At 73.3% G+C, this 57,671-nt stretch carries 34 protein-coding genes, 1 pseudogene and 1 riboswitch; of the genes and pseudogenes, 26 read left to right on the forward strand and 9 right to left on the reverse strand.

Annotated features, from left to right (window positions below; genetic code table 11):
- Positions 1 to 101: 101 nt before the first annotated feature.
- From ACFP1K_RS27520 to ACFP1K_RS27610, 19 genes are all read left to right on the forward strand, one after another.
- A complete protein-coding gene (locus ACFP1K_RS27520) occupies positions 102 to 1,697 on the forward strand; it encodes a hypothetical protein (RefSeq protein ID WP_380758613.1) in 1,596 nt (531 codons plus the stop codon).
- Between the two features lie 50 nt (positions 1,698 to 1,747).
- Positions 1,748 to 3,667 (forward strand): hypothetical protein, encoded by a 1,920-nt coding sequence (locus ACFP1K_RS27525; protein ID WP_380758538.1) that lies wholly within the window; start codon positions 1,748 to 1,750, stop codon positions 3,665 to 3,667.
- A gap of 95 nt (positions 3,668 to 3,762) precedes the next feature.
- On the forward strand, positions 3,763 to 5,133 hold the full coding sequence (locus ACFP1K_RS27530; protein WP_380758540.1) for a hypothetical protein: 1,371 nt from the start codon (positions 3,763 to 3,765) through the stop codon (positions 5,131 to 5,133).
- Positions 5,134 to 5,243: 110 nt separating this feature from the next.
- Complete coding sequence (gene def / locus ACFP1K_RS27535) at positions 5,244 to 5,792, forward strand: peptide deformylase (RefSeq protein WP_380758542.1); 549 nt, start codon at positions 5,244 to 5,246, stop codon at positions 5,790 to 5,792.
- 4 nt (positions 5,793 to 5,796) lie between these two features.
- Complete coding sequence (gene fmt, locus ACFP1K_RS27540) at positions 5,797 to 6,732, forward strand: methionyl-tRNA formyltransferase (protein WP_380758544.1); 936 nt, start codon at positions 5,797 to 5,799, stop codon at positions 6,730 to 6,732.
- 320 nt (positions 6,733 to 7,052) lie between these two features.
- On the forward strand, positions 7,053 to 8,489 hold the full coding sequence (locus ACFP1K_RS27545; RefSeq protein WP_380758546.1) for an RsmB/NOP family class I SAM-dependent RNA methyltransferase: 1,437 nt from the start codon (positions 7,053 to 7,055) through the stop codon (positions 8,487 to 8,489).
- Positions 8,490 to 8,577: 88 nt separating this feature from the next.
- On the forward strand, positions 8,578 to 9,072 hold the full coding sequence (locus ACFP1K_RS27550; protein ID WP_380758548.1) for a cupin domain-containing protein: 495 nt from the start codon (positions 8,578 to 8,580) through the stop codon (positions 9,070 to 9,072).
- Positions 9,073 to 10,212: 1,140 nt separating this feature from the next.
- On the forward strand, positions 10,213 to 11,013 hold the full coding sequence (locus tag ACFP1K_RS27555; RefSeq protein ID WP_380758550.1) for an AfsR/SARP family transcriptional regulator: 801 nt from the start codon (positions 10,213 to 10,215) through the stop codon (positions 11,011 to 11,013).
- Between the two features lie 738 nt (positions 11,014 to 11,751).
- A complete protein-coding gene (locus ACFP1K_RS27560) occupies positions 11,752 to 16,794 on the forward strand; it encodes an SDR family NAD(P)-dependent oxidoreductase (RefSeq protein ID WP_380758552.1) in 5,043 nt (1,680 codons plus the stop codon).
- Positions 16,791 to 25,841 carry a type I polyketide synthase gene (locus ACFP1K_RS27565; RefSeq protein WP_380758554.1) on the forward strand — a complete coding sequence of 3,017 codons (9,051 nt, stop codon included), beginning with the start codon at positions 16,791 to 16,793 and terminating at the stop codon, positions 25,839 to 25,841. The genes ACFP1K_RS27560 and ACFP1K_RS27565 overlap by 4 nt, the downstream gene beginning before the upstream one ends.
- Complete coding sequence (locus tag ACFP1K_RS27570) at positions 25,838 to 29,743, forward strand: SDR family oxidoreductase (RefSeq protein WP_380758556.1); 3,906 nt, start codon at positions 25,838 to 25,840, stop codon at positions 29,741 to 29,743. The genes ACFP1K_RS27565 and ACFP1K_RS27570 overlap by 4 nt, the downstream gene beginning before the upstream one ends.
- A gap of 16 nt (positions 29,744 to 29,759) precedes the next feature.
- Positions 29,760 to 30,611: a 3-hydroxyacyl-CoA dehydrogenase family protein gene (locus ACFP1K_RS27575; RefSeq protein ID WP_380758558.1), complete on the forward strand. Its 852-nt coding sequence runs from the start codon at positions 29,760 to 29,762 to the stop codon at positions 30,609 to 30,611.
- Positions 30,612 to 30,659: 48 nt separating this feature from the next.
- Positions 30,660 to 30,905: an acyl carrier protein gene (locus ACFP1K_RS27580; protein WP_380758560.1), complete on the forward strand. Its 246-nt coding sequence runs from the start codon at positions 30,660 to 30,662 to the stop codon at positions 30,903 to 30,905.
- A gap of 14 nt (positions 30,906 to 30,919) precedes the next feature.
- Entirely contained in the window at positions 30,920 to 32,080 is a 1,161-nt protein-coding gene (locus tag ACFP1K_RS27585) for an acyl-CoA dehydrogenase family protein (RefSeq protein WP_380758562.1), read from the forward strand.
- Positions 32,073 to 33,125 carry an HAD-IIIC family phosphatase gene (locus ACFP1K_RS27590; RefSeq protein ID WP_380758564.1) on the forward strand — a complete coding sequence of 351 codons (1,053 nt, stop codon included), beginning with the start codon at positions 32,073 to 32,075 and terminating at the stop codon, positions 33,123 to 33,125. Before ACFP1K_RS27585 ends, ACFP1K_RS27590 begins: the two co-directional genes overlap by 8 nt.
- A 19-nt stretch (positions 33,126 to 33,144) precedes the next feature.
- On the forward strand, positions 33,145 to 33,900 hold the full coding sequence (locus ACFP1K_RS27595) for a thioesterase II family protein (RefSeq protein ID WP_380758566.1): 756 nt from the start codon (positions 33,145 to 33,147) through the stop codon (positions 33,898 to 33,900).
- Entirely contained in the window at positions 33,891 to 34,658 is a 768-nt protein-coding gene (locus ACFP1K_RS27600) for a 4'-phosphopantetheinyl transferase family protein (protein WP_380758568.1), read from the forward strand. The genes ACFP1K_RS27595 and ACFP1K_RS27600 overlap by 10 nt, the downstream gene beginning before the upstream one ends.
- 74 nt (positions 34,659 to 34,732) lie before the next feature.
- Entirely contained in the window at positions 34,733 to 36,487 is a 1,755-nt protein-coding gene (locus ACFP1K_RS27605; RefSeq protein WP_380758570.1) for a fatty acyl-AMP ligase, read from the forward strand.
- A 60-nt stretch (positions 36,488 to 36,547) separates the two neighbouring features.
- Positions 36,548 to 41,128 carry a type I polyketide synthase gene (locus ACFP1K_RS27610; RefSeq protein ID WP_380758572.1) on the forward strand — a complete coding sequence of 1,527 codons (4,581 nt, stop codon included), beginning with the start codon at positions 36,548 to 36,550 and terminating at the stop codon, positions 41,126 to 41,128.
- A 60-nt stretch (positions 41,129 to 41,188) separates the two neighbouring features.
- On the opposite strand, the gene ACFP1K_RS27615 is transcribed toward ACFP1K_RS27610, so the two are convergent.
- A complete protein-coding gene (locus ACFP1K_RS27615; protein WP_380758574.1) occupies positions 41,189 to 41,944 on the reverse strand; it encodes an ABC transporter permease in 756 nt (251 codons plus the stop codon).
- Between the two features lie 3 nt (positions 41,945 to 41,947).
- Entirely contained in the window at positions 41,948 to 42,766 is an 819-nt protein-coding gene (locus ACFP1K_RS27620; protein WP_380758577.1) for an ATP-binding cassette domain-containing protein, read from the reverse strand.
- Between the two features lie 52 nt (positions 42,767 to 42,818).
- Here ACFP1K_RS27620 and ACFP1K_RS27625 point away from each other — a divergent pair, with 52 nt between their 5' ends.
- Positions 42,819 to 43,484: a TetR/AcrR family transcriptional regulator gene (locus ACFP1K_RS27625; protein ID WP_380758579.1), complete on the forward strand. Its 666-nt coding sequence runs from the start codon at positions 42,819 to 42,821 to the stop codon at positions 43,482 to 43,484.
- A gap of 92 nt (positions 43,485 to 43,576) precedes the next feature.
- Positions 43,577 to 44,239 (forward strand): ribulose-phosphate 3-epimerase, encoded by a 663-nt coding sequence (rpe, locus tag ACFP1K_RS27630; RefSeq protein WP_380758581.1) that lies wholly within the window; start codon positions 43,577 to 43,579, stop codon positions 44,237 to 44,239.
- Positions 44,240 to 44,246: 7 nt separating this feature from the next.
- Here the strand turns inward: rpe and ACFP1K_RS27635 are convergent, their stop codons facing one another.
- From ACFP1K_RS27635 to ACFP1K_RS27660, 6 genes are all read right to left on the reverse strand, one after another.
- The gene (locus tag ACFP1K_RS27635) at positions 44,247 to 45,032 is read right to left on the reverse strand and encodes an SDR family oxidoreductase (RefSeq protein ID WP_380758583.1); all 786 of its coding nucleotides are present in this window, start codon (positions 45,030 to 45,032) and stop codon (positions 44,247 to 44,249) included.
- A 43-nt stretch (positions 45,033 to 45,075) separates the two neighbouring features.
- Complete coding sequence (locus ACFP1K_RS27640) at positions 45,076 to 46,110, reverse strand: ABC transporter ATP-binding protein (RefSeq protein ID WP_380758585.1); 1,035 nt, start codon at positions 46,108 to 46,110, stop codon at positions 45,076 to 45,078.
- On the reverse strand, positions 46,107 to 47,171 hold the full coding sequence (locus ACFP1K_RS27645) for an ABC transporter ATP-binding protein (protein ID WP_380758587.1): 1,065 nt from the start codon (positions 47,169 to 47,171) through the stop codon (positions 46,107 to 46,109). Before ACFP1K_RS27645 ends, ACFP1K_RS27640 begins: the two co-directional genes overlap by 4 nt.
- 33 nt (positions 47,172 to 47,204) lie before the next feature.
- Positions 47,205 to 48,185: an ABC transporter permease gene (locus tag ACFP1K_RS27650; RefSeq protein ID WP_380758589.1), complete on the reverse strand. Its 981-nt coding sequence runs from the start codon at positions 48,183 to 48,185 to the stop codon at positions 47,205 to 47,207.
- A 110-nt stretch (positions 48,186 to 48,295) separates the two neighbouring features.
- The gene (locus ACFP1K_RS27655; protein WP_380758591.1) at positions 48,296 to 50,074 is read right to left on the reverse strand and encodes an ABC transporter substrate-binding protein; all 1,779 of its coding nucleotides are present in this window, start codon (positions 50,072 to 50,074) and stop codon (positions 48,296 to 48,298) included.
- A 64-nt stretch (positions 50,075 to 50,138) separates the two neighbouring features.
- Positions 50,139 to 51,167 (reverse strand): ABC transporter permease, encoded by a 1,029-nt coding sequence (locus tag ACFP1K_RS27660; protein ID WP_380758593.1) that lies wholly within the window; start codon positions 51,165 to 51,167, stop codon positions 50,139 to 50,141.
- Positions 51,168 to 51,583: 416 nt separating this feature from the next.
- Positions 51,584 to 51,714: riboswitch (FMN riboswitch) on the forward strand.
- Between the two features lie 111 nt (positions 51,715 to 51,825).
- On the opposite strand from ACFP1K_RS27660, the gene ACFP1K_RS27665 reads away from it, so the two are divergent.
- The 5 genes and pseudogenes from ACFP1K_RS27665 to ACFP1K_RS27685 all read left to right on the forward strand — a co-directional run bounded on the left by ACFP1K_RS27665 (position 51,826) and on the right by ACFP1K_RS27685 (position 55,615).
- Positions 51,826 to 52,434, forward strand: coding sequence for a riboflavin synthase (locus tag ACFP1K_RS27665; protein ID WP_380758595.1), 609 nt, complete (start codon positions 51,826 to 51,828; stop codon positions 52,432 to 52,434).
- On the forward strand, positions 52,431 to 53,051 hold the full coding sequence (gene pnuC / locus ACFP1K_RS27670) for a nicotinamide riboside transporter PnuC (protein ID WP_380758597.1): 621 nt from the start codon (positions 52,431 to 52,433) through the stop codon (positions 53,049 to 53,051). The genes ACFP1K_RS27665 and pnuC overlap by 4 nt, the downstream gene beginning before the upstream one ends.
- Positions 53,048 to 54,253 (forward strand): annotated as a pseudogene (locus tag ACFP1K_RS27675) (bifunctional 3,4-dihydroxy-2-butanone-4-phosphate synthase/GTP cyclohydrolase II); the annotation flags it as partial. The gene pnuC and the pseudogene ACFP1K_RS27675, both read left to right, overlap by 4 nt.
- A 296-nt stretch (positions 54,254 to 54,549) precedes the next feature.
- On the forward strand, positions 54,550 to 55,041 hold the full coding sequence (ribH, locus tag ACFP1K_RS27680) for a 6,7-dimethyl-8-ribityllumazine synthase (RefSeq protein ID WP_380758599.1): 492 nt from the start codon (positions 54,550 to 54,552) through the stop codon (positions 55,039 to 55,041).
- A gap of 115 nt (positions 55,042 to 55,156) precedes the next feature.
- Positions 55,157 to 55,615 carry a PH domain-containing protein gene (locus tag ACFP1K_RS27685; RefSeq protein ID WP_380758601.1) on the forward strand — a complete coding sequence of 153 codons (459 nt, stop codon included), beginning with the start codon at positions 55,157 to 55,159 and terminating at the stop codon, positions 55,613 to 55,615.
- 1,333 nt (positions 55,616 to 56,948) lie between these two features.
- Here ACFP1K_RS27685 and ACFP1K_RS27690 read toward each other — a convergent pair.
- A complete protein-coding gene (locus ACFP1K_RS27690) occupies positions 56,949 to 57,194 on the reverse strand; it encodes a hypothetical protein (RefSeq protein WP_380758603.1) in 246 nt (81 codons plus the stop codon).
- Positions 57,195 to 57,671 lie beyond the last annotated feature (477 nt).

The following is a 57,671-nucleotide window of genomic DNA, read 5'->3' on the forward strand; positions in this document are numbered from 1 at the left end:
CGGCGGCGCTGCGAGGGGGGCGGGGGGCGCTGGTCGTGGTGCCGGACGGGAAGGATGTGGCACTGGTCGACACGGCGTTGCGGCGGCTGGTGGGGGAGGGAATGTACGTCACGATCACGGCGGACCTGGGGCCCGCCGAGCGGTATCGGCGGTGGTTGCGGGTCCTGCGGGGGGAGGTGCGGGCGGTGGTGGGGACACGGGGGGCGGCGTTCGCGCCGGTGCGTGACCTCGGGCTGGTGGTGGTGTGGGACGACGGGGACGATCTGCACGCCGAGCGGCTGGCGCCGTACCCGCACACGCGGGAGATCCTGGGGCTGCGGGCCCACCAGACCGGCGCGGCCATGCTCATCGCGGGCCACGCGCGCACGGCCGAGGCGGCGCGGCTGGTCGCCTCGGGCTGGGCGCGGCAGATCAACCCCTCCAGGGAGGCCCTCCGGCGGTACGCCCCGAGGGTGCGGCCCGCGGGGGAGGACGCCGACCTGGCCAGGGACGCGGCGGCCCGCGCGGCACGCCTGCCCACCGTGGCCTGGACGGCGCTCAAGCACGGCCTCACCACGGGCCCGGTCCTCATCCAGGTCCCCCGCCGCGGCTACCTCCCCGCCCTGGCGTGCCTCCACTGCCGCACCCCGTCCCGCTGCACCCAGCCCTCTCTCCCCGTGCCGGAACCCCACGACCTCCCCGGCACCCCGCCCGTCCCCCGGCGCCACCGCCCCCGCGAGAGCACGCTGAGCGGCCTGGTCCTGGACACCCACCCGGCCGAGAGCGACGCGCCCCGGCTGGGTGACGCTTCTCGGCGGGGTGACGCTTCTCGGCTGGGTGATGCCCGGCTGGGTGACGTTCGGCTGGGTGATGCCCGGCCGGGGGACGCTCGGCCGGGTGACGCCTCCCGGCCGGGGGAGGCGGTGCAGCCCGCCCTGTGCGGGGGGCCGCTGGCGCTGCGTGGCGGGCACGCCGCGCCGTACTGCCGGTGGTGCGGGCGGATCGCCGGAGGCTGGCGCTGCCGGATCTGCGGCGGCGACCGCTTCCGCGCCCTCGTGGTGGGCGCGCGGCGCACCGCCGAAGAGCTCGGCCGGGCGTTTCCAGCCGTGCCGGTGAAGACCTCGGGACGGGACGCGGTGCTCGCCACCGTCGAGGCGACCCCCGCCCTGGTGGTCGCCACCCCCGGGGCGGAGCCGGTCGCCGAGGGCGGGTACGCCGCCGCGGTGCTGCTGGACGGCTGGGCCCTGCTCGGCCGTCCCGACCTGCGCGCCACCGAGGAGACCCTGCGTCGCTGGATGAACGCGGCGGCCCTGCTGCGCCCGTCCGCCGAGCTGGTGGTGCTGGCCGACTCGTCGCTTCCGCCCGTGCAGGCCCTGATCCGCTGGGACCCCGTCACCCACGCCGAGCGCGAGCTCACCGACCGCACGGTCCTCGGCTTCCCCCCGGCCGTGCGGATGGCCACCCTCACCGGCCCCCCGGCCGCCGTGCGCGAGATGATCGTCTCGCTGCGGCTGCCCCGCGAGACCCAGATGCTCGGCCCGGTGCCGGTCGAGACCCCCGGCCGCCCGGCCGTCGAGGAGGAGCGCGCGATGCTCCGGGTGCCCTGGAGCATCGGCGGCGCGCTCGCCAGAGAGCTGAAGGCGGCGGCGGGCGTGCGGTCCGCTCGCAAGGCTCCCGACCTGGTCCGGGTGTGTATGGATCCCATGGATCTGATCTGACCGGCGGTCGCCGATTCGCGGTGCTGTTAGTAAGCCGTTAGTTTCTCCCTGTGTCGATCGAATGGGTGAACGGGGCCATCGAGGAGATCCGGGCGTGGGGGCGCTCGAAGGACATCGAGGTGGATGTCGAGGAGATCCGGCTCCTGTGCGACTACGCCAGCGACTATCTCAACGTCGGCGAGCTCGCCGACATCACGCCCGCGACGTTCGAGCAGCTGCTCCTGGACATCTATCCCCGCAAGGTCATCGCGCCGCCGGAGAGCGCGGAGGAGACCGTCGCGGCGTCACTCACACTGGTCGACTTCCTGCTGGACAGCGGGGAGATCGGCACCAAGATGGCCGCCCGCATGCGCGACCGCATCACCGAGATCGCGCCCGAGATGCCGGCCGCGCTGGCCGACACCACCAAGTTCGGCATGGCCAAGAGCCTGTTCGCCGCGATGGGTGCCGACGACGAGGCCCTGGACGGCCCGCCCCAGCCGTTCCCGAGCGGTTTCCCCGCGGTGCCGCGCCCGGTGCGCCAGGCGGCGGAGTCCGAGGCGTGCGACTGCTGGGAGTGCTCCCCGCTGCCCGCCGTGCGGCTCCCCGCGCCGGAGGAGGTGGCCGAGGCCGTCCGCGCGGACGGCCTGCTGCGGCACGCCCACCAGGTGGTGGTCTGGATGCGGGACGGCGGCCATACCCCGACCGCCCGGGGCGCGCTGCGGGTGCGCGACGCCCGGCGCATCACCGCCGACCTCGGCGTCCCGGCCCCCGCCCTCGCCTGGGAGCTCGCCCTCTCCGTCGGCCTGGCCGAGGTGTACAAGGACGACAACGGAGACAAGGCGACCAAGGGAGACAAGGCGGCCAAGGGACCCAAGGGCGCCGTCGCGGTGCCCGAAGGCTTCCGCCCGCTGGCGGCCAGGGACGACGAGGAGGTGCTCGACCTGTGGGCGGGCACCGTCGCCTTCCTCACCGGCGGCCCGCTCGCCCAGGTCACCGGCTCCCCCCAGGTCGACGCCGAGCTGCTCGTCCTGCACGACCTGCTCTACCGCTCCCCGGAGCCCTTGCCTCTCGAGACCTTCGGCGACCACCTGTCCGGCGTCTGGGGCACCGACGAGCGCGACCCGCCGGCCGCGCACGGCGGGCCCTCCGGGACGTCCCACGACACGACCGGCCCGCGGGCCGCCGCACCGCGCGTGCCGGCCCACCCGGCGAGCGGGCCCGGCGAGCCGCCGAGCGCCCCGGCCCACTCATCGGACGACCCGCTGGACGGGCCGGACGAGCCGTTGGACGCGCTGGCCGTGGCGATGGACGAGCTGGCCCGGTTCGGCACCGTCGAGCGGGCCGAGGAGGCGGTGCGGCTGACGCCGCACGGGCTGTGGGGGCTGCGGGAGGTGTACTCCCGGATGGGGATGACCGCTCCGGTCGCGCCGGACCCCGCCGGAGGGGACGCCGAGGGTCTGGTCGCCGCGCTGCTCGGCGGTGTGACGCCCGCACAGGCCGAGCTGGACATCGCCCGGTGGCTGGAGCGCCGTACCCCCGCCGAGGCGGCCCACGACCTCCTGGAGGCCGTCCGGGGGGCCGAGGCGCCGCGCCGTGGCGTCGCCGCCGGCGTCGTCGACCGGCTCGGGCCGGAGGCGGCCCCGTCGGTGCGCGCCTTCCTGGACGACCCGGAGCTGCGCCCGCACGCCGTCCGCTGGCTGGACCGCCACGGGCTGGACGCCCCGGAGCTCACGCCGGAGGAGATCCTCTGGATGAACGTCGACACGCTGGCCGTGGCCGTGCCCACCGCGGACGACGACTCGGCCGGGTTCGCCCGCGCCCTGGCGGCGGCCCGCCCGTCCACGCAGGTCATCGAGGAGATGTGGCGGGTCGACCACCCCGACGTCGCCGAGGTCCTGGACCTCCTCGGCCGCCATCTGCCCGACAAGGACGTCGCCAAGGCGGCCCGCAAGGCCGCGTTCAAGGCCCGGTCCCGCGGCATTCACTGACCGGCCGGCGGTTCTTCCCGCGCCCTGCCGGAACGGTCTTGGTCAACGTCGGGCATGGGTCTTCGCGTGTGGCTGGTGTGGAGTAAGTTGCCTGAATGGCGAACACCGGGGACGGCGGGATCTTTGATCTTGGCGAGCTGCGCAATCTCATCGACGAGCTGGGGAACGTCCCCAGCGAGGAGCGTGAGTCGATGCTCGCCGAGCTGGCGGGTGGCGACGATGGCGACGACCGTTCCGACCGCGCCGTCCCCGCGGCCGACGTCCTCAGCTTCCCCCCGGTCGAGCTCGCCGACCCCGAAGAACTCGCCGCCTCGGTGCTGGAGGTCCCGCTCGTCCGCGACGCCGTCCGGCTGGCCGGCTGGACCGGCAGCCGCGAGGTGACCCCCGAGGGCATGCCTCTGCCCGAGGACGCCGACCTGGCCGTGGCCGATCTCGGCCTGGACCTCGCGCGGCTGCGCCTGGTCTGGATCGTCGCGGTCAACACCGGCCTGCTGCGGATCAGCCGGGCGAGCGCGTCCCCCGGCCCCGGCCTGCCGCCCGGCCTGCTGGAGTTCTGGGACGGCGTGGTGATGGACGTGCTCGACCGCACCGACGAGGGCCTGACCGGCTCCGCCGTGGTCGACGAGCACCTGACCGAGATGCTCGCCACCATCTACGCCACCACCGACGGCATCACCTACGGCGCCCTGGTCGAGGGCATGCTCCAGGCGCACGAGATCGCCTGCCAGGCCCGGCCGGGGGAGATGCGGCGGCTGCGCGAGATCCTGCCCGCCGAGCTGGACGGCGCCCTCGACCTGCTGCGGTACTGCGGCCTGTTCCGGCAGGACGGCGACGCGGTGCGCCTGTCGCCGCTCGGGGTGTGGGCGGTCCGGCAGGACCTCCTGCGCGAGGGGCACGACGCGCCGCTGCTGTCGGAGGTCGAGGAGTTCGCCGAGCTCAGCGCGGTCGAGCTGGTGGAGGCCATGCTGTCGGGCCAGGCCCCGTCCAGCGCCCCCACGCTGTGGGTGGAGCGGCGGGCCGCCGAGGACGCCGCCCGTGAGCTGATCAAGGTGGCGGCGTCCGGCACGGCCGGGCAGCGCGGGGTGATCGGCACCGTGCTGGAGGAGATGGGCCCCGAGGCCGAGCCCGCCATGCGGGAGGCCCTCGCCGAGCCCGCGATGTGGCGGCACGCCGCCGTGTGGCTCGGCGTGCGCGACCTGGACGCCCCCGCGCTGAGCGAGGAGGACGGCACCTGGCTCGCGGTCGACACGCTTGCCACGCTGCTGTACATCCCGGACGTGCAGGAGGCGATGGGCGAGTTCGAGGCGCTGGAGCCGGGCGACGAGCTGCTGCGCCTCATCGAGGACATCAGCCGCAGCCCCCACCCCGACGCCCTCGCCGTGCTGGACCTCCTCGCCACCCGCCACCCCGACACCGTCACCGCCAAGGCCGCCCGCAAGGCCGCCATGAAGTCCCGCTCCCGCTGACCCCCCACCGTGCCACCCGTGCGGGCCTCGTCCACAGGGCCGACCGGGGTGGCGGTGATGAGCCATAAACTGGTGGGGCCCCTCACGTCCTGATCTGAACGGAGTCGTCCGTGCCCATTCAGTCGATCCGCCTGTTCGGCGATCCGGTGCTGCGCACCCCCGCGGAGCCGGTCACGGACTTCGACAAGGAGCTGCGCAAGCTCGTCAAGGACCTCACCGACACCATGATGGACGCGCCGGGGGCCGGCCTCGCCGCGCCCCAGATCGGCGTCGGGCTGCGTGTGTTCACCTACTACGTGGACGAGACGCTCGGTCACCTGATCAACCCCACCCTCGACCTCGGCGACGAGCTGGACGAGGAGGGCGAGGAGGGCTGCCTGTCGTTCCCCGGGCTCGCCTTCCCGACGCCGCGGGCCATCCGCGCCGTCGCCAAGGGCTTCGACATGCACGGCGAGCCGATCACCGTCGAGGGCACCGACCTGCTGGCCCGGTGCGTGCAGCACGAGACCGACCACCTCGACGGCGTGCTGTTCATCGACCGCCTGGACGCCAAGCAGCGCAAGCTGGCGATGAAGGCGATCCGCGAGGCCGAGTGGAGCGGCCTGTCCGCCCCCGTGGTGAAGGTCTCCCCGCACGTCACTCAAGGCAAGGCCCTGTAGCCCCGTGCGCCTCGTCTTCGCCGGAACCCCGGACACCGCCCTGCCGCCCCTGCGCGCGCTGCTCGACTCGCCCCGCCACGAGGTGGTGGCCGTGGTGACCCGCCCGGACGCCCAGTCCGGCCGGGGGCGCAAGGTCCACTCCAGCCCGGTCGCCGAGCTGGCCGAGTCCGCCGGCATCGAGGTGCTGAAGCCCGCCAAGGCGGGCGACCCCGAGTTCCTGGCCCGGCTGGCGGCCATCGGGCCCGACTGCTGCCCGGTGGTGGCGTACGGCGCCCTGCTGCCGCAGCGGGCGCTGGACATCCCCAAGTTCGGGTGGATCAACCTCCACTTCTCGCTGCTGCCCGCCTGGCGCGGCGCCGCCCCCGTGCAGCACGCCGTGCTGCACGGTGACGCGATCACCGGGGCGGCGACGTTCCAGATCGTCAAGGAGCTCGACGCCGGGCCGGTGTACGGCGTGGTGACCGAGGAGATCCGGCCGTCCGACACCAGCGGCGAGCTGCTCGGCCGTCTCGCCGAGTCGGGCGCGGGCCTGCTGGTCGCCACGCTGGACGGCGTCGAGGACGGCACGCTGCACGCCCGTCCCCAGCCCGCCGACGGCGTCACCTACGCCTCCAAGCTCGAGGCGCCCGACGCACGGGTCGACTGGTCGGCGCCCGCCATGCGCGTCGACCGGCTGATCCGCGCCTGCACGCCGGCGCCCGGCGCCTGGACCGAGTTCCGCGACACGCGCCTCAAGCTCGGCCCCGTCCGTCCCGCTCCCGACGCCGGGCGCCTCGCCCCCGGCGAGATCGCCGCAGGCAAGGACACGGTGCTGGTGGGCACCGCGACCCACCCGGTCCTGCTCGGCGACGTCCAGTCCCAGGGCAAGCGCCAGATGACCGCGGGCGAGTGGGCCCGCGGCGTACGCCCGTCCCCGGACGACCGCCTCGGCCGACCCTGAAAGACGATCATGACTTTGGGAGCACCGTGACCCAGGCCGCCGGCCGCCCCGGCCGCGACACCGGCGACCCGTCCAACCGGCGGGCCCGCCCCTCCACCCCGCCCGAGGACCGCTCACCCGGCTCCTCCGGCCGCCAGGGCCGTTCCGCCGGTTCGGGTGGTTCGTCCGGCGGTGAGGGGCGTTCGTCGGGCTCCTCCGGGCGTCAGGGCCGTTCTGCCGGTTCGGGTGGTTCGTCTGGTGGTGAGGGGCGTTCGTCGGGGTCCTCTGGGCGTCAGAGCCGTTCGTCCGGGGCGGGTGGGGCGTCCGCCGGCCAGGGGCGCGTGTCCGGGGCGGGTGGGGGGTCCGGTGGGCAGGGGCGTTCTTCCGGGGGCTCCGGGGGGCAGGGGCGGGCTCGGGCAGGGGGGAAGGGGAGGCGGCGGCCGGAGCGGGACGAGGCGCGGAATGTCGCTTACGACCTGTTGCGGGCCGTCGACGAGCGGGACGCGTACGCCAATCTGATGTTGCCGTCGTTGTTGCGGGATCGGGGACTGGCGGGACGCGACGCGGCGCTGGCCACCGAGCTGGCCTATGGGACGCTGCGCGGGCTCGGCACGTATGACGCGATCATCGCGATGTGCAGCGACCGGCCGCCGGAGGAGATCGACCCGCCGCTGCTGGACGCGATCCGCCTCGGCGCGCACCAGCTGCTCAAGACGCGCGTCCCCCCGCACGCGGCGGTCAGCGCCACCGTCGACCTGGTGCGGCTGCGCGTCGGGGCCGGCGCGTCGCGGTTCGCCAACGCCGTGCTGCGCAAGATCGCGAGCCGGGACCTCGAGCAGTGGCTGCCCATCGTGGCCCCCGACCAGGAGCAGGACCCCCTAGGCCACCTCGCCGTCGCGCACAGCCACCCCCGGTGGATCGTCTCGGCTTTCCGCGACGCCCTCGGCGGCGACCTGCGCGAGACGGCCGAGCTGCTCGCCGCCGACAACGAGCGGCCCGGGGTGACCCTGGTCGCCTGGCCGGGGCGCAGCTCGGTGGGCGAGCTGGTGGACGCGGGGGCCATCGCCTCCCGCTTCTCGCCGTACGCGGCCTACCTCCCCGAGGGCGACCCGGGGGCCGTCCAGGCGGTCGCCGACGGGCGAGCCGCCGTCCAGGACGAGGCCAGCCAGCTGGTCGCCCTGGCGCTGACCCGCGTGCCGGTCGAGGGGCCGGACCGCACCTGGCTGGACATGTGCGCGGGCCCCGGCGGCAAGGCGGGCCTGCTGGACGCGCTCGCCGTGCAGGAGGGCCGCAACCTGCTGGCCGCCGACCTGCGCTTCCACCGGTCCCGCCTGGTCTGGCGGGCGACCCGCCGGGCCGGGGTGATCACCGCGGACGGCGCAGAGCCCGCCTGGCGGTCGGGGGTGTTCGACCGGGTCCTGGTGGACGCGCCCTGCACCGGCCTCGGCGCGCTGCGCCGCCGCCCCGAGGCCCGCTGGCGGCGTGTCCCCGAGAGCGTCCCCGACTTCACCGCCCTGCAACGCCGCCTGCTCACCTCCGCCCTCGACTCGGCCCGCCCCGGCGGCGTGGTGGCGTACGTGACGTGCTCCCCCCACCTGGCCGAGACCGCGGTCGTGGTCGACGACGTGGTGAAGCGCGCGGGCGGCGTGGAGGTCCTGCCCGCCCGCCGCTACCTGGACGAGATCGGCGGCCTCGGCGACGGCCCGCACGCCCAGTTCTGGCCGCACCGCCACGGCACCGACGCGATGTTCCTCGCCCTCCTGCGCAAGGTGTCCTGAGCGACGCCCGCGGACGGCCGCGTGGGATGATCGGTGACGGCGGCGCCACGGGGAACGCGGGGGCCGCCGGGGAGCGGGAGGGGACGTCATGTCGTATCCAGCGGCGCTGTACTTCGGGGAGCGGGGGCTGCCGACGGCCGCGTACCGGCCTGCCGGGCAGGAGCCCGATCTGACCATCGGCGCGGGCGGCACCGAGGTGAGCTATCTCGCCACCGGGGCCACCACGGCCGGGCTGTTCGGGCTGTACCGGTGGGACATGGGGCCACGACCGAGCGGCCCGTCGGCGCACTACCACCGCACCATGGCCGAGTCGTTCTACGTGCTGTCGGGGACCGTGCGGCTGTTCGACGGCGGCTCCTGGATCGAGGCCAGGCCGGGGGACTTCCTGCATGTGCCCCCCGGGGGCGTGCACGCGTTCCGCAACGAGTCGGGTGAGCCCGCCTCGATGCTGCTGCACTTCGCGCCGGGCGCGCCTAGGGAGGCGTACTTCGAGGAGCTGGCCGAGATCGCCGTGTCCGGTCGCACCCTCACCGCCGAGGAGTGGACGGAGCTGTACCGGCGCCACGACCAGTACATGGTCTGACGCGGCGCCGCCGGTGGGGACGGGCAGGGCCGTCCGCGCCGCCGGCGGGCGCCGAGGTGCCCGGCAAACCGGATCAAGCCCGGTCGCGGTCAGGACGTGACTGGGGGAGTCATGCCCGTGTCATAGGGTCGGAATATCGGGATGACATGATGATGAGCCTTGCTAATTTTTCGCTGGAGCTGTTAGCGATATCCCACATTTAGGCAGGCAAGGCTGCGGGATATGATCAAGATTTTCGTACGCGGTAACCCACTGGCATGCGAGTGCCGGAGGTGGCGCGGATGCCGCGGGAGCGGGAGCAGGCGCGGAAAAGCTTGACGATTCAATTGCCGCTGAGCTCGCCGGGGACGCGTCGGCTCATGAGGCATCTCTCCTTCCGGCTGGTCCCGGTGTGGTGGGTGGATCCCGGCGAAACAAAAATTTATCTTGACGTTGCCGGGGTGGGGTGGGAATATCACGAGTGGTCGATGTTAGCACAAACGTGACATGGGCTGACTCCTGAATGTCATGTGACTGACTCCTGGATGTCATGAAACATCGGCATACTCGGATGTGACTCCAATTCATCGCATCAGCTGGCGGACCGGTGTGGCTGTACTCGGAACACAACGCGCTTCTGAAACGGCGGCCCTCTGACCGACCTGAATGTGCTCGTCCCAAGTAAATGGATGTGCCTTCCAAGCCTTTCGCGACGCTGAGATGTTCCTATGTGCGATGTTCGGTGCCGGGTTTCCGATCTGCTGGACAGCGCGCTCATCACGGTGCCGCTATCGACTCCGCGATTATCCCGGCCGACCTTGGGCGTGGCCGCGGGGCTCGTCCCGTCATATCGCGACGGGGGTGCGATGGTCGATCTCGGTGACCTCTGGGCGGAGCCGGTGATGGCCTCGCGACTCCGATACCGCTGCACACCCACGCTGATGTCCGAGCTGATCGGCACCACCCTCGCCGACGCGCACGAGACTTACCGGTACCGGCTTGCACTTGTGAGCCGCTTGATCTTAACCATGAGATCGACCCGCTGCTCGAAGGCGAAGGAGCACAGGTGAACACCCTCATCACGGGCTCGGCCACCCAGCCGCTGTGGCGCCGCAAGCAATCCTTGCTGGACAACGGCGGGCCATGCGAGGCTCCGCGCCAATGAAGATCTCACTGCTTGGCCCACTGGAGGTATTGGACGCCGCCGGCAGCAGGATCACGCCGGGTTCCTTACGGCAACGGATGCTGCTCGCTCACCTGTGTGTCGATGCGGGGCGCGTCGTCTCGGCTGATCAACTTCTGAGTGCCCTGTGGCCCAGTGAGCGGCCTCGCACGTCGTTCACGGCACTTCAAGTGAACGTCTCCAGGTTACGGAAGTACCTGGCGAACGCCGGAGTCGATCCCGGCACCGTGGTCACGGCGCCGGACGGGTACGCGATAGATCTGGAATGCCATCAGCTGGATGTCCACGACTTCCGCGATCTGGTCGTCGAGGCGAGGCAGAGCGTCCGGGAACGTCGTCTGGAGTCCGCGACCAGGCAGCTCAGGCAAGCGCTGTCGCTGTGGCGAGGCGACCCCTTTCGCGATCTGCGAGACTCGGTGGTCCTCGCATGCGCGGCGCGGGCGTTCGAGGAGGAGCGGAACGCCGCCTACGAGATGCTGATCCAACTCGAACTGAACCTCGGGCGCCACAAGCACATTATCGGCGAGCTTTATGAACTGACCTCGAGGTTTCCCACCTGGGAGACGGTGCACGCACAGCTGATGATCGCGCTCTATCGAGCTGGCAGGACCGCCGAGTCTCTCACCGTCTACGAGGCGATTCGCCGGCGCCTGGTGGCGGAGCTCGGCATCGAGCCGTCGGGTTCCCTCAAGAGGATCCAGCTCGCCGTTCTGCGTCAGGACGACCAGCTCGAATACCCTCGGGTCGCGACGATGGTGGTAGGCGGCGGAGCCGGTTGACCACGTACGTGACGCGGTAGATCCGCCGGGGCGCGCCGGGCACCACCGGCGACCAGAGGTGCGGGAAGTACGGCTGCTGTCTTGCCTCACCTGCGGGACCCATGTGATGCGGCGTGCGTTTCCGGTAAAAGTGACATAGCCCGGCATACGGCCGGTAGCACGTGTTCTCGGGTGCCTGATGCGGCCGCGACGCTCCACGTTCACCGGCGCGTCATCGCATGGCCGCCAAGAAAGGCGCGAACCAGCGATCTCCGAGTTCCTGGAGATCTTCCATGACCGGCGACCACGCCACAGCGCCATGGTGATGCGCACCCCGATCGAATACGAGATTCGTCACTCGAACACCCGACTGGCAGGACGGCCGGCCAAGGCGGCTGCACCGAACTCGGTGAGCATCGAGCGGGACCGGCGTCTGGATCGGACAGTGCGGCTGCGTTCGCGTGCGGGTGGGCGGGACGACGTTCCAGTAGTCGTGCGATAAGCGGTATCAATCGTCGCGGACCGCATGGGGCGCATTTTCCAAGCGTTTCTCCTTCTGGTGCGGGAGCATGCCCGTTTTCCGTGGTTCATCATGCCCCGCAGGCCTGTGCAACAGATCGGACAGCGGTGTGAAAGGACCTTGAAAACGTGATGTAAACGAGGTGACAGTGCGGCTGTCTAGTCTCGTTCGCAGCGTGCCGAAAAGCGTGGCGCGGTAAGAGGCGCGGCGCGGCGGAATGCTCGATGAAAGGACAGTAGGTGTCTGATTCCGGAGAAGTCGAACGGTGGATCGTCGGCCGGCTGGCCGCCCTCACCGGCCGCGCCGCCGACGACATCGACCCCACGGACACCTTCGCCGGCCACGGGCTCGCCTCGGTCGAACTCGTCGGCCTGCTCGCCGAGCTCGAGGACCGGCTCGGTGCCCCGGTCGACCCGGCGGTGGCCTACCGCTGGCCCACCCCCGCGGCACTGGCCGCGGGCCTCGCGGGCGCCGGCCCTGCACCGGCCCGCGACGGTCCGGATGCCGCGCACGGCGGCGTCCCGCACGACCCGGTCGTCATCGTCGGTGTGGCCTGCCGGTTTCCCGGGGACGCCGGCACCCCGGAGGCGTACTGGAACAACCTCGTCAAGGGCGTCCACGCGGTCACCGAGATCCCGGCGTCGCGCTGGCACGAGCCGCCGGCCTTCGATCCCGACCGGCCGACCTCGAGCCGCTACTCGTACACCCGCCAGGCGGCGTTCCTGTCCGACGTGGCCGGATTCGACGCCGCGCTGTTCGGGCTCTCACCGCAGGAGGCGCTGCGCACGGACCCGCAGCATCGGCTGCTGATGGAGCTGGTGTGGGAGGCGCTGGAGAACGCGGGCCTGCGGTCGGACGGCCTCGCCGGCGATCGCACCGGTGTGTTCGCGGGCCTGATGGACTCCGGCCAGTACACCCGCCTGCAATGGGACGTGCACGGCGCCGACCTGCTCACCGACCCGTACTTCGGGCTCGGCACGGCGCCCAGCGTCGCCGCCGGGCGCATCGCGCACCGCCTGGACCTGCGCGGCCCCGCCGTCACGATCGACACGGCCTGCTCTTCGACGCTGGTCGCGCTGCACCTCGGCGGGCAGAGCCTGCGCCGCGGCGAGACCGACCTGGTGATAGCCGCGGCGGCCTCGCTCATCCTGCACCCGGACGCCTTCGTGCAGGGATGCGCGATGTCGATGCTGGCCCGGGACGGCCGCTGCAAGACCTTCGACGCCGGCGCCGACGGCTTCGCCATGGGCGAGGGCGGTGGGGTGGTGATCCTCGAGCGGATGTCCGACGCAGTACGCCACGGGCACCGCATCCGCGCCGTCCTGCTCGGCTCCGCCGTCAACCAGGACGGCCGCAGCAACGGGCTGACCGCGCCCAACATGGCGTCGCAGACCGCCGTCATCCGTGCCGCCCTGGCCGACGCCGGTGTCGCCCCGCAGGACGTGGCGTTCGTCGAGGCCCACGGCTCCGGCACCGCGCTCGGCGACGAGATCGAGCTGTCCGCCCTGCGAGAGGTCTTCGGTGCGGCGCCCCGCCCCGCACCGCTGTGGGTGGGCGCCGTCAAGACCCAGGTCGGCCACCTGCTGGCGGCCGCGGGCATGGCCGGCCTGATCAAGACGGTGCTGGCTCTGGAGCACGGCGAGCTGCCGCCGAACCTGCACCTGGACACCCCCAACGCCGCCGTCGACCCCGACGGTCCGGTCCGGCCCGTGCCGGGGCACCTGGAGCTGCCGCCGGCGCCCGCCGCGGCCGTCGCCGGGGTCAGCTCGTTCGGCTGGTCCGGCACCAACGCGCACTGCGTGCTGCAGGCGCCCCCGGACGCGCGCCTGCTGCTGTCGGCGGCGAGTCCCGAGGGGGCCGGGGCCGTCGCGCCCGCCGCGGCCCCGGACGCGCGCCTGCTGCTGCTGTCGGCGGCGAGTCCCGAGGCGCTGCGGGAACAGGCGGCGGGCCTGGCCCGGCACCTGGCCGAGGCGCCCGCACCCGGCCTGGCCGACGTGGCCCGGACCCTGGACGAGGGACGCACCCGCCTGCCGGCGCGCCGCGCGCTGGTGGTGGCCGGCACCGCCGACGCGGTGGCGCAGCTGTCGGCCACACCCTTCATCCCGGGGCACGTGCTGCGGCACGCGGGACACCGGCCCCGCGTGGCGTACCTGCTTCCCGGTGTCGGCGACCAGCACCAGGGCATGGGCCGGGAGCTCTACGCGACCGAGCCCGCCTTCGCCGACGTCGTGGACCGGTGTCTGGACGTGCTCGCCCGCGACCACGGGGTCGACCTCGCTCCGCTGCTGTTCGCCGACCCCGCGCCGGCGGACGGTGACGCCTTCGCCGCCCTGGTGGCCGCGCGGCCGGGTACCGCGGGCGACGACCCGCTCGCCCGCGCCGGCCTCTCCCACCCGTACGTGTTCACCGTCGAGATGGCCCTGGCCGGTCTGCTCGGCAGCCGCGGCATCCGCCCGGCCGCTCTGCTCGGCTACAGCCTCGGCGAGTACACCGCGGCCTGCCTGGCCGGCGTGTTCACCCTGGAGGACGCGCTGGCCGTGGTGGTGCGGCGGGCCCGGCTCATCGAGACCGTCCCGCGCGGCGCCATGCTGGCCGTCGCCACGGCACCTGACGACCTCGACGACGTCCTCGCCGCCGGACCGCTCGCCGTCGCGGCCCTGAACGGGCCCGCCATGACCGTGCTGTCCGGCACCGCCGACGCGGTCGCCGACGCCGCCCGCCGGCTGGCCGATCGCGGTGTCGCCTCCGTGCGCATGCGCAGCGACCACGCCTTCCACTCGCCGTTGCTCGACCCCGTCCGGACCGACCTGGAAGCGGTGGTCGCGGGCGTCGCCCGTTCGGCACCCTCCGTGCCCATCGTCTCCAACACCACCGGAACCTGGCTGACCGACGAGGACGCGATCAGCCCGCGCTACTGGGCCGACCACCTCTGCCGGCCGGTGCGCTACGCACAGGGCGTGGCCGAGCTGCGGCGGCTCGCCGACGTCCTCGTCGAGGCCGGCCCCGGCACCACCCTCGGCACGCTGCTGCGCCAGAACGGCCTCGCCGGCCCCGATGGCGTCGTCGTCGCCACCCTGCGCTCGCCCGAGGAGCGCCGCACGCGGCCCGAACTCGGCGCCGGTGAGCGGGGCACCGTGCTGCGCGCCCTCGGTGACCTGTGGGAACGCGGCGCGGGCGAGCCCGGCCACGGCGGCGCCGGCCGGATCGTGAGCCTGCCGACCTACCCGTTCCAGCGCTCGCGCTACTGGCCCGAGCCGGGCCCGGACGCCGCGTCCGCGTTCACGCGAGCCACGCCGCCGGGCCTGCTCACCTACGTTCCGGAGTGGACCCGCGACGGCGTCCGCCCGGCCCCGGACACCGCCCCGGTGCCCGCGGGACGGCACCTGATCCTGGCGGATCCGGACGGGATCGGCGCGCACCTCGCCGCGCTGCTGCGTGCCGAGGGCGGCACGGTGCTGGAGGCGCGTCCCGGCGACGGCTACCACCGGCAGGGCGACCAGTGCTCGATCGACCCCGCCGACGCCGGCCACTACCGCCGGCTCGTCGCGGAACTCGGTGACGGCCCCGGCCCGGTGACCGTGGTCCACCTGTGGAGCCTCGTCCCCGGTGCGCTGCTCGGCGACGCGGCGCGCGACCCCGACGCCACGCTCGACGGCGCGCTGCGTCACGGTTTCGACAGCCTGTTGCTGCTCACCCAGGCGCTGGGCGGCCAGGTGTCCGGACCCGACCTGTGCTTGCTGACCGTGTCGGCGGGTTGCGCCGAGGTCGTCGGCGGGGACGCGCCCGCGCCGGAGCGGGCCGTGGTGCACGGGTTCGGACGCTCGCTCACCCATGAGTACCGTGGGGCGCGCTGGTCGGGACTGGACGTCGACACCCGCGGCGGCGTCACCGAGCGCGCCCGTCAGGTCCGCGAGGAGCTGCGGCGGCTGCACCTGGGCGAGCAGTCCACCGGCCCCGGCGCGCTGGTCGCCTGGCGGCGGGGACACCGGTGGTCCCGGACCTGGCGGCCCGGCACCCGCCCGCCCATCGGCGAGGGCGCCACCGCCTGGCGGCCGGACGGGGTATACCTCATCACCGGCGGCACCCGCGGCCTCGGCCTGGCCCTGGCGCGGGAACTCGCCCGCGCCGGCGTACGCCGGCTGGCGCTGCTCGGTCGCGGCCCGCTGCCCCCGCTCGCCGACCTGCCCGCCGTGGCCCGTACGGGTGACGAGCGGCTCGCGCGGACGGCGCGCGGTGTCGCCGAGCTGGCCGCGCTCGGGGCGGAGGTGCTGCTGCTCGGCGCGGACGCCGGCGACCCGGATCAGCTGCGCCGGGCGGTGGGCGAGGCACGGCGGCACTTCGGCGCGCTGCACGGGATAGTGCACGCCGCCGGTGTCCCCGGCGGCGGTCTCATCCAGCACAAGACCCCGGCGCAGGCGCGGACCGTGCTCGCGCCCAAGGTCGCCGCCCTGGGCCCGTTGCTGGAGCTGATCGGGCCGGGCGCCCCGCAGGGCGAGCGGCTGGAGCTGCTGCTGTGCTACTCCTCGGTCGTCGGCGAGGTCGGCGGCCTGGGTGAGAGCGACTACGGCGCGGCCAACGCCGTGCTCGACGCGTTCGCCGCCGCGGTCGACGAGCCGACCGGCACCCGTGTCTGCTCCGTGCTGTGGGGACCGTGGCAGCACGATGCCTGGCAGTCGGCGGCGCTGGCCCACTCGCCGGCGCTGGCCGAGGCCGTACGCGACTACCGCGAGCGCCATGGCATCGGTGAGGCCGAGGGCTGCGCCCGCGCGGTGAGCCTCGCCGCCGAGGGCCGGTCCACCGTCATGGTCGTCGGCGAGCCGCTGGACCTGCTCGCCCGGCGCTGGACGCAGCTGCACACCCCGGCCGCGGCGCGCTTCGCCGGCGAGGCGGGCACGGGGGAGCAGACCGCCGAGGCCGGCCGCTATCCGCGGCCCGTGCTCCGCCAGGCCTACGTCGCGCCGCGCGACCCGCTGGAGCGGCAGGTGGCGCGGGTGTGGAGCGCGTTCCTCGGCATCGGCGAGATCGGCGTGCACGACCCGTTCTTCGACCTCGGGGGCAACTCCCTGGTCGGCATGAGCATCGTGCGCGCGCTGGAGGAGCAACTGCGGGTGAGCGTGCCACCGGCCGCGCTGTTCGAGCATCCCACGGTCGCGGAGCTCGCCACCCGGATCGGCGGAGAGCCGGCCGGTGCGGAGCCCGTCGCGGCGAGGGAACGCGGGCGACGCCGGCGGCAGGCACGCACGGGCAACGGCGGCGAGCGAAGGCGAGGGGGGTCGGCATGACGGACGAGACCACCACGGAGCTATCGGGGCTATCGGGCACCGACATCGCGATCGTCGGTATGGCGGGCCGGTTCCCCGGCGCGGCCGACACCCGCGAACTGTGGGCCCTGCTCCACGACGGCAGGACCGGCGTCACCCGGTTCACCGACGACGAACTGCGCCGCGCCGGGGTGAGCGAGCACCTGCTGGCCGACCCGGCGTACGTGAAGGCCGGCGCGGTCCTTGACGGCGTCGACCTGTTCGACCCGGCGTTCTTCGGGCTGTCGGCGAAGGAGGCGCAGCTACTCGACCCGCAGCAGCGGCTGTTCCTGGAGTGTTCCTGGACGGCGCTGGAGGACGCCGGCTGCGACCCGTCGCGCTTCGACGGACTGATCGGCATCTTCGGCGGCGCCGCGTGGAGCACGTATCTCACCAACAACCTGCTGCCCAACAAGCCCCTGGTCGCCTCCACCGGCGAGCTCGCGATCGGCCTGGGCAACGAGAAGGACTCGCTCACCACCCGGGTGTCGCACATCCTCGGCCTGGCCGGGCCGTCCCTGGGCATCCAGAGCTACTGCTCGACCTCGCTGGTCGCCGTCGCCACCGCCGCCACCAGCCTGGCCGGCGGCGAGTGCGACTTCGCCCTGGCCGGCGGCGTCTCCGTGCAGGTGCCGCACCGGGTCGGCTACCTCTACCAGGAAGGCGGGATGACCTCGCCGGACGGCAGCTGCGCCGCGTTCGACGAGTCGGCGCTGGGCACCCCGGTGGGCAGCGGCGTCGCGGTGGTGGCACTGCGCCGGCTGGAGGACGCGCTGCGCGACGGCGACCGGGTGTACGCGGTGATCCGCGGCTGGGCGGTCAACAACGACGCCGGGCGCAAGGTCGGCTTCACCGCACCTGGCGTCGGCGGCCAGGCCGCCGTGGTCGCCGAGGCGCTGGCCAGCGCCGGCCTCGTACCCGGCGACATCGACTACCTCGAGGCGCACGGTACCGGCACGGCGCTCGGCGACGCGGCCGAACTCGCCGCCCTGCAGAAGGTGTTCGACGGGCAGACCTGTCTCATCGGCTCGGTGAAGACGAACGTCGGCCACCTCGACCGCGCCGCCGGGGCGACCGGCCTGATCAAGGCCGCGCTCAGCCTGCACCACGAGCGACTTCCCGCCACCCTCAACTTCCGTACGCCCAACCGCCAGCTGCGCCTGGGCGGCGCCACCCTCGACGTGGTCACCGAGCGCCGCGACTGGGCCCGGGGCGAGCGCCCGCGACGGGCCGGGGTGAGCGCCTTCGGCATCGGCGGCACCAACGCGCACGTGGTGCTGGAGGAGGCGCCGTACCTCGCCCGGGAGACGACCGGCGGCACGGGCGTGGAGCTGCTGGTCTGGTCGGGCCGCACCGCGTCGGCCGCCGACCGCCTCACCCGGCGGCTGGCCCGGCGGCTCACCGGCGACACCCCCGACGGCTTCCTGGCCGACGTCGCGCACACGCTGCAACGCGGCCGGGCCGCGTTCGAGCACCGGCGGTTTGTCGTCGCCACCGGCGCGGGCGCGGCCGCGACGGCCCTGCGGGCGGGATCGGACGTGGCCGCACGCCAGGAGCCGCGCACCGACCGGGTGGTCCGGCTGCTGGTCCCGGACCGGCACACCGACCTCGGCTGGGCCGAGGGGTTGCACGCCGCCGAACCATGGTTCCGCGACCCGGTCGAGGACTGCCTGGCGCGGGCCGCCGAGGTCACCGGCGCCCCGATCCGGAGCCTGGCCGCGAGCCCGCCGCAGGTCGCCGCGTTCGCCGCCGCGTACGGGCTGGGCCGGTGGCTGCGGGACCGTGGGGTCGGCGCCGCCGCTGTGCTCGGACACCGGACGGGCGTCGCCGTCGCCGCCTGTCTGGCCGGCGCGCTGCCGCTACGCGAGGCGCTCGCGGTCGCGATGACGGCCGCCGACCTGACCGACCCGGCGGCACTGGCCGACTGGCTGCGGCGGCACGTCACCTTCACCGCGCCCGCGATCGCCGTGTGGTCGAACCTCACCGGCGAGCCGATCGACGCGACCGCCGCCCGGGACCCCGAGACGTGGGCACGGCTGCTGACCGCCGCGGACTTCACGGCGGCGGACGCGCTGTCCCGCGACGAGGACACGGTGCTGCTCGAACTCGGTGCCGACGGCCTGCTGTCGAGCGCGACGCGACGCCCATCGCCTACCACCGGATTGACGCTGCGCCTCGACGGTGACACCGGCACGGCGCAGCACGCCGCGTACGCCCTGATCGGACGGCTGTGGCTCGCGGGCGTGCCGGTGGACTGGGCACGGTTCCACCAGGGCCGCCCGCTGCGCAAAGTCGATCTGCCCGGCCACCCGCTCGACCGCGCGCGTTACTGGATCGACCCGCCCGCCGCGGCCGGCGCCGGCGCCGCTCTCGCGGCCGCCCCCGGAGCGGGGACGGACACGGCCGCGCGTCCGTCCGGACCCGGCGCCGGACCGGCCGCGGAGCCGCCCGGCGAGGTGTTCCTCACCGCGCCGGCGTGGGAGCCCGTGCCGGGGCCGTCACCCGCGCCGTGGCCGTCCCCACCGCACGTCCTGCTCCTGGCCGACGACGGCCCGACGGGACGGGACCTGCGCACCCGCCTCACGGAGCTGGGCGTCCCCCTCACCGTGGTGCGCCCGGGGGCCGGGCTCCGGCTCGCCGGCGACGGCTGCGCCATCGACCCGGAGCGCCCGGACCACTACGCGGACCTGGTCCGCTGGGCCGGGGAACAGGCCGGCGACCGGCCCGTGCTGGCCATGCACCTGTGGGCGCTCGACGCGCGCGACCCGGCGCGGAACGCGGTCCTGGGCTTCGCGAGCGTCGCCGCGCTGGCCCGTGCGCTCGGCGAGTCGGTGCTGGACGGACCGCAGCTGCTGGCCGTCACCCGCGGCGGCTGCGCGGCGGCGCCCGGCGACGTCCCCGTGCCCGAGCAGGCCGCGGTCGCACCGGTGTGCCTCGTCGCGCGCCAGGAGTACCCCGGGCTGCTCTGCCGCGCCGTGGATCTCGGCGCTGCCGACACGGACGCCGCCGGCGTGGCGGACGCGCTGCTGGAGGAGGCCCGCCGGCCCGCACACGACGTCGCCGTCGCGCTCCGCGACGGCGTGCGCCTGGTCGCACGGCACGCGCCCGTCCCGGCACCGGCGGCGCCTCGCTCGGCGATCCGGGCGGGCGGCACCTATCTCATAACCGGCGGGCTCGGCGACGTCGGCCCGCTCGTCGCGACGCACCTGGCCGAGCGCGGCGCGGCACGCGTCGTGCTCACCAGCAGGACCGGCCGGTCCGAAACGCCGCCCGCGCTGGGCCGCCTGACCGCCGCCGGTGCCGAGGTGGAGATCGCGGTCGCCGACGTCACCGACACGGCTCGCATGCGCGAACTGGTCGGCGAGCTCACGCGGCGGCACGGCCGCATCGACGGGGTCGTGCACGCGGCCGGCGAGACCGGGCTGGACGGCTTCGTCGCACTGCGCGACCTGGGCGCGGCCGGCACGGAGCGGCACTTCGCGCCCAAGCTCGGTGGGGCGCGCGTTCTGCGCGAGGTGCTGGACGAGCTGCCCGCGACCCAGGCTCCCGACTTCTGCCTGCTGTTCTCGTCGGTCGCCGCGGTGCTCGGCGGCATCGGCTTCGCCGCGTACGCGGCCGCCAACGCCGCGCTGACGGCGGTGGCCGAGGCGGCCGAGGCCGTGCCGGGCGGGACGCGCTGGCTCGCCGTGCAGTGGGACACCTGGGCCCCGACCGCGCGGCGCCTCGCCGGCGGGCCGGGTGCGGCGTTCGTCGAGCACGCGATGACGGTGGACCAGAGCACGGCCGCCCTCGACGGTGCGCTCGCGTCGGCGTACCCGGCGATGACGGCGACCGCGGCGGACCCGGCGCGGCGCATCGCGGGCCGGCTGCCCGAGCCGGCCGCCCCGGCGTCCGAGGTGCAGCGGTTCCCGCGCCCGGACCTGGCGCAGCCGTTCGTGCCACCCGCGCCGGGCGTCGAACGGCGGCTCGCCGCGATCTGGGCCGAGCAGCTCGGCCTGCGGGAGGTCGGCGCGCAGGACAACTTCTTCGACCTCGGCGGCAACTCGCTGCTCGGACTGCAGTTGCTGACGACCGTGGCCCGGGAGCTCGGCACGCGGCTGCCGGCCGTGGCGCTGTTCGAGGCGCCCACCGTGCGGAGCCTGGCCATGCTGCTGCAACCGCCGCCCACCGCCGCGGCCACGACCACTCCCGCCGAGCCCCGCCCGGAGCCGGTGGCTGCACACACCACGCCCGTCGCGGCGCCCGCGCCCGGGATCATCGCGCCGGTCGCGGACGCGCCCGTACGCGACCAGCGCATCGCCATCGTCGGCATGTCCGGACGGTTCCCCGGCGCCGCGAGCGTCGCCGAGCTCTGGCAGAACCTCCTCGATGGCACCGAGTCCATCAGCTTCTTCAGCCCGGAGGAACTCGCCGAGGCGGGTGTCGGCCCCGAACTGTCGGGGCGGCCCGACTACGTGCCGGCCCGGCCCGTGCTCGACGGCATCGCCGACTTCGACGCCGGGTTCTTCGGCTTCAGCCCCCGCGCGGCCGCGCTGACCGACCCGCAGCAGCGCATGTTCCTCGAGGTGTGCTGGGAGGCCCTGGAGCACGCCGGGTACGGCGCGCCCGGCGGACGCGGCCGGGTCGGGGTGTTCGGCGGCACCAACATCAGCACCTACTTCATGCACTCCGGGCAGTACGACCTGCTCGCCGCGGGGGAGGTCAACGACTACGAGGCGGTGATGGGCAACGACAAGGACGCCCTCACCACCACCGTGTCGTACACCTTCGACCTCACCGGGCCCAGCATCGCGGTGCAGACGTTCTGCTCCACCTCGCTGGTGGCGGCGCATCTGGCCTGCCGCAGCCTGCGGGCGGGGGAGTGTGAGCTGGCCCTGGCCGGCGGCGTGTCGATCCGGGTGCCGAACCGGGTCGGGCACCTCTACCAGGAGGGCGGCATGGCCTCGCCGGACGGGCACGTACGCGCCTTCGACGCCCAGGCGCGCGGCAGCATGTTCGGCGACGGCGCCGCGGTCGTGGTCCTCAAGCCGCTGGCCGACGCGTTGCGCGACGGCGACACCGTCTGGGCCGTCATCCGCGGCTCGGCGATGAACAACGACGGCGCCATGAAGGTCGGCTACACCGCGCCCAGCGTCGCCGGGCAGGCCACGGTGATCCGCGATGCGCTGACCGACGCGGGCGTCCGCCCGCAGGACGTCGGCTACGTCGAGGCGCACGGCACCGGCACGCCGCTCGGCGACCCGATCGAGGTCGCGGCGCTGACCCGGGCCTTCGGCTCGGACGTGGAGCGCGGCTCCTGCGCGCTCGGGTCGGTGAAGACCAACGTCGGGCACCTCGACCGGGCCGCGGGCGTCACCGGGCTGATCAAGGCGGCGCTGGCGGTGCGGGCCGGGGTGCTGCCCCGGCAGTTGCACTTCACCGAGCCCAACCCCGAGATCGACTTCGCGGGCAGCCCGTTCTACGTTCAGGCCGAGCTGACGCCCTTCCCCGGCGGCCCCGGCCGTCCGCGCATCGCCGGGGTCAACTCGCTGGGCATGGGCGGCACCAACGTCCACATGGTGGTCGAGCAGCCGCCGGCCGCCGACCCGGCCGAGCCCGCCGGGCACGCGCGCCGCTACCACGCGCTGCTGCTGTCCGCGCGCGGCGACGAGGCCGCCGAGCAGGCATGCCGCCGCCTCGGCGAGCGGCTGCTGGCCGGTGACGCCCCGCAGCTCGCCGACGCGGCCTTCACCCTGCAGACCGGACGCGCCGTGTTCAGCCACCGCCGGGCCCTGGTCACCGCGTCACTCCAGGAGGCGGGTGCGTCGCTGGCCGGCCTGCCGGGCGCCCCGGGGCCGATGGCCCGCACCGACGCCACTCGCGAGCGCCGGGCCGCGTTCGTGTTCGCGGGCGTCGGCGAGCAGTACCCCGGCATGGTCACCGAGCTCTATCGGCGCGAACCGGTGTTCCGCGCGGCGCTCGACGAGTGCGCGGTGGTGATCCGGGAGTGCGATCCCCGTATCGACACGGTCGGGCTGCTGACCGGCGCGCGTGCGGGCGGACACGACCTCGCCGCGCTGCTGGGCCGCGCCGCGGACGCCGGCTCCGGTGACGAGCGGGCCGCGGCGCTGCGGCGCACCGACGTCGCGCAGCCGCTGGTGTTCGCCGCCGAGTACGCCATCGCGCGCACGCTGATGGCCTGGGGCGTGCAGCCGGAGCTCATGATCGGCTACAGCCTCGGCGAGTACGTGGCGGCCTGCCTGGCCGGCGTGCTCTCGCTGCGGGACGCGCTGCGGCTGGTGACCCACCGGGCGGCGCTGATCTCGACCATGCCCGCCGGGGCGATGCTCGCGGTGCCGCTGTCGCGGGCGCGGCTGTGCGACCGGTTCGGCCCGCTCGAACCGGCCGGGCTGGACGTGGCCGTGGTCAACGGCCCCGACAGTCTCGTCGTGGCGGGCACCGTGGCCGCCGTGCGGGAGCTGGCCGCGCGGCTGACCGCGCAGGGAGTGGCCAGCCGTGAGCTGGACACCACCCACGCGTTCCACTCCCGGCAGCTCGCGCCGCTGCGTGCGGAGCTGACCGCCTGGATCGCGGCGAACGTGACGTTGCACCCGCCGGCGACGCCCTACCTGTCCAACGTGACCGGTGCGCCCGCCGACGCCGGCCTGGTCTGCGACCCGGCGTACTGGGCGCGCCACATGTGCGAGACGGTGCGCTTCGCCGACGGCATGCGCGCCGTCGTCGAGCGGTCCGACCTGGCCGTCGTGGAGATCGGCCCGGGCCAGTCGCTCGGCGCGATGATCCGCTCCTCCGACTGCCCCCGCGCGCGGTGGCCGCTCATCGTCGCCACCCTGCCCGCCGCCCACGACCCGCGCCCCGACGACCTGGCCCTGACCGACGGCCTCGCCCGGCTGTGGCTGACCGGCGTGAGCGTCGACTGGCAGGCCATGCACGGACCGACCGGCGGCGCACGCGCCCGGCGCCGGGTGCCGCTGCCCACCTATCCGTTCCAGCGCCAGCGGTACTGGCTCGACAGCGCCTCCGGCAGCCGCCCGCGACCGGCCGGGGCATCCGTGCCCGGTCAGGAAGGCGGCGGCCCGCTGGCGGAGGTCGGCCGGCTGCCCAGGCTCGACGAGCAGGACTGGCTGTACGCGCCGACGTGGCGGCAACTGCCACCGGCCGGCGCGGTCCGGCCGGCCACCGGCTCGTGGCTGGTCTTCACCGGCGCGGGCCGCGCCGCCGAGCTGACCACGGCGGTGCGGGACGCGGTGGCCGCGGTGGGCGGCGACACGGTCCTGGTGCACGCCGGGCCGGAGTACGCCGAGGACGGCGACGGGTTCCGCATCCGCCCCGGCTCGCTGGAGGACACCGTACGGCTGCTGCGGGAGCTGCGTACGCGCGAGTTCCAGCCGGACCGGGTGCTGCACCTGTGGACGCTGGCCGACCCGCCGGCCGAGCAGGAGCACGTCCGGCTCGGGTTCGAGACGCTCACCGCGCTGGCCCGCGCCGCGGGCGAGGTCGGCTGGGGCGACTGGGCGCTGGACGTGGTGACCCGGGCCACCCAGCAGGTGCTGCCCGGCGACGAGCTCCAGCCGGCCCGGGCCATGGTCACCGGCCCGGTGCGGGTGATCCCGCTGGAGTACCCACGGGTGCGTACCCGCCTGATCGACGTGCCCGACGCCGCCGGCCCATGCGTCCTCGACGCGGTGCTGGCCGGTGACGGCGAGCAGGTGGTGGCGGTGCGCCACGGCATGCGCTGGGCCTGCGACCACGCCCGGCTGCCCGGCGTGGCCGACGGCGGCGACCTGTTGCGCGACGAGGGCGTCTACCTGATCACCGGCGGCCTCGGCGGCATCGGCCTGGCGATGGCGGAGGAACTGGCGCGTGAGCGCCGGGCGCGGCTGGTGCTGTTCGGCCGCACCGGCCTGCCGCCGCGCCGGGACTGGGACGCGATCGCCACCGGTGCGGCCGGCGAGGTCGACGAGCGGACCCGGCGGCGGGTGACCGCGGTGCGCGGCCTGCTCGACGCCGGCGCCGAGGTCGAGGTCGTCGCCGGGGACGTGAGCAGTCCGCCCGACGTGGAGAAGGCGGTCGGCCGCGCGTTTGAGCGGTTCGGCGCGCTGCACGGCGTCTTCCACGCCGCGGGCGTGCCCGGCATCGGCCTGATGCAGCTGAAGGATCCGGCCGACTTCGGCCGGGCGCTGGCGCCGAAGGTCGCCGGTACCGAGGCCCTGGCCGCGGCCCTGCGCACCGGGCAGAGCGACGAGATCGCGCTCGACTTCCTGGCGCTGTTCTCCTCGATCACCTCGGTCACCGGCGGCGGCCCCGGACAGGTCGACTACTGCGCCGCCAACGCCTACCTCGACGCCTTCGCGCGAGCCCGCGCGACAACAGGGCGGCGCACCGTGGCCGTCGGCTGGGGGGAGTGGCGCTGGAACGCCTGGTCAGCCGGTCTCGACGGCTACGACCCGGCGCTGCGCGAGTTCTTCACCCGGCACCGGGCCCGCTTCGGCATCGGTTTCGACGAGGGCTGGCGGGCACTGTGCCGCAGCCTGGCGGCCGGCCTGCCGCACGTCATCGTGTCCACCCAGGACTTCGGCTCGATCGTGCGGCTGAGCACCGGGTTCGACGTGGACACGGTGCGCCGGCCGAGCGACGGCGCGCCCGGCACCCGCTACCCGCGACCGGAGCTGGCCACCGCGTACGCCGCGCCGCAGACCGCGACCGAGCAGATCGTCGCCGGGGCCTGGGGCGAGGTGCTGCGGCTGGACCAGGTCGGCATCGCCGACAACTTCTTCGAGCTCGGCGGCAACTCGCTGATCGGCATCGATCTGATCGGGCGCCTGCGGGGGGCCCTGGATCTCGCCGAACTGCCGCCGCACGTGCTTTACGAGGCGCCCACGGTCGAGGAGCTGGCCCGGCTCGCCGACACGCTGCGGCACGGCGCCGACGGCGACCAGCCCGGCGCGGACGGGCAGCGGCGGGACCGGGCCGACCGGCGGCGCGTGGCCTTGCAGAACGGTGCGCCCCAGCGAAGGAGGAAGCGATGAACCAGCCGGACGACGCCGAGACCGGCGCGGCCGTGGCCGTCATCGGGATGGCCGGACGGTTCCCGGGCGCCACCGACGTCCACGGGCTCTGGGACGCACTGCGGGCCGGCCGGCCCGGGCTGCGCCGGGCGACCGACGAGGAACTGCGCGCGGCCGGAGTCGGCGACGACCAGCTCGCTGATCCGCGGTATGTGCGGGTGACCGCGCCCGTCGACGACGTGGCGCTGTTCGACGCCCCGTTCTTCGGGCTGACCCCGGGCGAGGCCGAAGCCACCGACCCGCAGTACCGCCTGTTCCTCGAATGCTGCTGGGAGGCGCTGGAGGCGGCCGGCTACCGGCCCGACCGGATGCCCGGCTCCACCGGTGTCTTCGGCGGCTGCGGCTTCAGCCACTACCTGCAGCAGAACCTGCTCACCCGCCCCGACCTCACCGGCTCGCTGCGCAAGCTGCAGTTCGCCGCAGGCAACGACCGCGACGCGCTCACCACGATGGTGTCCTACAAGCTCGGCCTGCGCGGCCCGAGCCTCGGCGTGCAGAGCTTCTGCTCCACCTCGCTGTCGGCGGTGCACCTGGCCGTGCAGAGCCTGCTGACCTACGAGAGCGACGTCGCGCTGGCCGGCGGCGCCTCGATCGACCTGCCCCAGCCTGCCGGCTACCGGTACGAGGAGGGCGGGATCGTCTCCCCGGACGGGACGGTGCGCAGCTTCGACGCCGCCGCCAACGGCACCGTCGTGGCCAACGCGGTGGGCGTGGTGGCGCTCAAGCGACTCGACGACGCCCTGCGCGACGGCGACCAGATCCACGCCGTGGTCCTCGCCTCGGCGATGAACAACGACGGCCGCGGCAAGGCGGGCTACTCCGCTCCGGGCACCACCGGCCAGGCCGCGGTCATCGAGGACGCGATCCGGCTGTCCGGAGTGGACCCGGCCGACATCGGCTACATCGAGTGCCACGCCACCGGCACGATGCTCGGCGACTCGGTCGAGCTGTCCGCGATGCGCCAGGCGTTCGCCGCGATCGAGCAGGAGCGCCCGCCCGCCGGCCCGCGCCCGGTGACCGTTCTCGGCTCGCTCAAACCGACCCACGGGCACATGGATCGCGCCTCCGGCGTGGCCGGGCTCATCCGTGCCTGCCTCACCCTGCGCCACGGCGTGCTCCCCGGCACGCCGCACTACCGCACGCCCAACGCGGCGCTGGCCGAGGCGGGCGGCCGGTTCTCCGTGCTGACCGAGCAGCGGCCCTGGCCCCGCGACGGACGTCCCCGCCACGCCGGGGTGAGCTCGTTCGGCCTCGGCGGCACCAACGTGCACGTGGTGTTGCGCGAGCCTCCGGAACCGGCCCCGCGGCCGGCCGGGCCCGGGCCGTACCTGCTGGCCTGGTCCGCGCGAGACGAGGACGCGGTGGCAGCGGTCGCGCGACGGCTGCACGCGCACCTGTCCGCCCACCCCGGCCTCGACCTCGGCGACGTGGCGTACACCCTGCAGCAGTCGCGGACCGGGTTCGCGGTTCGCGCCCACGTGGTCTGCGCCGACCGCGACGCCGCGCTGGCCGCGCTCGCCGACCCGGCGCGCTGGTCCACCGGGACCGCCGAGCGACGCAATCCGCCGGTCCGGCTGGACCTGCCCGACCCCGGCCCGGCCTCCGCGAGGGCCTGGAAGGAACTCGCCGACGCGATCCCCGGCCTGGCGCACGCCGGCGGCCCGGCGGCCCTGGTCCGCCTGCTCGCCGCGGCGGGCCTGCGGATCGCCGAGCTCACCGGCCCGGCCCACCGGCGCGACGAGCTCGCCGACCTGCCGCTCGCCGAGCCGGGCGCGCCGGCCGGCCCGGCACTGAGCCTGACGCCACCCGACCGGGGCGCGGCCGCCTGGCTGCTGCACCGCCTCGGCGACCTGTGGCTGTCCGGAGTGGACTGGGACTGGGCGGCGCTCTCCGACGGCCACCGGCGCCGGGTGGCCCTGCCCACCTACCCGTTCCACCGCCGGCGCTACTGGATCGAACCGGGACGTCCGGCCGCGACCACGGCCGTCACAGGCGAGCCTGACCTGGCCCGCCACGGTGAGGTCGCCGACTGGTTCTACCAGCCGGTCTGGCGCGGCCGGCCGCTGTTCGCCGAGGCGTCCGCGCAGCGGCTGTGCGAACTCGGGCCCTGGTTGGTCCAGGGAGACGGGCCCCTCGGCGAGGCGGTGGCCGCCCGGCTGCGCGCCGCCGGGGCGCAGGTGTGGACGGTACGCCCCGGACCGGCCTTCGGCGGATCCGTCGCCGACGGCTTCACCGTCCGCGTCGACGACCACGGCGACCACGAACGCCTCCTCGAGGCGCTCGGCGCGCCGCCCCGCACCGTGCTGTGGGGCCCCGGACCCGGCGGGCCCGTCCCGGCCGGCGCCGGCGCGCACGAGCGGGCCGCGGCTTTCGACCAGGCCCAGCGGCACGGCTTCCACGGCGCCCGCGCGCTGGCAGCGGCGCTGCTGCGCCGGCCCGCCGCCGAGCCGCCGCGGATGCTGCTGCTCAGCCGCCTCGCGCAGCACGTCGCCGGCGACGACCTGTGCCGCCCCGAGGACGCCACCCTGGGCGGCCTCGCGCTGGTGCTCAACCAGGAGCACACCGGCATCCGCTGCCGCCACGTGGACCTGGACGTGCCCTGGGACGCGCCGCCGTCCGACCAGGCGGTGAGCGACCTCCTCGCCGAGGCGAGCGAGGGCGGCGACCCGCAGGTCGCCCACCGCGACGGCGGCCGCTGGGTACGCGACTACGAGCAGCTGCCGGTGCCGCCCGTCGCCCGCGACGCGGTCCGGCACGGGCTGCCCGACGGCGCGGTCGTGCTCATCACCGGCGGCCTGGGCGAGGTCGGGTTCGCGATCGCCGAGCACCTGGCCCGAACCGTCCGCGCCCGGCTGGTGCTGACCGCGGCCTCCGCGCTTCCGCCGCGCGAGGAATGGCAGGCGTGGCTGCGACGCCCGGACGTCGACGAACGGGTGCGCCGCGGCCTGCGCAACGTGCTGGCGCTGGAACAGGCGGGCGCCGAGGTGCTCGCGCTGACCGCCGACGCCGCCGACCCGGCGCGCATGCGCGAGGTCGTCGCCGCGGCCGAGGAGCGGTTCGGGCGGCTGGACGCGGTGGTGCACGGCGCGGGCGTGTCGCATCAGGACCACTTCGACACCGCCGTCGCGATGACGGCGGCGCAGGCCGCGGCGCACTTCCGGCCGAAGGTGCACGGCTTCCTCGCGCTGCAGGAGGCGCTCGGCGACCGGGCGCCGCACCGGCTGACGCTGTCGTCGCTGGCGGCGGTCCTCGGCGGACTGGGCTTCGCCGCGTACGCCGGCGCCAACGCGGCACTCGACGCGTACGCCCTCGCGGCGCGGCAGGCCGGGGCGGGCCGCTGGCTGTCGGTGGACTGGGAGGCGTGGCGCACCCGCGCCGAGGCGCACCTCGCGCCGGGCACGACCATCGCCGCGTACGCGATGACCGTCGCCGAGGGCGTGGAGGTCTTCGACCGGGCCTGGTCGCTGATCCCGCGGCTCGGGCGGCTGGTCACCTCGAGCGGCCCTCTCGCGGCCCGGCAGGCTCAATGGACGGCCTCGGCACCCGCCGCGCCGGCGCCCGAGCGGGCCCCCGCGCCGCGTCATCCCCGCCCCGATCTGACCACACCGTTCATGCCGCCGGCGACGCCACTGCAGCGGCGCCTGGCGCGGGTGTGGAGTGAGGTGCTCGGCGTCGAGGGCATCGGCCTGGACGACGTCTTCTTCGAACTCGGCGGCCATTCCCTGCTCGCCACCCAGTTGACCGGCCAGGTGCAGCGGGAACTCGGCGTCCCGGTGTCGGTGATGACCGTGCTGCATCACCCGACCCTGCGCCGGTACGCCGCCGAGCTCGGCCCCGTGGCCGGTGACCAGCCCACCACCTGAGAGGAGAACGTGGACCATGAGCGTGATCGGTGTCGCCGGAGCCGGCGTGATGGGCGTCGGCGTGGCCCAGAACCTGGCCCAGACAGGGCACCAGGTGGTCCTCATCGACAAGGACCGGCAGGTGCTCGACTCCGCTTTGCGGAAGGTCGAGACGCAGGCGCGGATGAGCCGGCTGCTCGGCGGCCCGGCCGTGGACGCCGCCGCCGTGCTGGCGTCGATCACCACCGCGACGGGTCCCGAGGCCCTGGCCGAGGCCGACTTCGTGATCGAGAACATCACGGAGAACTGGGAGCTCAAGCGTGAGCTCTACCGGGAGATGGACCAGATCTGCAAACCGGGGACCGTGTTCGTGGTCAACACCTCCGCGCTGCCGATCACGAAGGTGGCGTCGGTGACCAACCGGCCGGACCAGGTGATCGGCGTGCACTTCATGAACCCGGTGCCGATGAAGCCGGCGGTGGAGCTCATCCCGGGCCACCACACCTCGGCCGAGACGGTGCGGCGCACCCGCGAGCTGCTGGGCGCGATGGGCAAGAAGGCGGTCGACGTCAAGGACGCCTGCGGCTTCATCTCCAACCGGGTGCTGATGCTGACCGTGAACGAGGCCGCGTTCCTGGTGCATGAGGGCGTCGCCACCGCCGAGGCCGTGGACGAGGTCTTCCGCAGTTGCTTCGGCCACCCGATGGGGCCGTTGGAGACCGCCGACCTGATCGGCGTCGACACCATCCTCTACAGCGTCGAGGTGCTGTACGAGCACTACAGCGACAGCAAGTACCGGCCCTGCCCGCTGCTGCGCACCATGACCGACGCCGGCCTGCACGGACGCAAGTCCGGCCGCGGCTTCTACGACTACGGCACGTCCGCCTGACCGGCCGCACAGTTCGGTCCGGCCGCAACCACCACCGGGAGGGACACCATGTCCGACCACGACACGACGACCATCGCCGCCTTCATCCACCAGCGCTACCCGCAGGTGGAGTTCGCCCAGGACCAGGACATCTTCTCGCTCGGCTTCGTGAACTCGCTGTTCGCGATGGAGCTGGTCATGTTCGTGGAGAAGACGTTCGGCTTCACGGTGCCCAACGAGGAACTGCGCATCGACAACTTCCGCACCATCGACTCGATCGCCGCTCTGGTCGGCCGCCAGACGGCGTCGGTCTGACGGCGGGCACGGCGATGACCTCGACGCTGACGGAGCCCGGCGCCCTCGACCTGGCCCCGGCCGTGGACCGGGCCGCGGCACGGTGCTTCGCGCAGACCCACGTGGCGCCGCTGGCCGGCCGGTTCGACCGGGACGGCCGCGTCCCGCAGGAGACGCTCGACCGGATCGGCGCGGCGGGGCTGTGGGCGCCGTTCCTGCCGGTCGAGTACGGCGGCCAGGGAGCCTCGATGCTGACCGTGGGCCACGTTCACGAGGAGGTGGGCCGTGCTTGCTCGTCGGTGCGCAGCCTGCTGACCGTGCACGGGATGGTGTCCTGGGCCGTGCTGCGCTTCGGCAGCCCGGAGCAAAGGCAGCGGTGGCTGCCGCGGCTCGCCGCGGGAACGGTGCTGAGCGCGTTCTGCCTGTCCGAGCCGGGCGCCGGCAGCGACGCCGCGAACCTGACGGCCCGGGCGACCCGCGGAGCGCGGGGCTGGGTCGTCGACGGCGTCAAGAAGTGGATCACGGGAGGGCAACGCGCCGACCTGTTCCTGGTGTTCGCGCGGACCGGCAGCGGCATCGGCGCCTTCTTGGTGCCGCGCGACGCCCCGGGCGTGACCGTGACCCCGATCGATGGCATGGTCGGCACCCGTGGCAGCATGCTCGCCGAGATCACCTTCGACGGCGCGCAGGCCGGACCCGACGCCCTGATCGGCCCGGACGGCTTCGCCGCCGGCATGGTCATGACCGGCGTGCTGGACCTCGGCCGCTACAGCGTGGCCGCCGGGTCGGTGGGCATCCTGCAGGCCTGCCTGGACGCCTGCGCCCGCTACACCACCCAGCGCGAGGTGAGCTCCGGACCATTGCGCGACCTGCAGCTGATCCAGGCGAAGTTGTCCGACATGGTCACCGACACCCGGGCCGCGCGGCTGCTCTACGAGGAGGCCGGGCGGCTCAAGGACCGGGGCGACGCGGGCACGCTCATGGCCACCTGGGTCGCGAAGTACTTCGCCTCCGTCGCGGCCGCCCGGCACGCCGCCGAGGCCGTGCAGATCCACGGTGCCGCCGGCTGCGGCCCTGGACACCCCGTGGAGCGGCTGTTCCGCGACGCCAAGGTCATGGAGATCATCGAGGGCAGCAACGAGATCCAGCGGATCACGATCGCCGCCGACGCGTACAGGGAGACCGCTCATGGGTGACGAACTGTCCGAGGAGAAGCGCCGCGGCCGGGTCAAGTGCGTGGTCTGGGACCTCGACCACACCCTGTGGGACGGCGTGCTGCTGGAGGACGGCGCGGTGACGGTGAAGCCGGAGGTCGTCGACGCGATCCACGCGCTCGACGGCCTGGGCATCCTGCACTCCGTCGCCAGCAAGAACGACCACGAGGCGGCCTGGGCGCAGGTCGAGAAGACAGGCCTCGCCGACAGGTTCCTCTACCCGCAGATCGGGTGGAACGCCAAGTCGCACTCGGTCCAGCAGATCGCCAAGAAGCTCAACATCGGGCTCGACGCGATCGCCTTCGTCGACGACCAGGAGTTCGAACGGGCCGAGGTGGCCGCGGCCTGCCCGCAGGTCGTCTGCGTGGACCCGGCCGACCTCGCCGAGGCGCTGCGGACACCGGAGTTCCGGCCCCGGTTCGTCACCGGCGAGTCGCGCCTGCGCCGCGAGATGTACCTCGGCCAGATCAGCCGCGACGACGAGGAGGAGCGCTTCGTCGGCACCAGCGAGGAGTTTCTCGCCCAGCTCAAGCTGGTCGTGCGCATCGAGACCGCCGCGCGTGACGATCTCCAGCGCGCCGAGGAGCTGACCGTCCGCACGAACCAGCTCAACTCGACCGGCCGCACCTACTCCTATGACGACCTCGACAAGCTGCGCACCTCCGACGACCACCTGCTGTACGTGGTCACCCTCGACGACCGGTTCGGCTCCTACGGCAAGATCGGGCTGGTCCTCATCGAGACCTCGGAGAAGATCTGGCACCTGCGCCTGCTGCTGATGTCGTGCCGGGTGATGTCGCGCGGCGTCGGCACGATCGTGCTCAACCACCTCCTGCGCCAGGCCCGCGACGCCGGCGTGGAGTTGCGCGCCGACCTGGTCGAGACCGGCCGCAACCGGATGATGCAGATCGCCTACGCGTTCGCCGGGTTCCGCGAGATCGACCGCGACGACCGGCAGGTGACCCTGCGGGCCGGCCTCGACGCGATCCCGCCCCTGCCGTCCTACGTCAGCCTGCTCACCGGCTGACCGGGCGGGAGACGCGACGGTGTCCGTACACCTCGGGACCAGCCGGTGGCTGCCCTTTCCGGTGGCCGCCGGAGCACGCCTGCGGTTGCTGTGCCTGCCGCATGCCGGGGCCGGCGCCTCGGCGTACCGGCAGTGGGGTGCGGGGCTGCCGGCCTGGATCGGCGCGGTGCCGGTGCAACTGCCCGGGCGGGAGACCCGCCTGGGGGAGCGGCCGTACCAGGACTGCCGGGCGCTGGTGACGGACCTGGCCGGCGAGGTCGAACCCACGTTGAGCCGCCCGTACGCCGTGTTCGGCCACAGCCTCGGCGCGCTGCTGGCGTACGAGCTGGTGCGGGAGCTGATCGAGCGGGGCTGCCCGCCGCCGGCGCGGCTGTTCGTGTCCGGACGCAAGGCCCCGCAGCTGGCCGAGACCCTCCCCCGGCTCGCCGGCGCCTCCCTCGACGAGCTGGCCGATCTATTGTGCCGGCTCGGCGGCACCCCGCAGGCGCTGCTCGGCGACCGCAAGGCGCTCGCGCTGATGGCACCGGTGCTGCGCGCCGACTTCGCCGTCAACGAGAGCCACCGCTACGCCTCGTACCCGCCGCTGGACGTGCCGATCACCGCGTTCGCCGCCACCGCCGACGCCCGCGCCTCCGTCGCCGACGTCGCCGCGTGGGGTGCGCGCACCGGCGCGGAGTTTCGCCGGCACACGCTGCACGGCGGTCACTTCGCCGTGCTGGAACAGGCCCCGCGGGTACACGCGCTGATCGCCGAGGAGCTCGCGCCGTGGAGCTGACCGTCCTGCCACCGCCGACCCACGGCCTGCGCCTGTGGCGGGTGCCGCTGGATCAGGACGTGGCCGCGCGCCGGCACGCCTGGACGCTGCTCAGCCCGGACGAGCAGGCCAGGGCCGGGTGCTTCGCCCTCGCCGAGGACCGCCACCGGTACACGGTGGCGCGCGCCGCACTGCGCACCGTGCTCGGCCGGGCCTGCCGCGTACATCCCCGGGCGCTGCGGCTGGCCACATCGCGGGCGGGCCGGCCGAGCCTGGAGCCGCGCGACGGCCCCGGCACCCGCCCGCTCGACTTCAATCTCTCCCACAGCGGCGACATCGCGTTGATCGCCCTGTGGCGGGGCGCGGGGCGCGTCGGCGTCGACGTCGAGCACGGCTCGGCACTGGTCGACTACGTCGCGGTCGCGCGGTCCGTGTTCCCGGCGGTGGAGGCGGACCGGGTCGCCGCCGCCCGGGGTGAGGACCGCGCCGACCAGTTCCTGCGCCTGTGGACGGCCAAGGAGGCCTACCTCAAGGCCCGGGGCGTCGGCATCGCCCGGCTGCGCGACGTCGTGGTGCGTCCCGGCACCGTGCGGCTGGGCACGGACCCGCGCTCGACGGGGCGGCTGTGGCCGCTCGACGTCGCGGCCGGGTACGTCGCGGCGGTGGTGCTGTGCCCGGGGACCCGTGCCGCAGGTCACCGGCCCGCGACGTCGAAGCACACCCGTGCGATGGAAGGTGGGCGATGGACGACCCTGAACTGTTTCGACCGGTACGCCTAAGACGTCTTCCGGCCCTACCGGCCCTGCCGGCCGTACGCGGGCCGGGCCTGGGTTCCCGCGACAAGGAGAAGCCGATGCCCACGAGCTTTGTCCACCATGTCCGAGCGACGCTGGAGCGGTACGCCGACCGGCGCCACTACACGTTCGTCCGGGAGACCCTCACCGGTGTGGTGGAGGAACGCACCAGCTACCGCGAGGTCGACGAGCAGGCCAGGCAGGTGGCCGACGGGCTGGCCCGGCGGCTGGCCACCGGCAGCCGGGTGCTGCTGGTCTACGCGAGCGGCGCCGAGTTCCTCGTCGCGTTCCTCGGCAGCCTGTACGCGGGCATGATCCCGGTGCCCGCGCCGATGCCGCACGACAGCCGCAGCATGAGGCGCATCTCAGGCATCATGATCGACGCCGACGTGCGCCTGGTGCTCACCGCAGAGCAGAGCGCGCCCGGCGTCGTCGAACTGCTGCGCGACGACGGCCGCTTCGACGCGCTCGACTGCGTCGTCACCGACGCCGTACCGCTGGGCGACTCCGCACGGTGGCGCATGCCCGAGGGCGTGGGGCCCGACACGGTCGCGTTCCTGCAGTACACCTCCGGTTCCACCAGCGAACCCAAGGGTGTGATCGTCACCCACGCCAACCTGCTGGCCAACGAGCGGGAGATAACCACGGCCTGCGCCATGAACGACGGCACGGTCCTGGTCAGCTGGCTGCCGCACTTCCACGACATGGGCCTGATGGGTGGGCTGCTCGCGCCGATGTTCATCGGCGGCGACGCCGTGCTGATGACCCCCACCCACTTCATCAAGCGGCCGGCGCACTGGTTGCAGGCGATGACCCGGCACCGCGCCACCAACACCTTCGCCCCGAACTTCGCCTACGACCTGTGCCTGCGCCGGGTCACCGACGAGCAGCTCCGCGAACTGGACCTGAGCACGCTGCACACCTGTGTCAACGGCGCCGAGCCGGTCCGCGCGCAGACGGTGGCGGACTTCACCCGCCGATTCGCGGCGGCGGGACTGCGCCCCGACGCCGTCAAGCCCGGCTTCGGCCTCGCCGAGGCGACGCTCGCGGTGAGCGCGACCCCGTACGGACGCGCCGCGGTCACCCGCGAGGTGGACCGGGAGGCGCTGGCCCGCCACGAGATCGTCCCTGCCCCCGCCGGGGCCGGCACGGTCCTGGTCAGCAGCGGCAGGCCGATCGAACAGCAGATGCGCATCGTGGACCCGCGGACGCGGCGGGTGCTGCCCGAGCGTACCGTCGGCGAGATCTGGACGCGCGGCGCCAGCATCGCCCGGGGCTACTGGAACAAGCCCGACGAGACGCGCGAGACCTTCGGGGCGCACACCACCGACGGCGAAGGCCCGTTCCTGCGCACCGGGGACCTGGGCTTCCTTCTGGACGGCGACGTCTACGTCACCGGCCGGCTCAAGGACCTCATCATCGTCAACGGCCGCAACATCTATCCGCAGGACGTCGAGCAGGTCGTCGAGTCGGTGCACCCGGCGCTGCGAGGCAGGATCGGCGCGGCGTTCGCGGCCGGCAGCGATCCGGAGCACATGGTGATCGTGCAGGAGACCAGCGTCCCGCAGCTACGCGGCCTGCCCGCGCGGGAACTCGCGTTGCGGGTGCGCCAGGCGATCGTGCGGACGTTCGACGTGTCCTTGCCCGGCGTCGTCCTGATCGCCTCCGGCGTGCCGCGCACCACCAGCGGCAAGGTCCGCCGGCGCGACTGCCGGGACATGTTCCTGGCGCACGAGTTCACCCCGGTGCACCAGGAACTCCCGCCGCAGGTGCTGGCCCTGCTGCCCGAGCCGGTCGGCGCCCCCCGGCGCTGACGCCGCCGCCCGGGCCGCCCGTACCACCGGCGACCCGACACCTCTGGAGGTCAAGGCACCATGGCAGTCACCGACACCGGCGACCAGGTCCGGGACACCGACATCGCGGTCATCGGCATGTCCGGGCGGTTCCCCGGAGCCTCCGACGTGGCGACGTTCTGGACGAACATCGCCTCGGGGACCGAGTCGATCCGCCGGTTCAGCCGGGAGGAGCTGCTGGCGAGCGGCGTCGACCCGGCCCTGGTCGACGACCCGGCCTATGTGCCCGCCCGCCCGGTGCTCGACGACGTACGCGGCTTCGACGCCGCGTTCTTCCGGTTCAGCCCCCGCGACGCCACCATCGCCGACCCGCAGCAGCGGCTGTTCCTCGAGTGCGCCTGGGAGGCGCTGGAGGTCGCCGGCTACCCGGATCCGGAGACGCGCGGCCGGGTCGGCGTCTTCGCCGGGGCCAACCTGAGCACCTACATGCTGGAGCGCGGTGCCCAGTTCGAGCAGGAACTGGACGCCGGCTCCTTCGAGGTGGTCATCGGCAACGACAAGGACGCGCTGTGCACCATGGTGTCGTACAAGCTGAACCTGACCGGGCCCAGCGTCTCGGTGCAGACGTTCTGCTCGACGTCGCTGGTCGGGGTGCACCTGGCCTGCCAGGCGCTGCGCGCGGGGGAGTGTGAGCTCGCGCTGGCCGGTGGGGTGTCGGTGCGGGTGCCGGACACGGTGGGGCACCTGTACGCGCCGGGCGGTCTGGAGTCTCCGGACGGGCACGTACGCACCTTCGACGCCGGCGTCCGCGGCACCATGTACGGCGACGGGGTGGCGGTGGTTCTGCTCAAACCGGCGCGGGCGGCGCTCGCCGACGGGGACACGGTGCTGGCGCTCATCCGCGGCTCGGCCGTGAACAACGACGGCACGATGAGGTTCGGGTTCGCCGCGCCGAGCATGGCGGGGCAGGCCGCGGCGGTCTCGGCCGCGCTGGAGAACGCGGGTGTGCGCGCCGACCAGATCGGTTACGTAGAAGCCCACGGGGCCGCCACCGAGCTCGGCGACCCGATCGAGGTGGCGGCGCTGACCCAGGCCTTCGGCGACGTCGCGCGGCAGCGGCCCTGCGTGCTCGGCTCGGTGAAGACCAATGTCGGGCACCTCGACCGGGCCTCCGGCGTCACCGGGCTCATCAAGGTCGTCATGGCGCTGCGCGAGGAGCTCATCCCGCCGACCCTGCACTTCCGCACCCCCAACCCGAAGATCGATTTCGCGGGCGGCCCGTTCCGGGTCAGCGCCGAGCCGGTGCCCTGGCCGCGGTCGGCCGGCCGGCCGCGCATCGCCGGCGTCAACAGCCTCGGCACGGGCGGTACCAACGCCCACGTCGTCGTGCAGGAGCCTCCGCCGGTGCCCGAGCGCCCGCCGGGTCCGCGCCGCCACCACGTGTTGCCGGTGTCGGCCCGCTCGGAGGCCGCGCTCGAGCAGTCCTGCGCCCGGCTGGCCCGGCACCTGGACGAGCGAGCCCCGCGCCTGGCCGACGTCGCGTTCACGCTGCAGGCCGGACGCCGGGTGTTCGACCACAGGCGGGTCCTGGTCGCGGCGTCGACCGCGCAGGCGGCGGCTCTGCTGCGCGGCGAGCCCACCGGTGGCGCCCCGGCCCGCACCCGTCGCGAGTCCTGGCGCGCCCGCCCGGTCACCTTCCTCATCGCCGGCGAGGGCGAGCAGTTCCCCGGCATGGTCGCCGGTCTCTACGCGACGGAACCGGTGTTCCGCGCGTACGTCGACGAATGCGGCGCGCTGCTCGACGAGCCGCTCGCCGTCGACGTCCGGGCGCTGCTGCTCACACCACCGCGCCCGGCCGGCCGGGAGGCCGTGTCGCGGGCACCGCGCGGGATCGAGGCGGAGGAGGATCCGCGCGCGGCGCCGCCGCGCCGCGCCGAGGTGGCCCAGCCCGCCGCGTTCGTCGCCGGATACGCGCTGGCCCGCACGCTCATGCACTGGGGCGTCACGCCCGGCGCCATGATCGGCCACAGCGTCGGCGAGTACGTGGCCGCCTGTCTGTCCGGCGTGCTGTCCCTGCGCGACGCGCTGCGGCTGGTGGCGTACCGGGCGCGCCTGATCGCGGCGCGGCCGGCCGGTGCCATGCTCGCCGTCGCGACCGGCGAGGCCGGGCTGCGCGGCCTGGTCCCGGACCTCGCCGCGCGGGGCGTCGACCTCGCCGCCGACAACGGCGACCAGGTCGTGGTCGCGGGCGCGACGGAGGCGGTCGCGAGGCTGGCCCGGGAACTGACCGGGCGGGGTGTGGCCTGCCGCGACCTGCGCACCACCCACGCGTTCCACTCCCGGATGCTCGCCGGCGTCCGCGACGAGCTCACCGCGTGGGTCGCCGCGTCGGTGACGCCGCACCCGCCGGTCCTGCCCTACCTGTCGAACGTCACCGGCGCCCTTGCCACCGCCGACCTGGTCACCGACCCCGGGTACTGGGCCGCGCACATGTGCGCCACCGTCCGCTTCGCCGACGCGGTGTCCGCGGCGTTGTCCGACCCCGACACCGGCTTCGTGGAGATCGGACCCGGCCGGTCGCTGGGCACCATGGTGCGCGCCCATCCGGCGTGCGGGCAGGACCGACGGTCCCTCATCCTGCCCACGCAGCCCGCGGCCGGGGACGGCCGGGCCGGCGACGAGGTGCTCGCCGAGGCGCTCGGCCGGATATGGCTCGCCGGCGCGCACGTCGACTGGCTCGCCTACCAGGGGCGCGACGGCGGGGCGCAAGGTCACGGCGGGGCGCAGGGTCTCGGCGGGGCGGTGCCGCCGGGCCGGGTGCCGCTGCCGACGTACCCCTTCGAACGCCGGCCGTTCTGGCTGGAGGCGCGGCGCGACGCCGCCACCGGACGGGCCACCGCCGGCCCCACCTCGCGCAAGGACGAGCTGGAGGCCCTGCCGCTGCTGCCCGAGGACCAGTGGCTCTACCTGCCCGTCTGGCGGCAGACCGCGCCGCGGCGGCCCGCGCCGGCCGGCGGCGTCTGGCTCGTGCTCACCGCACCGGGCGCGGAACCGGTCGCCGACGCCCTTACCACCCGCCTCGACGCGCTCGGCGCCTCGTACCTCCTGGTCTCGCCCGGCGCACGGTACGCCGAGGCCGGGGGCGGTTTCACCATCCGGCCCGGCGTGCCCGAAGACGCGCGGGCGCTGCTCGGCGCCCTCAAGGCGGCCGGGCGCATGCCCACCCGGGTGGTCCACCTGTGGCACCTGGAAACGCCCGGCGAGGCCACTGCCGAGGACCCGGCCGAGGACCCGGCCGATCGGGCCGTGCGGCACGGCCTGCACACCCTCGTCGGCCTGGCACAGGCCTACGGCGACCTCGGCCTCACCTGGCGGTGCGACGTCGTGACCACCGGCTCGCAGCACGTGCTGCCCGCCGACGCCGCGCGCATGCGGCCTGAGCAGGCCACCGCCGTCGGCGCGTGCCGGCTGCTGCCGGTGGAGTACCCGGGCACCGCGGCGCGCCTGGTCGACGCCGGGCAGCCGATCAGCGACGTGCTGACGCAGCTCGTCGACGAGCTGCTCGGCGAACCGGCCGACCGGGTCGTGGCGCTGCGCGAGGGACGGCGCTGGACGCCGTCGTACGACCCCGCACCGCGCCCGGCCGTCCCGGCCGGTGCCCCGCCGGTGCCGGGGCCGCGTCGCGGCGGCGTCTACCTGATCACTGGCGGCCTCGGCGCCGTCGGCATGGCACTGGCGCGACGCCTGGCCGGCGAGTACGCCGCCAAGCTGGTTCTGCTCGGCCGGACTCCGCTGCCGCCGCGGGGCCGGTGGCCGGCCGTGCTGGGCGATGAGGCCGCGGCCCTGGAGTGGCCGGCCGTGCTGGGCGGCGAGGCCGCGGCCCTGGATCTGCGGCGCCGTCTGCGGGACGTGCTCGAACTGGAGCGCCGGGGCGCGGAGGTGACCGTCGTCAGCGGCGACGTCGCCGACCACACCGTGGTGCGGCAGGCCGTCGATCTGGCCAAGGAGCGCTACGGCGGCCTCGACGGGGTGCTGCACGCCGCCGGCGTGCCCGGCGCGGGCCTGACCCGGTTCACGACCATCGCCGGCATCGACCAGGTGCTGGCGCCGAAGGTGGCGGGCACCCGGGCGCTGCTGCGGGAGCTGACGGGCGAGCAGGTCCGGTTCGTGGTCCTGTTCTCCTCGACCGATGTGGCCACCGGCGGCGGCGCGGGCCGGCTCGGCTCCTGCGCCGCCAACGCCTACCTCGACGCCTGCGCGTACGCCAGGCCGCTGTCCGGCACCCGAGTCGTCTCGATCGGCTGGGGCGAGTGGGTCTGGGACACCCGGGCCGATGGCCGGAGCGGGTACACCCCCGAGGCGCGGGAGCTCTCCATCCGGCGGCGGGCCGCCTTCGGTATCGGGCAGGAACAGGGCTGGCGGGCGATGCTCGACGCGCTGCGCGGCGACGAGCCGCATCTGGTCGTGTCCACCCAGGACTTCACCGAGATCGTCGGCCGGAGCCTCCGGTCCACCTTTGAGGACCCGCACGAGACGTCGCGGCCGGCCGCGCTCGTCGACGCCACCACACCGGCGACGGCGCCCGAGGACGCCGAGCCGGGCGCGGACCGGCAGGCCCGCGTCGACCGCCGCAAGCAGAGTCTGCGGGCCAGGAGACGCTGAGTGACCGCGCCGGCCACCGGGCCGCCGGCCCGGTGGCCGGTCATCCGGACGGCGCGAAGCTCAGAGCACCGTCGTGCGGCCGAGGCCGCGGCTCAGCCGCCAGATGGCGTAGGTCCCGGCGGCGGCGCCGACCGTCAGCAGTACGGCGGCCGGAAGCAGCGTTCCCTGCACGTTCCCGCGCAGCGCGGCCTGCAGCATGGACAGGGCCCAGTAACCCGGCGACACCGGTGCCACCACCTGCAACCACCCGGGGAACATGTCGACGGGGACGAACGCGCCACCCAGCGTGGTCAGCGTTAACGCGCCGATGTCGCAGGTCGCGCTCAACTCGCCGTGGCTGCGGACCGTGGCCGCGATCGCGGTGCCTATGGCGAGCAGGGTCGCGCCCCAGGAGGACACCGCGAGCGCCACCAGCCACGGATTCCCGGCCGGACGCACCCCGATCACCAGCATGCCGTAGGCCAGCAGGATCGTCTGCTGCGTGAGCAGGACCAGGAAGACCGGCAGCGCCTTGCCGAGCAGCAGTTCGGCGGTGGTGGCACGGGTGGACCGCAGCCGGTCCCAGGTGTGCCAGGTCCGTTCCGTGAGCGTCGCGGTGCCGACGATGGCCAGCGCCAGCGTCGAGAAGATCACCAGCATGCCGGTCACCACTTGCGTCGTGCCGCTGGAGAACGCACGGTTGTAGATGGGCTTGAACACGAGCATGAGGATCATCGGCATCAGCAGGTAGCTGATGAACTGGCCGGGGTCACGCAGCCGCAGGGCCCAGTTGATCCGCGCGAGGGCGAGAACCCGGTACAGGGATTCGGTGAGCATCGGTCACGCCAGCGACCGGTAGAGGTCGTCAATGGAGGCCTTGCGTATGTCGATGCCGTGCACCGGGCCGTGTGGCCCGCTCAGCAGCTCGACCAGGGTCTTGGCGGCGTCGTTGGTGCGCATCCGGAGCTCCTTGTCGTCGATGTGTACGCGAACCTCGTCTGTCAGGCCGCTGAGCAGTTCCTCGCTGGTCCCGCGGGCGATGATCTGTCCACGCTGCGCGACCGCGAGGGTGGCGCCGAGCTCGGCCAGCTCGGGCAGGTAGTGCGTGGTGTACACGACCGCGGCCCCGGCGGCGGCGCGCCGGCGCACCGCGGCCAGCAGCGATTGCCGGGTCTGCGGGTCCGCGCCGGCGGTCGGCTCGTCGAGCAGGAGAAGACCCGGCCGGTGCAGGAGCGCGATCGCGGCCTGGATCCGCCGCTGCTGCCCCCCGGAGAGCAGCCCGGCGCGCCGGTCGAGAAGGTCTGTGAGCAGCATCGCCTCGACGACCTCGTCCATCGCGGCCGCGAGTGCCGCCCGGCGCAACCCGGCCAACCGGCCGTAGAGCACGAGGTGCTCCCGGGCGGTGGCACCGGGATAGAGCGCGATGTGCTGCGGGGCCACCCCCAGATCGCCCCGAGCGGAGCGTGGCGCCCGGCCGCCGATCGTCACCGTGCCGGCATCGGCGCGGGCGAGACCGCAAACGATCTCCACGAAGGTGGTCTTCCCCGCGCCGTTGTGCCCGACCAGGCCGACGACCTCACCTGGCTCCACGACGAGCGTGAACCCGTCGAGGGCGCGTACGTCGCCGTAGCGCTTCGTCAAGCCGACCGCTCGAAGCATCGCGACCTCCTCAGTCTACGCCGTATACCAGTCTACAGTGTAGACTGAGACGATGCGGAAGCTCAAGGACTCGCGCCGAGCCGAGATCGTCGATGCCGCCCTGTTCGTCGCGGCCGAGCAAGGCATCAAGGCGGTGTCGATGCGCGCGGTCGCCGCCCGCATCGGACTGACGTCGATGGCGCTCTACGGGTACTTTCGCAACAAGGACGAGCTCCTGGACGCCATCATCGGTCGCATGCTCGCCGACATCTCCCGGCCGGCGAGCGGTCTCGACTGGAGGGAGACGATCCGGCATCTGGCCGCCGAGGTCCGTTCCGTGGCGCGCCGGTACCCCTCCGTCGTCCCGCTGTTGTTCACCCGTCCGGCCGTGAGCCCGTCCGCGATCATGGTCATCGACCTGCTGTTCGAGGCGTTGCTGCGTGCCGGTGTCGAGCCTGCGCAGGTGCCCAGGATGGAGCGGATGATCAGCACCTTCATCATCGGATACGCGATCTCTGAGGTCAGCGGCCGGTTCTCCGAGGGCTCGCTGGACACCCGCAGCCGCCGCGCCCAGCTACGGCCCGACCTGCTGCCGGGTCATCGGCTGCTGGCGGAGCATCTGGACGCCCCGGTGGACTGGGACGCGGAGTACCAGGCCGACCTCGACGATTTCCTCGACGTCGTGGCGGGACTGGCCGCCCGCGATCGGGGCCACCGGGCGCCGATCGCCGAGCCGTGACCGAGCCGGTCGCGCGCGGCTCGCGTACGCGGGGCAGGTATACCGGGCGTGCCGGCCGGCGTGGCGGGTGCGGGGGCCTAGACTGCGGCATCATGGCCGTACAGATTTCACCCAGCATTCTGAACGCCGACTTCGCCCGGCTCGCGGACGAGGCCGCGAAGGTGGCCGGTGTCGCCGACTGGCTGCACGTCGACGTCATGGACAACCACTTCGTGCCGAACCTCACCGTCGGGTTGCCGGTGGTGGAGTCCCTGGTGAAGGCGACCACTCTGCCGCTCGACTGCCACCTCATGATCGAGGATCCGGACCGCTGGGCCACCGGTTACGCCGAGGCGGGGGCGAGCAGCGTGACGATCCACGCCGAGGCGGCGACCGCGCCGGTGCGCACGCTGCGCCGCATCCGCGAGGCGGGGGCCCGCGCCGGGTTCGCCTTCAACCCCGGCACCGCCGTGCAGGACTATGAGGACCTGCTCGGCGAGATCGACATGCTGCTGGTGATGACCGTGGAGCCGGGCTTCGGCGGGCAGCCGTTCCTCGACATCATGCTGCCCAAGATCCGCAAGGCCCGCGAGCTGATCCGCAAGCACGGCGGCGAGATCTGGCTCCAGGTCGACGGCGGCGTCTCCGCGGCCACCATCGAGCGCTGCGCCGAGGCCGGCGCGGACGTGTTCGTCGCGGGCAACGCCGTCTACGGCGCCGACGACCCGGCCCGCGCCGTTCGGGAGCTGCGCGCCCAGGCCGCCCGCCTGGTCTGAGGCCGCCTCAGGCCAGGCCGCCGCTTGCCCTGATGTTCTGCCCGGTGACCCACCGGCCGCCCGGCCCGGCGAGGAACGCGACCACGTCCGCGACGTCCGACGGCTCGCCGAGGCGCCGCAGCGGGGTGATCGACGCGGCCACCGCCAGGGCCTCCGCGGGGTTGGTGGCGCGCAGCAGGTCGGTGTCGGTGGCGCCGGGCGAGACGGTGTTGACGGTGATGCCGCGCGGGCCGAGTTCCTGCGCCGCGACCAGGGTCAGCTGCTCGATGGCGCCCTTGCTGGCGGCGTACGGCGCGATGCCGGGGGCGGAGCGCACGGTGTTGATCGTCGAGATGTTGACGACACGGCCGCCGTCCGGCATGTGGCGGGCGGCGTAGCGCAGGGTGACGAAGACGGTCCGGGCGTTGCCCGCCATCACCCGGTCGAACACCTCGTCGTCCAGCTCGGCCAGCGGCGTCGGGACGAACTCCAGCGCGGCGTTGTTGACCAGGACGTCGAGGACGCCGAGCCGTTCCGCGGCGGTCTCCATGAGCCGCGCGGCCGCGCCGGGCTCGGTGAGGTCGGCCCGCACCGCGTGCGCGGTGCCGCCCGCCGCCTTGACGGCCTGCTCCACCTTGCCGGCCGCGCCGGCGTTCGAGGCGTAGGTGAACACCACCTCGGCGCCGTCCCTGGCCAGCCGCTGGACGACGGCCCGGCCGATGCCCCGCGACCCTCCGGTCACCACGGCCTTCTTGCCCCGCAACGCCGTCACGGCGGCCTCCCGCTCTCTCGCGACCCCGGCGGACGATCTCACCGTCCAACCTACGGCGCCCGGCACGCCCCCGCGGTGGGCCGGGCTAGGCGAGGGCGGGGTCCAGGATGATGTCCCTGCCGTGCGTGGTGGGCGCCTCGGGGAAGTGGCACGCGGTCAGGTGCCCCTCGTGGTTGCCCTCGATGCGGGTCAGCGGCGGCTCCTCCAGCGCGCACTTCTCCTGCGCCTTCCAGCAGCGGGTGCGGAACCGGCAGCCGGACGGCGGGTCGATGGGGGACGGCACGTCGCCGGTGAGCCGGATCCGCTCGATCGGCGGCTTGTCGTCCAGGTCCACCTCGGGCACCGCGGACAGCAGCGCGTGGGTGTACGGGTGGCGGGGCCGCTCGTAGATCGACTGGCGGTCGCCCACCTCGACGATCTTGCCGAGGTACATCACGGCGACCCGCTGGGAGAAGTGCCGCACCACGGCCAGGTCGTGCGCGATGAACAGGAACGCGATGCCGAGGTCGCGCTGCAGCTGCTGCAGCAGGTTGACCACCTGGGCCTGGATCGACACGTCCAGCGCGGACACCGGCTCGTCGGCCACGATCAGCTTCGGCTCCAGGGCGAGGGCCCGGGCGACGCCGATCCGCTGCCGCTGCCCGCCGGAGAACTCGTGCGGGAACCGGTTGTAGTGCTCGGGGTTGAGCCCGACGATCTCCAGCAGCTCCCGGACCCGCTTCTGCCGGCCGCCGGGCGGGTTGATCCCGTTGACCTCCATGGGCCCGCTGATGATCCCGCCCACCGTGTGGCGGGGGTTCAGCGACGAGTACGGGTCCTGGAAGATCATCTGGATCTCGGACCTGATCGGCTTGAGCGCCCGGCGGCTCGCGTGGGCGATGTCGTTGCCCCGGTAGCGGATCTGCCCGGCGGTGGGCTCCAGCAGCCGGGCCACCAGCCGCCCGGTGGTCGACTTGCCGCAGCCGGACTCGCCCACCAGGCCGAGGGTGTGCCCCGCCTCGACGGTCAGGTCGACGCCGTCCACGGCGTGCACGCGCCCGATCTGCCGCTTGAAGACGAGCCCGCCGGTCACGGGGAAGTGCTTGGTCAGGCCGGACAGCTCCAGCAGGGTCTCACTCACAGTCGTTCCTTGATCTGGCCGTCGAAGATCTCCCGCTTCTGCGCGAGCGTCAGGTAGCAGGCGTCCCTGTGCCCCTGGGCGGGGGAGAGCTCGGGCCGCTCGGTGGAGCACACGTCCCCGCCGACCAGCTCACGGTAGTCGCACCGGGGGTGGAACGGGCAGCCGGGCGGCGGGTTGAGCAGGCTGGGCGGGGTGCCGCGCACCGGCATCAGCGGCAGGTCGACGTTGGAGTCGAGCCTCGGCATCGAGCCGAGCAGCCCCCAGGTGTACGGGTGGCGCGGCTCGCGCAGCACCTCGCGCACGCCGCCCTGCTCGATGGCCCGGCCGGCGTACATCACCAGCACGTCGTGCGCGGTGCGGGCCACCACGCCGAGGTCGTGGGTGATCAGGATGATGGAGGTGCCGAACTGCTGCTGCAGCTCCTTGAGCAGGTCGAGGATCTGCGCCTGCACCGTCACGTCCAGCGCGGTGGTCGGCTCGTCGGCGATGAGCAGGTCGGGGTCGCAGACCAGCGCCATGGCGATCATGACGCGCTGGCGCATGCCGCCGGAGAACTGGTGGGGGTAGTCGTCCACCCGGCTCTTGGCGTGCGGGATGCCGACCCGTGTCAGCATCTCGACGGCCCGGTCCCTGGCCTCGCGCTTGCTGACGCCCTTGTGCTTGCGGTAGGTCTCGCTGATCTGGCGGCCCACCGTGTGGTACGGCGACAGAGAGGTCAGCGGGTCCTGGAAGATCATCGCGATCCGGTCGCCGCGCAGCTTCTCCATCGTGGCGCGCGGCGCCCCGACGAGCTGCCGGTCCTCCATCCAGATCTCCCCGCCGATCTTGGTGGTGGACGGGTCGTGCAGCCCGAGGATGCTCAGGGTGGACACCGACTTGCCCGAGCCGGACTCCCCGACGATGCCGAGGGTGGTGCCCTTCTCCAGGTCGAACGAGAGCCGGTCCACCGCGTGGACGACGCCGTCCTCGGTGCTGAACTGCACGGACAGTTCCCTGACCGACAGGAACGGCCCGGGGCCGCGCGGCGCGGCCGGTTCGCGTTCCCAGGTCACGGTGGTCACTCGGTGCTCCTTGAGGTGGTCGCTGCGGGCATGTCAGGTGAGCCGCACGCGGGGGTCGATGACGGCGTACAGGACGTCCACCACGATGTTGAGTACGACGATGGCGAACGCGCCGACCAGTGTCACGCCGAGCAGCATGGGCAGGTCGGTGTTCTGCACGGCGCGCACCGCGAGCTCGCCGATGCCGTGCAGGGTGAAGGTCTGCTCGGTGATGATGGCGCCGCCGAGCAGGGTGGCGAGGTCCACGCCGAAGATGGTCACGATGGGGATCATCGCGCCGCGCCAGGCGAATCTGAGGAAGACGGTGCGGCTGGACATGCCCTTGGCGCGGGCGGTCCGCACGTAGTCCTCGGCGAGCTGCTCCACCATCACCGAGCGGGTCATGCGGGTGTAGTTGGCGGTGAAGATGATCGACAGCACCACCCAGGGGATCAGCAGGTGGACGAACCAGCCGAGCGGATCCTCGGTGAAGGGGATGTAGGAGGGCCGGGGCAGCAAGCCCATGCTGTCCACGATGAAGAACACCAGCAGGGGCCCGACGAAGTAGATCTGCAGCGACGCGCCGATCACCGACGAGGTGCTGGCGATCTTGTCGAGCGGCTTGCCCTGCTGCCACGCGGCGATCATGCCGGTGATGACGCCGAACGAGAGGATCACCACGGCCGCCCCCGCGGTCACCGACAGGGTGACGGGGAAGCGGTCCAGGATCGCGGAGAACACCGGCTCCTGGGTGGCGAAGGAGTAGCCGAGGCAGGGCGCGTCGCACGTGCCGAACTGCACGAGGTCGCGGCCGGTGAAGATGCCGGCCAGCCAGTGCCAGTACTGGACGAACAGCGGCTCGTCCATGCCCAGGTTGTGACGGATCAGCAAGAGGTTCTGCGGCGGGCAGATCTTGCCGCAGAACGCGCGGGCCGGGTCACGGGGCACGGCGTAGAAGAGGAAGAACGTGACGGCACTGATGATCAGCAGGATCACGACGGCGCCGAGGACTCGGCGGACGAAAAACCGGAACATGGCCCCTCGGGCTGCTTCTCCTGCCGGCAGAACCGGTGGTCGGACGGGCGGGGTGGTCCGCGGCCGCCGCCGTACCGGGCACAGGTCCGGTACGGCGGCGCCGCGAGTGATTACTTGACGTACACGTTCAGCGGGGACTGCTCGCCCGACAGCGGGTCGAACTCGACGCCGCCGAGCCCCGAGCCGTACAGACCGAAGTAGGTCTGGTAGTACTCGGGCACGATGGCCGCCTGCTCCATGATCTTCTTGTCCAGCGCCGCCCAGGCCTTGCCGGCCTCGATCGGGTCGGCGATGGCGTTGGCCGCGTCGATCCCGGAGTTGATCTCCGGCACGTTCAGGTGGCTGTAGTTGGAGGCGTTGTCGGTGATCAGCCGGCCGTCGAACAGCGGCTGGATGGCGGTCGAGCCGGTCGGCCAGTCGGCGGCCCAGCCGCCCCAGTAGATGTCGTACTTGTTGTCCACCGGGCCGATGGCGTCGTAGTAGGTCGCCGGGTTGAGCGGCTTGGCCACCACCTTGAAGCCGGCCTTGGTCAGCGCGTCCTTGATCGCGACCGTGATCTTCTCCTGGGTCGGCGTCTGGTTGTAGGCGTAGACCACGGTCGGGTTGGGCTGCCCGGCCTCCGCGAGGAGCTTCTTGGCCCCCTCGGGGTCGCCGGTCGGCTTGGCCCGCATGCCGTACAGGTCGAACGCCTCGTAGCCGAGCACGGTCGGGCTCATCACCGTCGTGGCGATCTGGCCGGTGTTGACCTCACCGCCGGAGATGAGCTGCGCCTGCTTGGACGGCCACGCCTTGATGATCGCCTGGCGCACCTTCAGGTCGGTGATGCGCTTGGTGTTGATGTTGTAGAAGGTGGTGAACGGCGTGAGGCCCTGCACCGAGCGCGCCATCGCCTCGGGGTTGTTCAGCACTTCCTGCACCCGCTCGGCCGCGATGGCGTTGTGGAAGGTCATCGCGGTCTTGTCCGCGCCGCTGTCCGCGAGGAAGCGCTCGGTCGAGTTCTGCGCCTGGACGCCGAACTCCATGTGCCACTTGTCGGGGAACGCGTTGCGGATCGGGTCGGTGGCCGGGTCCCAGTTGGGGTTGCGCTCCAGGTCCAGCGACTTGTCCGTGACGTGGCTGGCGATCTGGTACGGCCCGGAGGAGAAGGGCTTCTTGTCGTACTTCTCCTTGGTGTCCTGCGCCTTCGGCACCGCGCCGTAGCCGGTCATGGCCATGGTGAAGTTGAAGTCCGGGTGCGGGGCGGTCAGGGTGAACACGACCGTCTTGTCGTCGGGGGTCTGGATGGCGTCCAGCGACTTGCCGTCGTAGGGCCCCTCGTACGCCTTGCGGTAGTCGCCCTCGACCAGCCACTGCTGGACGTAGGTCGGGCCCTCGGTGATGAACGGCGCGTACAGGCGCTCGATGCTGTACTTGATGTCAGCCGAGGTGATCGGCGTGCCGTCCTGCCACTTCAGGCCGTCCTTGAGGGTGAACTTCCAGGTCTTGCCGCCGTCGGTGGTGGTGCCGGTGTCGGTGGCCAGGTCGCCGACAAGCTTGATCTTGCCGTTCTCCTGGCGGTAGCCGGTGAGCTGCCGGGTGAACAGCAGCGAGACGGTGGAGTTGTAGTTCAGGTAGATGCGCCCGGGGTCCAGGTGGGAGAAGTCGTCCCGGTCGATCATGTTGACCGTGCCGCCGCGCTTGGACCCGGCGACGGTGGGGGCCGGGCCCTTGGAGTCCTCGGCCGTGCCCACGGTGATGGTGCCGACCGCGGTGTTCTCCAGCGGCTTGCTCGGCGTGCTGCCCGCGGTCGCCGCGGGGCCGCCGCCCCCGCCCTTGGCGCAGCCCGTCAGCGTCAGTGCCCCGGCCGTGAGGATCACCACCGCGGCGGTGCTCCTGCGTGAGAGTCTCATATCGCCCTTCCTGATTCCTGAGATATCTGGTGCCGGCCCTGCGGGAGGACGGCGGAGTAGCGGCTCATCGCCGGGTCTTGGGGTCGAAGGCGTCCCTGAGGGAGTCACCGAGCAGGTTGAAGGCGACCACGAAGATCACCATGGAGACGCCGGGGAACACCAGGTAGGTGATGTCCTGGTGGTAGACGTTGGAGCCGACCAGGAACATGCGGCCCCAGTCCGGCGTCGGCTCGGTCATTCCGACGCCGAGGAAGCCGAGTCCCGCCTCCGCCCCGACGTACAGCGGGAGCGCGAGGGTGGACTGGATGATGATCGGCGTCCACAGGTTGGGCAGGAGCTCCTTGAAGATGATGCGCGCGGGGGAGGCCCCGGTGACCCTGGCCGCCTCGATGAACTCGCGCTCGCGCAGCGACAGCACCTGCGAGCGCAGCAGCCGCGAGATGGTGGCCCAGCCGAGCACGGTGAGCACCACGCAGATGGACACGTAGCGCAGCCAGACCGGGGTCTCCTGCTCGGGCGAGACGAACGCCGCCTCCACCACCGGCAGGAACACGATCAGGAACAGCTGGGAGGGGAACGCGAGCAGCGTGTCGATGATCCGGCCGATCACGTAGTCGGTCTTGCCGCCCACGTAACCCGCCCAGATGCCCATCACCACGCCGATCAGCGTCGTGATGATGGTCACCACGATCGCGATGGACAGCGAGGTGCGGATGCCGTACACGAGCTGCGTGAAGACGTCGCGGCCGAGGCCCGGTTCGAGGCCGAACCAGAAGTCGCCGCTGACGCCGCCGTTCGGCGCGATCGGGTAGCCGTAGTCGTTGAGCAGCCCGGGGGTGTTCTGGCCGTAGGTCGTGTACGGGTCCTTGCCGTACAGCCACGAGATCACCGGCGCCAGGAGCGCGACGAGGAAGAAGAAAGCCACGATGCATGCGGACGCCACGCCGGTGCGGTCCCGGCGGAAACGCCGCCACATCAGCTGGGACGGCGAGCGTCCCACCGCTGGTGCGGCGCCGGTCCCGGCGGGCGGGGCCCCGGCGGTGCCGGTGGGCGCGGAGCCCGCCTCGGGCGTGGCGGGAGAGGGGAGAGTCATCGTGTGGCTGCCACCAGAGATCGATCAGCAGGAAATCCTGACTTGAGGGAACCTTGGCAATTTATTACCTGTGGGTCAATGTTCTCGACGCCTGTCCTCGTCCTTTTTGGAGTTCGTTGTGGAATGTCAATCAGTTCGTGTCCACACACCCATTGACCTGCGTCGACGTGGTGGGTCACACTATCCATCGCCCGTAATGTTCATTGTCACGGTTCTGTGACACAAGCATGACGTGGCCATGACGAATCCCCCCGAATTTGACCATGGTTCGCAAATCATCATTGATCACCCTGTCTTCGAACATAGGTATGCATAAGGGGTGGATACCCCTGTCTTTGCTCGAACTAGCGCTTGGTTCAGCGCTGGGGTGTGGGGTTACGCCCCCTTTGCCAGACGTGGCACACTGAGGGACAGAGCAGCGTGCTCCGGGGTCGGTGAAATTCCGAACCGGCGGTGACAGTCCGCGACCCGGCCGAGTCCATCGGCCGGTGGACCTGGTGGAACTCCAGGACCGACGGTGAAAGTCCGGATGGGAGGAAGCGCGCGAGCGTCCGGCGATCCGTCGCCGGGCGCGCACTGGTGCGTCGCCGCACCCGATCACCCCGGAGTTCGCCGTGGCAAGTTGCTACTGGCGAGTAGGAGGGGCCGGGTGGGGCGAATGTTCACCGGTATCGTCGAAGAGCTTGGGGAGCTCACCGATCTGCTGGCGCTGCGGGACGCGGCGCGGCTGTCGATCCGCGGCAAGACCGTCACGGAGGGTACCCGGCACGGCGATTCGATCGCGGTCAACGGCGTCTGCCTGACCGTCGTGGACGTCGACGACGACATTTTCACCGCAGACGTCATGAAGGAGACGCTGGACCGCACCGCGCTCGGTTCCCTCGTCCCCGGCGCGCGGGTCAACCTCGAGCGCGCCGTCCGCGCCGACCAGCGCCTCGGCGGCCACATCGTGCAGGGTCACGTGGACGGCACCGGCACGGTCGCCGCCCGCGAGCCGGCCGAGCACTGGGAGACCGTGCGGTTCACCCTGCCCCCCGGGCTGGCCCGGTACGTGGCGGAGAAGGGCTCGGTCGCGGTGGACGGCGTCAGCCTCACCGTCGCGGCCCTGCACGACGAGGGGTTCTCGGTCGGGCTCATCCCCACCACCCTGAACCTCACCACGCTCGGCCTGCGGCGGCCGGGCGACCCGGTGAACATCGAGGTCGACGTGATCGCCAAGTACGTCGAGCGGCTCACCGTGGCCCACCGCGCGGACGCCGCCTCATGAACTGGACCCAGGCGGGCTTCACCCTGCTCGGCCAGCGCGTGCTCTGGATCGACCTCGTCGGCAACGTCTGCGCCCTGGCCACCGTGTGGCTGGCCATCCGGCGCACCATCTGGACCTGGCCGGTGCAGCTGGTCGGCTCGGTGCTGCTGTTCGCCGCCTCGGTGCAGGCCCACATCACCGGCAACGCGCTGAAGCAGGCGATGTTCGGGGTGCTCGCCGTGTACGGCTGGATCCGCTGGTCACGCGGCACCAGGGACGGCGGGGAACTCGCCGTGCGTCCCGGGCGGACCCGCGAGCGGATCACGCTGATCGCGGTGATGGTGGCCGCGACCGCGCTGGTCGCCGTGTTCTTCACCGTCACCGGATGGTCGTGGGCGCCCCTCCCGGACGCCTACATCTTCGTGGGCAGCGCCGTCGCCACCTACGCCCAGGGCAAGGCGCTGATCGACTTCTGGTGGATCTGGGTCGCGGTCGACCTGGTGGGCGTCCCCCTGGCCTTCCAGTCGGGACTGGTGGTGTCCGGCGTGGTGTACGGGATCTTCTTCGTCCTGGTCCTGCTGGGATTTCGCGAATGGCGCCGGCAGTACATCCGCCGGCTGGAGGTGGCTACGGCATGAACGACATCAGGTTCGACCCGATCGAGCGGGCGATCCGCGACATCCGCCATGGGCTGCCCGTGGTGGTCGTGGACGACGAGAACCGCGAGAACGAGGGCGACATCATCTTCGCCGCCGCCAAGGCCACGCCCGAGCTGCTCGCCTTCACCATCCGCTACACCAGCGGCGTGATCTGCGTCCCCATGCTCGGCGCCGAGCTGGACCGCCTCGGGCTGCCGCTGATGGTGCAGCAGAACCGCGAGCGGCTGCGCACCGCGTACACCGTCAGCGTGGACGCCAGGGACGGCGTCACCACCGGCATCTCGGCCGCCGACCGGTCGCGGACCATCCGCACCCTGGCCGACTCGGCCACCGAGCCGTTCGAGCTGGTCCGCCCCGGGCACATCTTCCCGCTGCGCTACCACGAGGGCGGCGTGCTGGCCCGGCGCGGGCACACCGAGGCCGCGATCGACCTCGCCCGTCTCGCCGGGCTTTCCCCCGCCGGCGTGCTCGCCGAGGTCGTCAACGACGACGGCACCATGGCCCGGCTGCCGCAGCTGCGGATGTTCGCCGACGAGCACGGCCTGGCGCTGGTGTCCATCGACCAGCTCGTGGAGTACCGCCGCCGCACCGAGCGGGTGGTCACCCGGGTCGCGGTCACCGACATCCCCAACAAGTACGGCCTGTGGCGGGCGCACGGCTACGCCAGCGGCATCGACGGCGGCGAGCACGTCGCGCTGGTGTACGGCGACCTCGGCGACGGGGACGACGTGCTGGTCCGCGTGCACTCCGAGTGCCTGACCGGGGACGTGCTCGGCTCGCTGCGCTGCGACTGCGGCGTGCAGCTCGACCACGCCATGCGCGCGGTGGCCGCCGCGGGCCGGGGCGTCGTCGTGTACCTTCGCGGCCACGAGGGCCGCGGCATCGGCCTGATGGCCAAGCTGAAGGCGTACAGCCTGCAGGACGGCGGCAGCGACACCGTGGACGCCAACCTGGAGCTCGGCCTCCCCGTGGACGCCCGCGAGTTCTCCAACGCCGGCCAGATGCTCGCCGACCTCGGCGTCAAGTCGGTGCGTGTCCTCACCAACAACCCCGCCAAGCTCCGCGGCCTCGACGGCTACGGCATCAAGGTCCTCGGCCGCGAGCCGATGCCGGTCGCCTTCAACGAGTTCAACATCAAATACCTCACCGCCAAACGAGACCGCCTGGGCCACCAGATGGAGAACCCCACCATGAACGCGGGCACCGAGGCCGCACCCACCCGGCACCGATCGGGGGAGAACGGCACCGTGACGAACGGATCCGCCACCCACGGAACGGGGGCCGACGGGACCGTCACCAACGCCTCCGGCGCCGCGACGGTCGTCGCGCCGCGGAACGGGAGCGGTGTGAACGGCGCCGGGGCCACCAGGTCCGGGGGCGACGGGAGCGAGGCGAACGGAGCCGCGACGGTCGTCGCGCCCAGGAACGGGGCCGAGGACGCGGTGGACGTGGCCTGGCGCGCGGGCGTGGTGCGGGCATGAGCGGGACGGGGCGGCCGGACGCCGCGCCGTTCGCCGCGGGTGGTCTCACCGTGGGGATCGTCGCGGCCCGCTGGCACCAGGACATCACCGACCGGATGGTCGCGCGCGCGGAGGCCGCCGTACAGGACTGCGGCGCCACCGCGGTCACCGTCCGGGTCGCCGGGTCCCTGGAGGTGCCCGTCGTGGCCCAGGCCCTGGCCCGGAGCTGCGACGCCGTCGTGGCGCTCGGCACCGTGATCAGGGGCGAGACCGCGCACTTCCAGTATGTCTGCGATTCGGTCACCTCCGGACTGACCAGGGTGTCGCTGGACGAATCCACCCCCGTGGGCAACGGGGTCCTCACATGTGACAACCTTGATCAGGCCATCGACCGCTCGGGCCTGCCGGGCAGCCACGAGGACAAGGGCTACGAGGCCACCCTCGCCGCCATCGAGACGGCCCTGCTCCTGCGTGACCTCAAGGCCCACGACGTGAACGGCTTGCCCTGAGCCGTCCCGCCGCCTCCTCTCCGGGGTCTCGCGGGACGCGAAGGACCGCGAGCCCTGAAAGGGATGAGGGAAGTGCCGCGCCGACCCACCCGCCGCCCCCACCGGGCAGGCCCGCGTGCCTGACGACGCCCCCCCGCTCCCGGCCCTCCCGGTGGTCTGGCGCCCCCGCCGCGCCCGCGTCCTGGCCTACGGCTTCGCCTCGATCATGGTCGCCGGCGCGATAATCCTGGCCGTCCTCCTGCCGCCCCCCTTCGGCCTCCCCGACAAGATAGGCGTGGCCCTCTTCGGCTGCCTGATCGCCTACATCCTCCACCTGCTGGGCCGCCTAAGAGTGGAAGCCGACACCAAGGGCGTGACCGTGGTGAACGCCATCCGCACCCACCGCTACGAATGGCCGGAAGTCCTGGACGTAACCCTCCCCGAAGGCGAACCCTGGCCGAGAATCGACCTGGCCGACGGCTCCAGCGTCGGCGCCATGGGCATCCAAGGCACCGAAAAATCCCGCTCCCGCCAAGCCGTAACCGAACTCCGCACCCTAATCCACCACTACGGCGAAGCCCCCGACCAAACCTAACCCCACCCCCACACGATCCACCCCGGCGCGATACCCACCGCGTGTGATCCGCGCCCGCGCGGTGCCCGCGTGCGTGCGATCCACGCGCCGCGCGTGCCGGCCCTGGTGTAGTCCGCGCCTGCGTGTGATCCGGGCGGTGGCCACCCATGTGTGATCCGCCCACCGCGTGTACCCGCCCACCGCGTGTACCCGCGCGGGGATCCGCGCGCCGCGCGGTGCCCGCGTGCAATTGTGTCCGCTCTTCCCGGCGCCGGTACGGCGGGTCGTGGTGCGGCGAACTCGGCGCCGTCGTACGGCGGGAAACCCGCGCGTGCTGGACGCCTTGGGAAATGGTCCTTGCGGAGGGCGCGCTTCGCGCGGAGGCGCAAGGGCTGTATTGGAGCGGGGGACACCCCCGCACCCCCGAAGCCTGCCGGCGCCGTCCCTGTCCCACCGCCCCAGACTCCGTCCCTCCGGCATCGACCGCTTGCCTCTGCATGGACGACGTCGCCCGGTTCGAGTCCGTCTCGGCGTTCTTGACATTGAAGAGATGGGGGAGGCACCAAAGGTGCCAGGCGAATCCTGGCGCGGACCCCCATCAGGGGATACCTGCACCGTCGATCAGCGCACGCATCGTGGTCAGGGGCATCGATACCTGCGGCGCACGTGGTCGGCGCGGAAGCCGGTTCCTCGCCGTATGACGGCGCCGAATTCGCCGTACCACGTCTCACCGCGTCGGCGCCGGAATAGCTATCCCGGTATGTGCGGATGTGCCGCGCGTGCGGCCGGTGGCACTGGATGCCGAAGGGGTGTCCGTCGAGTGGCGTGCTTCCTTACCCCGAACTGAAGATCCAAGGTGCTCCGGTACCTGGTGATCGATGCCTGTGGCGTACGTGGAGGTCGGCGTGGAAGCTGGTTCGCCGCCGTTCGGTGGTGCCGAATTCGCCGTACCAGGTCTCACCGCGTCGGCGCCGGAATAGCTGTGCGGGGTACATGGGGATGCGGCGCGGGTGGTGACGTCCCGTCAGGTGGTGTGATTTCCGTGGCCGTGATCATGAACGCGCCGCCCTCGGTGCCAGGTGGCCGGCCATCGACACCCTTCACGAAGATTCCCAGGAGTTACACCACTTTAGGGGACGTCACCGCGCGGGGGTGGGAGTCCAGTGGCCCGCGAGGCCGAAGGGGGTCCGTCAAGATCGCCATGACCCCACCGCTGCATGGGGCGTCACCTGCCGAAGTGGCCGTCGTCTGTGAGTCCGTTTCTCCGGCACGGGGAAGGGGTGCAGGCGTTTCGCCGTGCGTGATGCCTGCCGGCGCCGGTACGGGTGGCGCCGGCGAACGGCGGGGAGGAGGGTCAGGGGTGGTCGGGGAGGGGTGGGGGGTAGCGGTTTTTGCGGCGGGATTCGGCTTGGGTCTGTTCGTCCAGCTGGCGGGCCAGGTCTTCCAGGTCGTCGGCGCCGACCACGTTGGCGACGCCGAAGCGGGCGGCGGTGGAGGACCAGGGCTGGCGGCGGTAGGCGATCCAGCCGCCGTAGAAGTCCATGATCTCCCAGCGTCTGCCATGCAGTTCTCGTACCTGAGCGAGGCTGGGGCCGGTCACGTGCAGGGGCCGTAGAGCAGGCCCCCGAAACGGTCAGATCCATCCACGTCCCCACGCGGCCCGGGGCCACCCACCGGGCTCCCCCCACGGCAGGTCCCGCCCACCGGGCTTCCCCCACAGCGGTGCGCGCCCACTGGGCTTCCGCTACGGCGAGGTCCCCCCACCGGGCTCCCCCCATGGCGATGCGCGCCCACGGGGCTTCCCCCACGCCTAGGACCGCCCACCGGGCTCCCTCCACGGCGGCGCGCGCCCATCGGGCTTCCGCTACGGTGAGGACCGCCCACCGGGCTCCCCCCATGGCGATGCGCGCTCACGGGGCTCCCCTCACGGTGAGGACCGCCCACCGGGCTCTTTCCACGGCGGTGCGCGCCCACGGGGCTCCCCCCGTGGCGAGGACCGCTAACCGGGCTCTTTCCACGGCGGTGCGCGCCCATCGGGCTTTCCCCACGGCGAGGTCCGCCCGCCGGGCTCCCTCCA

The organism is Sphaerisporangium aureirubrum (assembly GCF_042658925.1).
In the GTDB taxonomy this organism is placed as follows: domain Bacteria; phylum Actinomycetota; class Actinomycetes; order Streptosporangiales; family Streptosporangiaceae; genus Sphaerisporangium; species Sphaerisporangium aureirubrum.

Bases quoted from the DNA above. Each gene is read 5' to 3' on its own strand.
- ACFP1K_RS27520 (WP_380758613.1), top strand. From the start codon at position 102: ATGTACGTCACGATCACGGCGGACCTGGGGCCCGCCGAGCGGTATCGG.
- ACFP1K_RS27530 (WP_380758540.1), top strand. From the start codon at position 3,763: ATGGCGAACACCGGGGACGGCGGGATCTTTGATCTTGGCGAGCTGCGC.
- ACFP1K_RS27550 (WP_380758548.1), top strand. From the start codon at position 8,578: ATGTCGTATCCAGCGGCGCTGTACTTCGGGGAGCGGGGGCTGCCGACG.
- ACFP1K_RS27555 (WP_380758550.1), top strand. From the start codon at position 10,213: ATGAAGATCTCACTGCTTGGCCCACTGGAGGTATTGGACGCCGCCGGC.
- ACFP1K_RS27565 (WP_380758554.1), top strand. From the start codon at position 16,791: ATGACGGACGAGACCACCACGGAGCTATCGGGGCTATCGGGCACCGAC.
- ACFP1K_RS27570 (WP_380758556.1), top strand. From the start codon at position 25,838: ATGAACCAGCCGGACGACGCCGAGACCGGCGCGGCCGTGGCCGTCATC.
- ACFP1K_RS27575 (WP_380758558.1), top strand. From the start codon at position 29,760: ATGAGCGTGATCGGTGTCGCCGGAGCCGGCGTGATGGGCGTCGGCGTG.
- ACFP1K_RS27580 (WP_380758560.1), top strand. From the start codon at position 30,660: ATGTCCGACCACGACACGACGACCATCGCCGCCTTCATCCACCAGCGC.
- ACFP1K_RS27585 (WP_380758562.1), top strand. From the start codon at position 30,920: ATGACCTCGACGCTGACGGAGCCCGGCGCCCTCGACCTGGCCCCGGCC.
- ACFP1K_RS27590 (WP_380758564.1), top strand. From the start codon at position 32,073: ATGGGTGACGAACTGTCCGAGGAGAAGCGCCGCGGCCGGGTCAAGTGC.
- ACFP1K_RS27605 (WP_380758570.1), top strand. From the start codon at position 34,733: ATGCCCACGAGCTTTGTCCACCATGTCCGAGCGACGCTGGAGCGGTAC.
- ACFP1K_RS27610 (WP_380758572.1), top strand. From the start codon at position 36,548: ATGGCAGTCACCGACACCGGCGACCAGGTCCGGGACACCGACATCGCG.
- ACFP1K_RS27615 (WP_380758574.1), bottom strand. From the start codon at position 41,944: ATGCTCACCGAATCCCTGTACCGGGTTCTCGCCCTCGCGCGGATCAAC.
- ACFP1K_RS27620 (WP_380758577.1), bottom strand. From the start codon at position 42,766: ATGCTTCGAGCGGTCGGCTTGACGAAGCGCTACGGCGACGTACGCGCC.
- ACFP1K_RS27625 (WP_380758579.1), top strand. From the start codon at position 42,819: ATGCGGAAGCTCAAGGACTCGCGCCGAGCCGAGATCGTCGATGCCGCC.
- rpe (WP_380758581.1), top strand. From the start codon at position 43,577: ATGGCCGTACAGATTTCACCCAGCATTCTGAACGCCGACTTCGCCCGG.
- ACFP1K_RS27650 (WP_380758589.1), bottom strand. From the start codon at position 48,185: ATGTTCCGGTTTTTCGTCCGCCGAGTCCTCGGCGCCGTCGTGATCCTG.
- ACFP1K_RS27655 (WP_380758591.1), bottom strand. From the start codon at position 50,074: ATGAGACTCTCACGCAGGAGCACCGCCGCGGTGGTGATCCTCACGGCC.
- ACFP1K_RS27660 (WP_380758593.1), bottom strand. From the start codon at position 51,167: ATGACTCTCCCCTCTCCCGCCACGCCCGAGGCGGGCTCCGCGCCCACC.
- ACFP1K_RS27665 (WP_380758595.1), top strand. From the start codon at position 51,826: ATGTTCACCGGTATCGTCGAAGAGCTTGGGGAGCTCACCGATCTGCTG.
- pnuC (WP_380758597.1), top strand. From the start codon at position 52,431: ATGAACTGGACCCAGGCGGGCTTCACCCTGCTCGGCCAGCGCGTGCTC.
- ribH (WP_380758599.1), top strand. From the start codon at position 54,550: ATGAGCGGGACGGGGCGGCCGGACGCCGCGCCGTTCGCCGCGGGTGGT.